At 74.1% G+C, this 51,584-nt stretch carries 46 protein-coding genes and 6 pseudogenes; 25 read left to right on the top strand and 27 right to left on the bottom strand.

The annotated features are described in order from the left end of the window. Positions 1 to 298 precede the first annotated feature (298 nt). Positions 299 to 1,618, top strand: coding sequence for a M23 family metallopeptidase (locus tag ABZ497_RS29470; RefSeq protein WP_359809553.1), 1,320 nt, complete (start codon positions 299 to 301; stop codon positions 1,616 to 1,618). A 428-nt stretch (positions 1,619 to 2,046) separates the two neighbouring features. Here ABZ497_RS29470 and ABZ497_RS29465 read toward each other — a convergent pair whose 3' ends face one another. Then, positions 2,047 to 2,346, bottom strand: coding sequence for a DUF4193 domain-containing protein (locus ABZ497_RS29465; protein WP_329491654.1), 300 nt, complete (start codon positions 2,344 to 2,346; stop codon positions 2,047 to 2,049). Between the two features lie 596 nt (positions 2,347 to 2,942). Here ABZ497_RS29465 and ABZ497_RS29460 point away from each other — a divergent pair. From ABZ497_RS29460 to ABZ497_RS29440, 5 genes are all read left to right on the top strand, one after another. Then, on the top strand, positions 2,943 to 3,695 hold the full coding sequence (locus tag ABZ497_RS29460; protein ID WP_359809551.1) for a (5-formylfuran-3-yl)methyl phosphate synthase: 753 nt from the start codon (positions 2,943 to 2,945) through the stop codon (positions 3,693 to 3,695). Between the two features lie 8 nt (positions 3,696 to 3,703). After that, on the top strand, positions 3,704 to 5,110 hold the full coding sequence (locus tag ABZ497_RS29455) for an aldehyde dehydrogenase family protein (RefSeq protein WP_359809549.1): 1,407 nt from the start codon (positions 3,704 to 3,706) through the stop codon (positions 5,108 to 5,110). Next, positions 5,107 to 6,201: an NAD(P)-dependent alcohol dehydrogenase gene (locus ABZ497_RS29450; RefSeq protein ID WP_329491657.1), complete on the top strand. Its 1,095-nt coding sequence runs from the start codon at positions 5,107 to 5,109 to the stop codon at positions 6,199 to 6,201. The genes ABZ497_RS29455 and ABZ497_RS29450 overlap by 4 nt, the downstream gene beginning before the upstream one ends. Positions 6,202 to 6,502: 301 nt before the next feature. Continuing rightward, positions 6,503 to 8,065 (top strand): hypothetical protein, encoded by a 1,563-nt coding sequence (locus ABZ497_RS29445; protein WP_359809548.1) that lies wholly within the window; start codon positions 6,503 to 6,505, stop codon positions 8,063 to 8,065. A 264-nt stretch (positions 8,066 to 8,329) separates the two neighbouring features. After that, positions 8,330 to 9,085 (top strand): DUF4232 domain-containing protein, encoded by a 756-nt coding sequence (locus tag ABZ497_RS29440; RefSeq protein ID WP_359809546.1) that lies wholly within the window; start codon positions 8,330 to 8,332, stop codon positions 9,083 to 9,085. Between the two features lie 158 nt (positions 9,086 to 9,243). Here ABZ497_RS29440 and ABZ497_RS29435 read toward each other — a convergent pair whose 3' ends face one another. Further along, positions 9,244 to 10,098, bottom strand: a complete 855-nt coding sequence (locus ABZ497_RS29435; protein ID WP_359809545.1) for a PRC and DUF2382 domain-containing protein — start codon at positions 10,096 to 10,098, stop codon at positions 9,244 to 9,246. A gap of 675 nt (positions 10,099 to 10,773) precedes the next feature. On the opposite strand from ABZ497_RS29435, the gene ABZ497_RS29430 reads away from it, so the two are divergent. Beyond that, entirely contained in the window at positions 10,774 to 11,553 is a 780-nt protein-coding gene (locus tag ABZ497_RS29430) for an SDR family oxidoreductase (protein ID WP_359809543.1), read from the top strand. Between the two features lie 188 nt (positions 11,554 to 11,741). On the opposite strand, the gene gap is transcribed toward ABZ497_RS29430, so the two are convergent. After that, positions 11,742 to 12,740 carry a type I glyceraldehyde-3-phosphate dehydrogenase gene (gene gap, locus ABZ497_RS29425; protein WP_329491662.1) on the bottom strand — a complete coding sequence of 333 codons (999 nt, stop codon included), beginning with the start codon at positions 12,738 to 12,740 and terminating at the stop codon, positions 11,742 to 11,744. 149 nt (positions 12,741 to 12,889) lie between these two features. Here gap and ABZ497_RS29420 point away from each other — a divergent pair. Then, positions 12,890 to 13,153, top strand: a pseudogene (locus ABZ497_RS29420) (DNA-binding transcriptional regulator); the annotation flags it as partial. Positions 13,154 to 13,190: 37 nt separating this feature from the next. Here ABZ497_RS29420 and ABZ497_RS29415 read toward each other — a convergent pair. Next, on the bottom strand, positions 13,191 to 14,150 hold the full coding sequence (locus tag ABZ497_RS29415) for a helix-turn-helix domain-containing protein (RefSeq protein WP_329491663.1): 960 nt from the start codon (positions 14,148 to 14,150) through the stop codon (positions 13,191 to 13,193). 102 nt (positions 14,151 to 14,252) lie between these two features. Then, positions 14,253 to 14,411, bottom strand: a pseudogene (locus tag ABZ497_RS29410) (DUF4232 domain-containing protein); the annotation flags it as partial. 71 nt (positions 14,412 to 14,482) lie between these two features. Between ABZ497_RS29410 and thpR the strand changes: the two are divergent. Next, positions 14,483 to 15,097, top strand: coding sequence for an RNA 2',3'-cyclic phosphodiesterase (gene thpR / locus ABZ497_RS29405; protein WP_359809541.1), 615 nt, complete (start codon positions 14,483 to 14,485; stop codon positions 15,095 to 15,097). A 240-nt stretch (positions 15,098 to 15,337) separates the two neighbouring features. Next, complete coding sequence (locus tag ABZ497_RS29400; protein ID WP_359809539.1) at positions 15,338 to 16,288, top strand: SDR family NAD(P)-dependent oxidoreductase; 951 nt, start codon at positions 15,338 to 15,340, stop codon at positions 16,286 to 16,288. A gap of 54 nt (positions 16,289 to 16,342) precedes the next feature. On the opposite strand, the pseudogene ABZ497_RS29395 reads toward ABZ497_RS29400, so the two are convergent. Next, positions 16,343 to 16,480 (bottom strand): annotated as a pseudogene (locus ABZ497_RS29395) (YbhB/YbcL family Raf kinase inhibitor-like protein); the annotation flags it as partial. Between ABZ497_RS29395 and ABZ497_RS29390 the strand changes: the two are divergent. Continuing rightward, positions 16,467 to 16,754, top strand: a complete 288-nt coding sequence (locus ABZ497_RS29390) for a hypothetical protein (RefSeq protein ID WP_359809538.1) — start codon at positions 16,467 to 16,469, stop codon at positions 16,752 to 16,754. The pseudogene ABZ497_RS29395 and the gene ABZ497_RS29390 overlap by 14 nt on opposite strands. A gap of 72 nt (positions 16,755 to 16,826) precedes the next feature. On the opposite strand, the gene ABZ497_RS29385 is transcribed toward ABZ497_RS29390, so the two are convergent. From ABZ497_RS29385 to ABZ497_RS29375, 3 genes are all read right to left on the bottom strand, one after another. Next, a complete protein-coding gene (locus tag ABZ497_RS29385) occupies positions 16,827 to 17,267 on the bottom strand; it encodes a hypothetical protein (protein WP_359809536.1) in 441 nt (146 codons plus the stop codon). Positions 17,268 to 17,457: 190 nt separating this feature from the next. Further along, on the bottom strand, positions 17,458 to 18,195 hold the full coding sequence (locus ABZ497_RS29380; protein WP_359809534.1) for a VOC family protein: 738 nt from the start codon (positions 18,193 to 18,195) through the stop codon (positions 17,458 to 17,460). A gap of 70 nt (positions 18,196 to 18,265) precedes the next feature. After that, complete coding sequence (locus ABZ497_RS29375) at positions 18,266 to 19,363, bottom strand: alpha/beta hydrolase (protein WP_359809532.1); 1,098 nt, start codon at positions 19,361 to 19,363, stop codon at positions 18,266 to 18,268. Between the two features lie 140 nt (positions 19,364 to 19,503). Between ABZ497_RS29375 and ABZ497_RS29370 the strand changes: the two genes are divergently transcribed. From ABZ497_RS29370 to ABZ497_RS29355, 4 genes are all read left to right on the top strand, one after another. Continuing rightward, the gene (locus ABZ497_RS29370; protein ID WP_359809530.1) at positions 19,504 to 20,229 is read left to right on the top strand and encodes a TetR/AcrR family transcriptional regulator; all 726 of its coding nucleotides are present in this window, start codon (positions 19,504 to 19,506) and stop codon (positions 20,227 to 20,229) included. Positions 20,230 to 20,508: 279 nt separating this feature from the next. Beyond that, positions 20,509 to 21,114, top strand: coding sequence for a DUF6461 domain-containing protein (locus ABZ497_RS29365; protein ID WP_359809528.1), 606 nt, complete (start codon positions 20,509 to 20,511; stop codon positions 21,112 to 21,114). Between the two features lie 108 nt (positions 21,115 to 21,222). Continuing rightward, positions 21,223 to 22,116 (top strand): RNA polymerase sigma-70 factor, encoded by an 894-nt coding sequence (locus ABZ497_RS29360; protein ID WP_359809527.1) that lies wholly within the window; start codon positions 21,223 to 21,225, stop codon positions 22,114 to 22,116. A 48-nt stretch (positions 22,117 to 22,164) separates the two neighbouring features. Continuing rightward, positions 22,165 to 22,968: an NAD(P)H-binding protein gene (locus tag ABZ497_RS29355; RefSeq protein WP_359809525.1), complete on the top strand. Its 804-nt coding sequence runs from the start codon at positions 22,165 to 22,167 to the stop codon at positions 22,966 to 22,968. A 490-nt stretch (positions 22,969 to 23,458) separates the two neighbouring features. On the opposite strand, the gene ABZ497_RS29350 is transcribed toward ABZ497_RS29355, so the two are convergent. Then, complete coding sequence (locus ABZ497_RS29350; RefSeq protein ID WP_359809557.1) at positions 23,459 to 24,298, bottom strand: NAD(P)H-binding protein; 840 nt, start codon at positions 24,296 to 24,298, stop codon at positions 23,459 to 23,461. A 92-nt stretch (positions 24,299 to 24,390) separates the two neighbouring features. On the opposite strand from ABZ497_RS29350, the gene ABZ497_RS29345 reads away from it, so the two are divergent. Both ABZ497_RS29345 and ABZ497_RS29340 read left to right on the top strand, forming a co-directional pair. Continuing rightward, a complete protein-coding gene (locus ABZ497_RS29345; RefSeq protein WP_359809523.1) occupies positions 24,391 to 24,762 on the top strand; it encodes a helix-turn-helix domain-containing protein in 372 nt (123 codons plus the stop codon). A gap of 140 nt (positions 24,763 to 24,902) precedes the next feature. After that, positions 24,903 to 25,175, top strand: coding sequence for a hypothetical protein (locus ABZ497_RS29340; RefSeq protein WP_359809521.1), 273 nt, complete (start codon positions 24,903 to 24,905; stop codon positions 25,173 to 25,175). A gap of 161 nt (positions 25,176 to 25,336) precedes the next feature. Here the strand turns inward: ABZ497_RS29340 and ABZ497_RS29335 are convergent, their stop codons facing one another. Both ABZ497_RS29335 and ABZ497_RS29330 read right to left on the bottom strand, forming a co-directional pair. Then, the gene (locus tag ABZ497_RS29335) at positions 25,337 to 26,299 is read right to left on the bottom strand and encodes a sensor histidine kinase (RefSeq protein ID WP_359809519.1); all 963 of its coding nucleotides are present in this window, start codon (positions 26,297 to 26,299) and stop codon (positions 25,337 to 25,339) included. Beyond that, on the bottom strand, positions 26,296 to 27,078 hold the full coding sequence (locus tag ABZ497_RS29330; protein ID WP_359809518.1) for an MEDS domain-containing protein: 783 nt from the start codon (positions 27,076 to 27,078) through the stop codon (positions 26,296 to 26,298). Before ABZ497_RS29330 ends, ABZ497_RS29335 begins: the two co-directional genes overlap by 4 nt. A gap of 684 nt (positions 27,079 to 27,762) precedes the next feature. Here ABZ497_RS29330 and ABZ497_RS29325 point away from each other — a divergent pair. Next, positions 27,763 to 28,500 (top strand): alpha/beta hydrolase, encoded by a 738-nt coding sequence (locus ABZ497_RS29325; protein ID WP_359809516.1) that lies wholly within the window; start codon positions 27,763 to 27,765, stop codon positions 28,498 to 28,500. A 152-nt stretch (positions 28,501 to 28,652) separates the two neighbouring features. On the opposite strand, the gene ABZ497_RS29320 is transcribed toward ABZ497_RS29325, so the two are convergent. The 7 genes from ABZ497_RS29320 to ABZ497_RS29290 form a co-directional block, all read right to left on the bottom strand. Continuing rightward, complete coding sequence (locus tag ABZ497_RS29320) at positions 28,653 to 29,357, bottom strand: alpha/beta hydrolase (protein WP_359809555.1); 705 nt, start codon at positions 29,355 to 29,357, stop codon at positions 28,653 to 28,655. Positions 29,358 to 30,138: 781 nt separating this feature from the next. Next, positions 30,139 to 30,447, bottom strand: a complete 309-nt coding sequence (locus tag ABZ497_RS29315; protein WP_359809514.1) for a hypothetical protein — start codon at positions 30,445 to 30,447, stop codon at positions 30,139 to 30,141. Positions 30,448 to 31,246: 799 nt separating this feature from the next. Then, a complete protein-coding gene (locus ABZ497_RS29310; protein ID WP_359809512.1) occupies positions 31,247 to 31,855 on the bottom strand; it encodes a hypothetical protein in 609 nt (202 codons plus the stop codon). Positions 31,856 to 32,071: 216 nt separating this feature from the next. Continuing rightward, the gene (locus tag ABZ497_RS29305) at positions 32,072 to 32,323 is read right to left on the bottom strand and encodes a hypothetical protein (RefSeq protein WP_359809510.1); all 252 of its coding nucleotides are present in this window, start codon (positions 32,321 to 32,323) and stop codon (positions 32,072 to 32,074) included. Between the two features lie 375 nt (positions 32,324 to 32,698). Continuing rightward, complete coding sequence (locus ABZ497_RS29300; RefSeq protein ID WP_359809508.1) at positions 32,699 to 33,445, bottom strand: FAD:protein FMN transferase; 747 nt, start codon at positions 33,443 to 33,445, stop codon at positions 32,699 to 32,701. Then, entirely contained in the window at positions 33,445 to 33,948 is a 504-nt protein-coding gene (locus tag ABZ497_RS29295; protein WP_359809506.1) for an FMN-binding protein, read from the bottom strand. Before ABZ497_RS29295 ends, ABZ497_RS29300 begins: the two co-directional genes overlap by 1 nt. An 11-nt stretch (positions 33,949 to 33,959) precedes the next feature. After that, positions 33,960 to 35,354 carry a ferredoxin reductase family protein gene (locus tag ABZ497_RS29290; protein ID WP_359809504.1) on the bottom strand — a complete coding sequence of 465 codons (1,395 nt, stop codon included), beginning with the start codon at positions 35,352 to 35,354 and terminating at the stop codon, positions 33,960 to 33,962. A 275-nt stretch (positions 35,355 to 35,629) separates the two neighbouring features. On the opposite strand from ABZ497_RS29290, the gene ABZ497_RS29285 reads away from it, so the two are divergent. Together ABZ497_RS29285 and ABZ497_RS29280 are read left to right on the top strand one after the other, a co-directional pair. After that, positions 35,630 to 36,340 carry a response regulator transcription factor gene (locus tag ABZ497_RS29285; RefSeq protein ID WP_359809502.1) on the top strand — a complete coding sequence of 237 codons (711 nt, stop codon included), beginning with the start codon at positions 35,630 to 35,632 and terminating at the stop codon, positions 36,338 to 36,340. 40 nt (positions 36,341 to 36,380) lie between these two features. Next, the gene (locus ABZ497_RS29280; RefSeq protein ID WP_359809501.1) at positions 36,381 to 37,865 is read left to right on the top strand and encodes a HAMP domain-containing sensor histidine kinase; all 1,485 of its coding nucleotides are present in this window, start codon (positions 36,381 to 36,383) and stop codon (positions 37,863 to 37,865) included. Positions 37,866 to 37,960: 95 nt separating this feature from the next. Here the strand turns inward: ABZ497_RS29280 and ABZ497_RS29275 are convergent, their stop codons facing one another. The 4 genes and pseudogenes from ABZ497_RS29275 to ABZ497_RS29260 form a co-directional block, all read right to left on the bottom strand. Next, positions 37,961 to 39,226: an APC family permease gene (locus tag ABZ497_RS29275; RefSeq protein WP_359809499.1), complete on the bottom strand. Its 1,266-nt coding sequence runs from the start codon at positions 39,224 to 39,226 to the stop codon at positions 37,961 to 37,963. A gap of 300 nt (positions 39,227 to 39,526) precedes the next feature. Further along, a pseudogene (locus ABZ497_RS29270) lies at positions 39,527 to 39,679 on the bottom strand (hypothetical protein); the annotation flags it as partial. A gap of 19 nt (positions 39,680 to 39,698) precedes the next feature. Further along, the gene (locus tag ABZ497_RS29265) at positions 39,699 to 40,232 is read right to left on the bottom strand and encodes a flavodoxin domain-containing protein (RefSeq protein WP_359809497.1); all 534 of its coding nucleotides are present in this window, start codon (positions 40,230 to 40,232) and stop codon (positions 39,699 to 39,701) included. Positions 40,233 to 40,327: 95 nt separating this feature from the next. After that, entirely contained in the window at positions 40,328 to 41,218 is an 891-nt protein-coding gene (locus tag ABZ497_RS29260; protein ID WP_359809496.1) for a universal stress protein, read from the bottom strand. A 524-nt stretch (positions 41,219 to 41,742) separates the two neighbouring features. On the opposite strand from ABZ497_RS29260, the gene ABZ497_RS29255 reads away from it, so the two are divergent. Next, the gene (locus ABZ497_RS29255; protein WP_359809494.1) at positions 41,743 to 42,360 is read left to right on the top strand and encodes a hypothetical protein; all 618 of its coding nucleotides are present in this window, start codon (positions 41,743 to 41,745) and stop codon (positions 42,358 to 42,360) included. 21 nt (positions 42,361 to 42,381) lie between these two features. Here the strand turns inward: ABZ497_RS29255 and ABZ497_RS29250 are convergent, their stop codons facing one another. The 3 genes and pseudogenes from ABZ497_RS29250 to ABZ497_RS29240 form a co-directional block, all read right to left on the bottom strand. Further along, complete coding sequence (locus tag ABZ497_RS29250; RefSeq protein WP_359809492.1) at positions 42,382 to 43,827, bottom strand: glycosyl hydrolase family 65 protein; 1,446 nt, start codon at positions 43,825 to 43,827, stop codon at positions 42,382 to 42,384. A gap of 209 nt (positions 43,828 to 44,036) precedes the next feature. Beyond that, a pseudogene (locus ABZ497_RS29245) lies at positions 44,037 to 44,753 on the bottom strand (glycoside hydrolase family 65 protein); the annotation flags it as partial. 103 nt (positions 44,754 to 44,856) lie between these two features. After that, positions 44,857 to 45,591, bottom strand: coding sequence for a pyridoxamine 5'-phosphate oxidase family protein (locus tag ABZ497_RS29240; protein ID WP_359809490.1), 735 nt, complete (start codon positions 45,589 to 45,591; stop codon positions 44,857 to 44,859). A 347-nt stretch (positions 45,592 to 45,938) separates the two neighbouring features. On the opposite strand from ABZ497_RS29240, the pseudogene ABZ497_RS29235 reads away from it, so the two are divergent. From ABZ497_RS29235 to ABZ497_RS29225, 3 genes and pseudogenes are all read left to right on the top strand, one after another. Next, positions 45,939 to 46,232 (top strand): annotated as a pseudogene (locus tag ABZ497_RS29235) (CoA-binding protein); the annotation flags it as partial. Between the two features lie 363 nt (positions 46,233 to 46,595). Further along, positions 46,596 to 47,279, top strand: a complete 684-nt coding sequence (locus ABZ497_RS29230) for a response regulator transcription factor (RefSeq protein WP_359809488.1) — start codon at positions 46,596 to 46,598, stop codon at positions 47,277 to 47,279. Positions 47,280 to 47,448: 169 nt separating this feature from the next. Beyond that, the gene (locus ABZ497_RS29225) at positions 47,449 to 48,456 is read left to right on the top strand and encodes a nitroreductase family protein (RefSeq protein WP_359809486.1); all 1,008 of its coding nucleotides are present in this window, start codon (positions 47,449 to 47,451) and stop codon (positions 48,454 to 48,456) included. Here ABZ497_RS29225 and ABZ497_RS29220 read toward each other — a convergent pair. Further along, on the bottom strand, positions 48,453 to 50,162 hold the full coding sequence (locus ABZ497_RS29220) for a GAF domain-containing protein (protein ID WP_359809484.1): 1,710 nt from the start codon (positions 50,160 to 50,162) through the stop codon (positions 48,453 to 48,455). The genes ABZ497_RS29225 and ABZ497_RS29220 overlap by 4 nt on opposite strands. A 256-nt stretch (positions 50,163 to 50,418) precedes the next feature. On the opposite strand from ABZ497_RS29220, the gene ABZ497_RS29215 reads away from it, so the two are divergent. Next, the gene (locus ABZ497_RS29215; RefSeq protein WP_359809483.1) at positions 50,419 to 51,462 is read left to right on the top strand and encodes a zinc-dependent alcohol dehydrogenase family protein; all 1,044 of its coding nucleotides are present in this window, start codon (positions 50,419 to 50,421) and stop codon (positions 51,460 to 51,462) included. Positions 51,463 to 51,584: the final 122 nt, after the last annotated feature.

Here is a 51,584-nt window from a genome sequence, read left to right as displayed (position 1 = left end):
CGATCGCCGTGGGTCCCCCCGGGCCGGCGCGCGCGGATTCCTCCGCGCGCGCCTGCCGTCCTCAGACCATGGCGGTCGCACCGTCGCACCGTGGCCGCTCCCACGAGCGGCAGGCGGCGACCCGGAGCCGGCCCCTCGGCTCCGGTGTCGACCGGACGGGTGGTCTTCGCCAGGGGTCGGCACCGGCGTCGGGCGGAGCCGGACCGGCATCGCCTTACATGGGCATGCGCCCCAGCCGATGGGGCGCGCCGCCGTCCGTCTCGGACGGACCGGCTCCGACGACGAACCGGGAACCCCCATGACCGACCCGGACCCAGCAGCCGGCGGCCGCACCGGCGGCCGGCCCCTCCTGCGCCGCCTCGCCGCCGCCGTCCTGGGAGCCGTCGTGCTGGCCGCGGCGGGCACGCCCGGCTACGCGGCCGGACGGCCCGCCCTCGCACCGGGCACGCAGTTCACCCCCTTGACCGCGGCGGTGATGACCGAGCCCGCGCCGTTCGACGCCTCGGACGGGAAGGTCCACCTCTCCTACGAACTGCTCACCACCAACGCGCTGTCCACCAGCCTCGCGGTGCGGCTGGACCGTGTGGACGTCCAGGACGCCGCCACCAAGCGCGTCGTCGGCTCGCTGAGCGGGTCGGTGCTGGGCGCGGCGGCCAATCCCGTCGGTGACCCGCTGCCGGGCGCGGTCGGCGACCGCCCGCGCGACCCGGCGGCCGACGGCGGCCGCGGTGCCGCGCCGCCGCCCGAGCCACCGGCGGAGACGGTGATCCCGGGCTCGCAGCAGTGGGTGCTCTGGATCGACCTGGCGCTCGCCCCGGGCGAGCCGGTCCCCGAGGTGGTGGAGCACCACCTGGTGGGGGCCGTCCTGTCCGCGTCGGGCTCCTCGCCCTTCGAGGAGACGGTGCAGCCCACCCGGACCGCCCGTACGGCGCCGCCGGACCTGCTGCCGCCGGTCCGCCCGGGCAGCTGGTACGCCAGCGAGTCGTGCTGTGACAACACCCACCACCGGCGCGGACTCGCCCCGATCAACGGCGCGTTCTACGTTCCGCAGCGCTTCGCGATCGACTGGTACCGGGTCGGCGGCGACGGGCAGACCTGGGAGGGCGATCCGGGGCAGCTCACCAGCTATCTGACCTATCGTCAGCCGGTCCTCGCCGCTGCCGGCGGCCGGGTGGTGGAGGTCCAGGACGGCGTCCCGGACAACCCGCCGCCGTACCCGCCCGCGGTACCGCCGATCGAGGACACCGTTGGCAACCACATCACCCTGGAGGTCGCCCCCGGCCGGTACCTGCTCTACGCACACCTCCAGCCGGGATCGCTCCGGGTCCGGGCGGGCGACTGCGTCGAACCCGGGCAGGTCCTCGGGCTGATCGGCAACAGCGGCAACTCCACCACCCCGCACCTGCACTTCCAGGTGATGACCACGGCGGAGTTCTTCCCGACCGACAGCCCGCCCTTCACCTTCCGGGAGTTCCGGGTGCTCGGCCATGTCGCGCCCCGGATCTGGGACGACAACCTGGGGCTGCAGCCGACCGGCGTGCTGCCGATCGACCCTTCGCCCTACGACGGCCCGCACCGCTCCGCGTACCCGCTCGACCGCCAGGTGATCGACTTCTGACCGCCGGCCCGTGGCCCGCCACCCCGTACCCCGGGTGGCGGGCCACGGCGGCGTCCGGAGCGCCGCGGCGAAGGCGTGGGGCGACGTCCGCGGGCCGGTGCCCGGTAGGCCTCGCGGGGGTACGGACGGGACCGTCCGCCGGGCGAACGAGACCGGCTCCGTGCGGACGTCCAGGGCAGGTCATGCCGCTGCGGCGGGCGGCCCGCTCCCGGGCACCCCGGCCACGGGCACCCGGGGCCGGGGGCGGCCCGGAGCGGACCTCGCCAGCGACGTGGCCGCCGTCCCCACCGGCGGCGACGGCCGACCGACCGAGGAACAGTCCCGCGACACCGGACCGGGGCGGCGGTACCGCGGCCCCCGTCCCCGGTCGCCGTCGTCGGCCGGTCGCGGTCGTCGTTCAGCCGCGGTCGCGGGCCGGCGGCCGTCGGTCAGTCGCAGTCGACGCAGAGGGGGCGGCCGTTCTTCATGCGCGAGAGACGGCTGCGGTGGTGCACCAGGAAGCAGTTCACGCACGTGAACTCGTCGGACAGCATCGGCTGCACGGTGACGGTGAGTTCCTCGCCCGAGAGGTCCGCTCCGGGCAGCTGGACACCGTCCGTCGATTCGAGCTGGTCGACGGCGTCGATGGCGCCGGAGGAGGTGTCGGTGCGGCGGGTCTTCAGCTCCTCGATGCTGTCGTGCGACCCGTCGTCGTCGGTCTTGCGGGGGGCGTCGTAGTCGGTTGCCACAGATGGTCCCTTGTCGTCGTGGTTGAAGTTTACGCCGTGTGCGACGTGCCTGGTGGCGGCCGCGGTGGTCCGCTGGGCAGGGCTGGCGGCCCGGCCCTCGGGTGGTCGGAGGCCTGGTGGGGGCGGCGGTGCGTGCGGCCGGTCGGGGCGGTCGGGGGCGGGGCGGGGATGGCAGGCGTCCACTCGCGTCCGACGCGGGTGTTGATCATGCCATGAAGTCCGCCGGGATCCGCCGTCCGCACCCCCGACCGCGATCGCGTGCCACCAGGACGGTGACGAAGCTGCGGGTCGTCCCGGTACTGTACGGCGGCCGCGCCCCCGACCACGACCGCCGGGCCCGCGCCGCCCCGGCCGGCGCACCCCGGCGGCCCGGCCGGACGGCCCGGCCGGTTCACGCGGTACGGCCGGCTCGCGTCGGCGCGGAGGGCGCGGACGGCGCACGGTGCGCCGGGCGCGCCGTCCCAACGACCCGTTCGCGCTCCGTGCGCTCTACCGACGTCCGCGGGCCGCCGCGATGATGAGCGGACCGCACGTGATCCGGGCGACTCCGCCCACCTGCCCCCGGGCAGGCGGACCTGCGGCGGAAGGGGCCCACCGTGTTGCTTCTCATCTCCCCGGACAGCGTCGAGGAGGCCCTCGACTGCGCGAAGGCCGCGGAGCACCTCGACATCGTCGACGTCAAGAAGCCCGACGAGGGCTCGCTCGGCGCGAACTTCCCGTGGGTGATCCGGGAGATCCGCGACGCCGTCCCGGCGGACAAGCCGGTCTCCGCCACCGTCGGCGACGTCCCGTACAAGCCGGGGACGGTCGCGCAGGCGGCGCTCGGAGCGGCGGTCTCCGGAGCCACGTACATCAAGGTCGGCCTCTACGGGTGCACGACCCCGGACCAGGCCGTCGAGGTCATGCGCGGGGTGGTCCGGGCGGTGAAGGACTACCGGCCGGACGCCTTCGTCGTCGCCTCGGGCTACGCGGACGCCCACCGGATCGGTTGCGTCAACCCGCTCGCCCTGCCCGACATCGCCCTCCGCTCCGGCTCCGACGCGGCCATGCTCGACACCGCGATCAAGGACGGGAGCCGGCTGTTCGACCACGTCCCGCCGGACGCGTGCGCGGAGTTCGTCCGCCTCGCCCACGAGGCCGGGCTGCTCGCGGCCCTCGCGGGCAGCGTCCGACTCGGCGACCTCGGCGAGCTGACCAGGATCGGGACCGACATCGTCGGGGTGCGCGGGGCGGTCTGCGAGGGCGGCGACCGCACGGTGGGCAGGATCCGGCCGCACCTGGTGGCCGCCTTCCGGGCCGAGATGGACCGGCACGCCCGCGAGCACGCGGCCGCCGTCGCGCAGAGCTGACTGCCGGCATGCTGCCGACACCCGTGCCCCGGCGCTCGCCGGGCCCACGCGGCGAGCGCTTCGCCGTCCTCGACCCGGCGACGGGCGAGGCCTTCGACGAGGCTCCCGACCAGCGGCCCGAGGAACTCGACACCGTCGTCGGCCGGGCCCACCAGGCCTGGCGCGGCTGGCGGGCCGACCCGGCCGCCCGCACCCGCGCGCTGCTCGCGGCGGCCGACGCGGTGGAGGCGGCCGGCGCCGAGCTGGCCCCGCTGCTCACCCGTGAACAGGGCAAACCCCTCGCCGAGTCGTCCGCCGAGGTCGCCCGTACGGCGGCCCGACTGCGCTACTTCGCCGGGCTCGCCCCCGTGCCCCGGCCGATCGACGACGGCCGGCCGGTCCGCAGCGAGGTCCGCTGGCGGTCGCTCGGGCCGGTGGCGGCGATCGTGCCGTGGAACTTCCCCCTCCAGCTCGCGGCGGCGAAGTTCGCGCCCGCGCTCGCGGCGGGCAACACGGTGGTCCTCAAGCCCTCCCCGTTCACTCCCCTCGCCACCCGGCTGCTGGGGTCCGTCCTCGCCGGCGCGCTCCCCGAGGGCGTCCTGACGATCGTCACCGGGCTCGAACCGCTCGGTGCCCGGCTCGTCTCCCACCCGGGGATCCGGCACGTGAGCTTCACCGGGTCGATCCCGACCGGCCGGGCCGTCGCGGCGGGCGCGGCGCCCTCGCTGGCCCGGGTCACCCTGGAGCTGGGCGGCAACGACGCCGCGATCCTGCTGGAGGACGTGGACGTCGAGCGGATCGCGGACCGGCTGTTCTGGGCGGCGTTCCGCAACTGCGGGCAGGTGTGCATGGCGGTCAAGCGCGTCTACGCCCCGGCCCGGCTCCGCGACCAGGTGGTCGAGGCCCTCGCGCAGCGCGCCAGGGCCGCCGTCGTCGGCCCCGGGCTCGACCCGGGCACCCAGCTGGGGCCGCTCAACAACGCCCCCCAACTGGCCCGCGTCGAGCACTACACGGCCCGGGCCCTGGCGGACGGCGCCCGGGCCGCCGCCGGCGGCCACCGGCTGGACCGGCCGGGCCACTTCTTCGCCCCGACGGTCCTCGCCGATGTCCCGCCGGACAGCCCGGTGGTGACGCAGGAGCAGTTCGGACCGGTCCTGCCGGTGCTGGCCTACCGGAGCGTGGACGAGGCCGTCGCGGCGGCCAACGACACCGGCTTCGGTCTGGGCGGTTCGGTCTGGGGGACGGACCTCGACCGCGCCGAGGCGGTGGCCGACCGGCTGGAGTGCGGGACGGCCTGGATCAACCACCACGCCGAGCTCTCGCTCGCCCAGCCCTTCGCGGGCATCAAGGAGAGCGGGGTCGGCGTCGCGGGCGGGCCGTGGGGGCTCTACGGGAACCTCAGGCCGTTCGTCGTGCACCGCCCGGAGGAAGGGTGAGGTTCCGCGCGGCGGTCCTGCGCTCCCACCAGGGGCCGTTCACGGTCGAGGAGGTGGCCCTGGGGACGGGGCCGGCCGACGGCGAGGTCCTGGTGAGGATCGCGGGCTGCGGGATGTGCCGGACGGACCTCGCCGTCCGGCGTTCGGCGGGCCGCTCACCGCTGCCGGCCGTCCTCGGCCACGAGGGGGCGGGAGTCGTGGTCGAGACGGCCGGCCCGGACACCGGCCTGCACGTCGGGGACCACGTCGTGCTGAGCTTCGACTCCTGCGGCCACTGCCGGAGCTGCCGGGGCGCGGCCCCCGCCTACTGCGACTCCTTCGCCGCGCTCAACCTCTTCGGCGGGCGCACGGAGCACGCCGCGCGGTTCACCGACGCGGCCGGGGGAGGACTGGCTCCCCGGTGGTTCGGCCAGTCCTCGTTCGCCGAGTACGCGGTGGTCCTGGCCCGCAACGCCGTCCGGGTCGACCCCGCACTGCCGGTCGAACTGCTCGGGCCGCTCGGCTGCGGCTTCCTCACCGGCGCCGGAGCGGTCCTGAACACCTTCGCGGCCGGTCCGGGCGACACCGTCGCGGTCTTCGGCGCCGGAGCGGTGGGCCTGGCCGCGGTGATGGCGGCCACCGCCGCCGGCGCCGTCACCGTGGCCGTCGACCGGTACACCGAACGGCTCGCCCTCGCCGAACGGTTCGGCGCCGTCCCGCTGCCCGCCACCTCAGCCGACCTGCCCGGCCGCATCCGGCGCCTGACCGACGGCGGCGCCCGGTACGCGCTGGACACCACCGGCTCCGTCCGGCTGATCAACGACGCGCTCCTGGCGCTGCGCCCGACCGGACACCTCGGACTGGTGGCCCGGCTGAGCGGCGCGCTGGCGATCGAACCGGGGGCACTGGACCGGGGCCGGCGGATCTCCCACCTCTGCGAAGGGGACGCGGTGCCGGGGCTGCTGGTGCCGAGGCTGACCGCACTGTGGCAGGCCGGGCGGTTCCCCTTCGACCAGCTGATCCGGACGTATCCGCTCGCCGCGGTCAACGAGGCCGAGCGCGACTGTGACGAGGGGCGCGTGGTCAAGCCCGTGCTGATCCCGGCCGGGTGAGCCGCCGAGCGGGTGCCTCCGCACCGGCTCGCCGCTCCGCACCGGCTCGCCGCTCCGCACCGGCTCGCCGCTCCGCACCGGCTCGCCGCTCCGCGCGGGATGCGCGCCGCCGCGGGGGAGAGGTGCCGCCGCGCGGAGTACGTACCGCTTCGCGCCCCCGCGCGGGATACGTTCGTTGGCGTATCTTCCGCCGGGATCCCCCGGGACCGTTGACCGCCGTGCCTCCCGACGATTGGCTCGTCGGGAGCCCGCTGCCGGGAGGGAGCCCGGCCGGGCGATCACCAGGGGAAGGGACAGACCCATGGCACGCACCACCCGCACCACCCGCAACCGGTGGCTGGCCGGCGGCGGCAGCGTCCTCGCGGCGGCGGCCGTACTCGCCGTGACCGCCGTGACCGCCGTGCCCGCTCAGGCCCGTCCGGCGGCGCGCGGCACCGCCCAGGTCAGCGTCGGGGTGAACGGCGCCGGGCCGGACGACCAGTCCTGGAACCGGCAGATCAGTGCCGACGGCCGCTACGCGCTCTTCACCTCGTGGGCGACCAACCTGGTCTCCCAGCCCGCGAAGAGCGGACGCGACGCCTACGTCCGCGACCTGGCGACCGGCCGCACCGAGCGGGTCAACCTGTCCGACGACGACAACGCGCTGGACGGCTTCACCGACTACGCCGCGATCAACGCCGACGGCCGCTACGTCGCCTTCGAGAGCGACGCGGTGAACGTGGTCCCCGGCCTGCCGGTCCCGGGACGCACCGAGGTGTACGTCCGGGACCGCCGCACCGGCCGCACCGAACTGGTCAGCGGCGGACCGGTCAGCACCGACACCGACCGGTTCCACGCCTCGTACGCGCCCTCCGTCAGCGCGAACGGCCGCTACGTGGCGTTCGTCTCCAGCCGGACCGACCTCGTCCCGGCCCCCCAGGGCGACGGCGCCTCGCTGGCCAGGCCCTACACCTGGGACTACAACATCTACGTCACCGACCGCTGGACGGGGAAGACCCGCCTGGTGACCCGCGGCGTGGACGGCAAGCCGGGCGACAGCATGTCCCTCAACCCGACGATCAGCGCGGACGGCCGCACCGTCGGCTTCACCTCGCTGGCCGGCAACCTGCTGCCCGCCGACCAGAGCCCCGCCGACCGAACCCCCGCGCCCGCGGCCGGCGCCGCCGGTCCCGCCGCCGACGTGGAACTCGCCCCGGGCAGCGGCGCGGACCTCCCCCGCGGCGCCCGGCCCAGTCTGGCCCGGCCGACGACCGGCGTCTACTACACGTACGACGTGGCGTCCGGCCGGATCTCCGCCGCCAGCCTCGCCCCCGACGGCACGCTCGGCTACGCGAGCTTCGACGCGACGATCAGCCCCGACGGGCGGCGCGCGATCTACGCCCTGCCCGAGCCCGGCGGGTCGACCAACGGCCACCGGTACCACACCGTGCTGTACGTCCGGGACCTCGGGAAGGGCACCGTCACGAAGATCAGCGGGGGCCTTCCCGGCACCGCCTCGGTCGGCTCCTCCGACCACGGCCGGATCACCGCCGACAACCGCTGGGTGTACTACTCCTCCGCCGCCGACAACCTGGTGGCGGGCCCGCAGCACGCGGGCTGGGACGTCTACCGCCACGACCTGCGCACCGGCCGCACCGAGCGGGTCTCCACCGCGCCGGACGGCTCGCTCGGCAACGGATCGTCGGTCGACCCGGCCGTGGACGCCCACGGCGACACGGTGGTGTTCGGCTCGACCAGCGGCAATCTGCTGACCGGCCCCGGCGGCCCGGAACACACCGACTACCAGGTCTACGCCCGCACCACCGGGCACCACGGCGACGGCGACGACCAGGGCCAGGGACAGGGGCAGGGCCGGGAGGACTGACCGGCGCCACCGCTCGGACCTCGGAGCGCGGACGGCGGTGGGCCGTGCGGTGGGGGCGGGCCAGCCCGCCCCCACCGGAAGGGCGGGTTGGGTTGCCGAGAGGTGGCGCCCTGTCGACTGCGTTGTACCCGACCGAATGTCACGGTTCCGTCGCCGTCCTGTCCTCATGATTGTGACGCTGTGCATGCCACCATTCGCGGTCGGCCGGTCGTCCTGTGGTGTGTCCGAACACAGTTCAGTACGCGCCACCATCGGGGAGCCACCATGTTCGTCCGCCGCCGCCGTCCGCTGCTCGTCTCCGTCGTGCTCGTCGCCGGGGCGGGTCTCGCGTTGACCGCCTGCGGGCCCGACAACACCGACGCGGCCGGCGGCTCGACGGCGCCCGCGACCACTGCGGTGGCCGTGACGCCCTCCGCGACGGGCGCGCCGGCCACCGGTGCCCCCTCGGCGCCCGGTGCCACCGGTGCGCCCAAGACGAGCGCGCCGGCCACCGGAGCGGCGTCGCACACGCCGTCCGGGGTGAGCCCGTCGAGCGGCACCCGGCCCGACGGCGGGAGTGCCGGCGCCGCCGCCCGCCCGTGCGCCATCGACAGCCTGGCGATCCACGCGACGGCCCGGGCCGGGGCCCCGACCCAGTGGGTGATCGAGGTACGCAACAGCGGTACGGCCGCCTGCAGCCTGAGCTCCACGCCGGGGGTCGACCTGGGCAACTCCACCGCCGCCGACCGGAGCAAGAACATCAAGCCGGTGCTCGCGAGCGGCACGGCGCGGTTCGCCGTCCCGGCGGGCCAGAGCGCCTACGCGGTGATCGACCTCGACCCGAGCGGTGCCACCACGGGTACCGTCCCCGGCATCAACGAGCTCAACGTGCTGGTCGACGACGACGACACCAACATGCCGCTCGCCAACACCCGGAACTTCCCGCTCGGCAACGGTGCACGGGTCCTGAACCCGCAGATGGGCATCTATCGGTCCAGCGTGGCGGAGGCGGTCACCTCGATGGCCGCCGCCCCCAACTAGCCGACCCGCCCGGCTCGGCCCGGCTGCCCGGCTCGGCCCGGCTCGGGGGAGGGCGGGCGGGCACGGCCGGGGTCGCCAGGACCCCGGCCGTGCCCGCCCGCGCGTTCTGCTCCCGTGCCCGTCCGGACACCGGTACCGCGCTCGGCGGCACCGGTGGCTCAGCGGCGCCGGTCCTTGCCCGTCGCGGGCGGGTCCTCGGGCAGCTCCGCCTCGATCCGCTCCTTGCGGACCGTGCCGGTCACGGTCTCCTGCTCGACGAGCTCCTCGGTGGTCAGCCGCACCCGTTCCACCGGCACGGCCTCGGTCCGGACCACCGGCCGTTCCTCGTGCAGCACGACCTCGTGCTCGGCCTCGCCGATGGGCTCACCGGCGAGTGCGGCGTCCCGGTTGGCCTCGGTGATCGGCTCGCGTTCGACGCGGACCTCCTCGTGGCGCACCGGTACGGTCCGCTGCTGCTCCTCCTCCACGACGTACTTGCGCAGGCGGGCGCGGCCGGCCTCGTGGCGTTCGGTCCCGACCGTCATCCGTTCCTCGGAGCGGGTCATCGCGTCGTCCTGGTCGGCCGCGGTACCCGCCCGGGTGCCCGTACCCGCGGTGGCGGCGGCAGCGCCTGCCGCGCCGGTGGCCGCGGTCCGGTCCCCGGAGTGGGCCCAGCCGCCGTCGCCGGGCTGGTTGGCCTCGTGCCAGGCGTTGTCCCAGGCGATGCCGTAGTGGTCGTACAGACGGTGCTCCTCCTGGGCGGAGAGGTGGTTGCCGCCGTCGACGTCGACGTTGGGCGCGTCCTTGACGGTGGCCTTCGGGTAGGGCACTTCGAGGTGGTCGTCGACGATCCGGGCATCGCGGATCGGGACGAACGACTCGCTCGTCCCGAACCATCCGGTCTTGACGCTCACCCACTCCGGCTTGCCCGTCATGTCGTCGAGGAACAGGTGGTCGGCCTTGCCGATGCGGTGGCCGTCGGCATCGTGGACCGGGTGGTCGAGGACGGTACGGATCTGCTGTTCGGTGATCATCAGTTACGCCTCCTCCATGGGTCTGAGGAGCGCCTTGCCATCGGGGCCGAGCCGAAACGGCCTCCCGCATGACGTTCGCTCAGCGTCACCGGCGTCGTGAACCCGCTTGCGCCACGGCCCGGATGGGGTTGTGGCCGGGGTGGCGACGGAGTGTTGCCGATGCCGGCGAGCGGGGCCCGGGAACGGGGGGTACCCGTGGTGGCGGCGACACGGTGGGTGGCGGGTGGTCGACGGCGGGAGGGCTTGCGGTTCACCCGTTCGGCCCACCGCCGGGGTCGGTGCCGGTCACCCTCCGGAGCCGGTGGGGAGGACCTGGTCGGGTGGATTCGGGACCGGCCGCCCGAAGGTCTCCGGCCTGCGGCTTCGGCCCGTGACTCCGGCCCGTGATATCGGCCCGTGACTCCGGCCCGTGACTCCGGGCGACCCGTGGGGCACCATCACCGGTGCGTCCGGAGCCACCGCTGCGGACAGCCCGCCCCCGCCGCCGGGTGGCCCGGCCTCCGCGTTTCCCGGACTTCGCCCTCGAACCTCCCGTACAGTGCGGTCCAGAGGGTGGGCCCATCGGTCGACACGAGCCGATCCCGGACATCTTCGCCCCTTCGACGGGGGCGGAACTCCGGACCTTGCTTCGAGACCGGCCCCGGTTCCGGCCGGGACGCCGACGGGGGAGACGACGTGGGGGAACTGGACGGCAAGGCCGCCCTGGTGACGGGCGGCTCGCGCGGGATCGGGCGCGCCGTCGCCCGACGGCTCGCCGCCGAGGGGGCGTTGGTCGCGGTCCACTACGGTGCGAACCGAGCGGCCGCCGCCGAGACGGTGGCGCTCATCGCCGAGGCCGGCGGTGTGGCGTTCGCGGTGCGGGCCGGGTTCGGCGAAAGCGGCGCGGTGGACCGGCTGTTCGAGGCAGTGACCGCCGGGCTGGCCGAGCACGGCGCCGACGGTCTGGACATCCTGGTCAACAACGCGGGTGTCCACTCGGCCAGTTCGATCGGGCAGCTCACCGAGGAGGAGCTGGAACGGCTGCTCGCGGTCAACGTGCGCACGCCGATCTTCGTGATCCAGCGGGCGCTGCCCCTGCTGCGGGACGGCGGCCGGATCGTCAACGTGGGCTCGGCGGCCACCCGGATCGCGAGCCCCCTCCAGATCGGCTACACCGTGACCAAGGCGGCGCTGGCCGCTCTCGGCCCGTCGCTCGCCAACGAGTTCGGCCGGCGCGGGATCACCGTGAACACGGTCGAACCCGGGGTGGTACTGACCGACATGACCGCCGGGTGGACGGGCGCTCCCGAGGCGGTGGCCGGGCTGGAGTCGATCACCGCGCTCGGACGGATCGGCGAACCGGAGGACGTCGCCGATGTGGTGGGCTTCCTGGCGGGGCCGCGGGGCCGCTGGGTGACCGGCCAGACCCTCGACGTCTCCGGCGGCACCTACCTCGGCCCGATCCCTGCGGGGTGATCCGCAACCCCCGACGACCAGCGACGGGTTGACACCGTACCGGCCGGGCGGAACATCCACTGGGCACTCGACCCACTTCACCTACTGAGCGGGGCCCGGCCGGTTCGTCCGCTGCTCGTCGGGTGCGCGCGTGCGGAACGCTCGACCGGGAGATCCCGGTCGAGCGTTCCGCGGTAGCTGACTTGCCGTCAGTTGGCGGCGAGGAGCTGGAGCGTATCGATCACGCGGTTGGAGAAGCCCCACTCGTTGTCGTACCAGGCGACCACCTTGACGTGCCGGCCGTCGACGCGGGTCAGGGCCGAGTCGAAGATGGACGAGGCCGGATTGCCCGTGATGTCGGACGACACGAGCGGGTCGTCCGAGTACTCGAGGATGCCGGCGAGCGGCCCCTGCGCCGCGGCGCGGTACGCGGCGAGGACCTCGTCGCGCGTCACGTCGCGGGTGACGGTGGTGTTGAGTTCGACGATCGAGCCCACCGGCACCGGCACGCGGATCGAGTCGCCCGACAGCTTGCCGTCGAGGTTCGGCAGCACGAGGCCGATCGCCTTGGCGGCGCCGGTCGTGGTCGGCACGATGTTGACGGCGGCGGCACGGGCCCGGCGGGCGTCGCGGTGCGGGCCGTCCTGCAGGTTCTGCTCCTGCGTGTAGGCGTGCACCGTCGTCATGAAGCCGTGCTCGATGCCGGCGAGGTCGTCGAGCACCGCGGCCAGTGGCGCGAGGGCGTTGGTCGTGCAGGAGGCGTTCGAGACGATCGTGTGCGCGGCCGGGTCGTAGGCGTCGGTGTTGACCCCGTACGCCAGCGTCACATCGGCACCGTCCGACGGTGCGCTGACCAGGACCTTCTTCGCGCCGGCGGCGAGGTGGGCGCGGGCGGCCCCGGCCGAGGTGAAGCGACCGGTCGCCTCCAGCACGATGTCCACGCCGAGTTCGGCCCACGGCAGCTGCGCGGGTTCACGCTCGGCGAGCACCGTGATGCGACGGCCGTCGACGACGAGGGCGTTTCCGTCGACGGTCACCGGGCGGCCGAGCCGGCCGGCCGTCGTGTCGTAGGCGAGCAGCCGCGCGAGGATGGCGGGCTCCGTGAGGTCGTTGACCGCGATGATTTCCAGGTCGCTGTCACGTTCCAGCAGCGCACGCAGCACATTGCGTCCGATGCGGCCGAATCCGTTGATGGCGATGCGCGTCATGAGTGGTGTCCCTTCGGTTCACCACCAAATCTCGCGTACGGCGCCCGCTCACGACAGCGGCGTGATTGCCACGGTTCAAAAGGATCACGCCAGCTCACCCGTCCTCGAAGATGATCCGAGCGGGCCCCGGCCGTCGTCCAGGAAGGCGACGAGGCAAGGTCGTGCTCGGCCTCCCCGCCCCCACCGTCGCCGGCTTCGCCCGGGACGGGATCGTCGAAGCGCTCGGCCCCGACCGCTGCCGACTCGTCCTCGGATCCTGGTCCTGGACCGGCCTGGCCGCCGCCCTGGGCAGCTTCGACGCCGACATCGAGGTCGTCGGCCCGCCCGAACGCGGGAGCGCGTTCGCGCACCTCCCCACGCGTTGCGCCAAGGCCGTCGGAGCCTCCGGCCCGCCCCCGGCCGGGACGCCGTAGACCCGGAACACCCCGCGCGGAACGGCCCGGGCTGCTCCTAGGACTGCTGGGCCGTGAAGGTGCGCCGGTACTCGCTCGGCGTCGTGCCGAGGATGCGACGGAAGTGCAGCCGCAGATTGGCACCGGTGCCCAGACCGACGTCGGCGGCGATCTGCTCGATGTGCCGCTCGGAGCGTTCCAGCAGCTCACGGGCCCGGTCCAGGCGGGCCCGCATGACCCACTCCATCGGCGTGTACCCCGTGTCGTCGACGAAGCGCCGCGAGAAGGTGCGCGGCGACACCGCGGCGTGCCGGGCGAGCAGTTCGAGGGTGAGGGGCTCGCCGAGCCGGTGCAGCGCCCACTCGCGGGTGGCGGCGAACCGCTCGCCGAGTGGCTCGGGCACACTGCGCGGCACGTACTGCGCCTGGCCGCCGCTGCGGTAGGGGGCGGCGACCAGCCGACGGGCGGCGTGGTTCGACGCGGCCACCCCGAGGTCGCCGCGCAGGATGTGCAGGCACAGGTCGATGCCCGAGGCCGCGCCGGCGGACGTCAGGACGCTGCCCTCGTCGACGAACAGGACGTTCTCGTCGACCTGGACGAGCGGGTGCTTCGCCGCGAGCGCCCGCGCGTAGTGCCAGTGCGTCGTGGCGCGCTTGCCGTCGAGCAGGCCCGTGGCGGCGAGCGCGAAGGCGCCCGTCGAGATGGCGGCGAGCCGCGCGCCCCGGTGGTGGGCGGCGATCAGCGCGTCCACGACGGCCCGCGGCGGGTCGTCGCGGCCCGGGAACCGGTACCCGGGGACGAAGACGATGTCGGCCCACGCCAGCGCGTCGAGGCCGTGGGCGACGAGGTACGACAGGCCGTCGCCGCCGGTCACCGGACCGGGCGCGGCCCCGCACACCCGCACCTCGTACGGCATGCTCGCGCGGGTCGTGAAGACCTGGGCGGGAATGCCGACATCGAGCGGTTTCGCGCCCTCCAGGACGAGGACGGCGACGCGAAGCAGGCGGGAGTCGGGCACAGGAAGAGGTTACGTGGAGCCGTGACCCCGGTCGGCCCCGGACGCGGGCCGGCCGGCGGCGCACCGGCCGGACGGCCTTCGACGGTGCGCCCGGCGGGTGCGTCAGTTGCCCTGGCCGGCGCTTCCGATCGGGCCGACCTTCACCGGGGAGCCGCCGCCGTCCGTGACGGGCAGGGTGCCGGTGCCCGGCCAGGTGAGGGGGACCGGCTTCGTCTCGTCCGGCGGGGTCACGACCAGCCCGGTGACGCGAACGCCCGAGCCGCGCCCGTCCCGCCACGCACCGTCGCCCCCGGCGCGCGCGGGCGGACCGGCCTCGGCTAGCCTGCCCCCTCGTGGACGATCGACCCGAGCCCTCGACCCTGCGCGTCTTCGTGGCGCTGGCCCCACCCGACGATGCCAAGGACGAACTGGCCCGGGCCCTGCGACCCGCCTACGCCGGGTACCCGCGGCTGCGGTGGAACCGGATCGAGGACTGGCACATCACTCTGGCCTTCCTCGGCGAACTGCCCGCCACGGCGGTGCCGCTGCTGCGGTCGGCGCTTGCCGGCCAGGCCGCGTCGCGCCCGGCTCTGCGCCTGGGCCTGCGGGGCGGCGGCCACTTCGACCAGCGCCTGCTGTGGAGCGGGATCGACGGCGACCTGGACGGACTGCACCTGCTCGCCACCGACGTCCGGAGCGTCATCAGGTCCTGCGGGATCGCGTTCACGGAACGCCCCCTGCGCCCCCATCTGACGCTGGCACGGTCCCGCCGCGACGACCCCACCAGCGTGCCGCAGGCCGCGGCCGGACTCGCCGGGTTCGTGGGCCGGCCCTGGCGGACCGAACGCCTCCACCTCGTCGGCAGCAACATCGGCCGCGGCCCCGGGCCGATCCGCTACCGCGACATCGAGGCATGGCGATTCGCCGCCGCCCGCGCCGGCGGCGAGGACGCTCCCAGCGAGTCGTGACCGACGGCCTCGCGGCCTTGCGGCCTTGCGGCCGCGGTGGGGGCGGCCGGGGGATCAGCCGCCTCCGAGCGGTGCCGGCCGCCGGCCGAGGCGCCGTGCCCGGCGGTGCGTTCGGGGAGGTGACGGGGGGCTGTCGGTGATGACGGCGATCCATCAGTGATCGGTGAGTCGGCCGCTGTGTGATGGGTCAGGTCGGCGCCGCCGTCCGCACACCTCCCCCAGTCGAAGGAGCCACTCGTCATGACCCCCGCACCCCTGAGCCCGCCGTGGGACGTCCACCGGTTGCCGTCCGCCGACGGCAAGTCCTTCCTGGTCACCGGAGGCAACGCCGGAATCGGCTACTTCGTCGCGGAGCAGCTCGCCGCGACCGGGGCCGTCGTGGTGCTCGGCTGCCGGGACCGGGGGAGGGCGGGCGCCGCCATGGCGGCGATCGGGTCGCGTGTTCCCGGCGCCCGGCTGCGCCACCTTCCGCTGGACCTCGCCGACCTGGCGTCCGTGCGCGGTGTCGCGGACGGCCTCGGGCTCGACCGCCTCGACGCGGTGGTCCACAACGCGGGCGTCGCGCTCGACGACCCGCCGCGGCGGACGACGGAGGACGGTCACGAGCTGATGTTCGGGGTCAACCACCTCGGCCACGTCGCGCTGACCCGGGCACTGGCGCCCCTGTTGTCCGCGGCGCCGGCCGCCCGGATCGTCACGGTGGGGAGCTTCGCGGCGCGCTCCGAGCGGCTGGACCCGGACGACCTCCAGTCACTCCGGGACTACCGCCCCGGGCGCACCTACGGACGGTCGAAGCTGGCGCAGATGTCCTTCGCCTTCGAGCTGGACCGCCGCCTGCGCGCCCGCGGCAGCACCCTGCTCAGCGTGGTGGCCCACCCCGGCGGCGCCCTGGACTCCCTGACCCCGCCCCGCCCGGGGGTGCACGCGGCGTCCCGGGGCACCCGGCTGCGCGCGGTGCCCGCCGGGCTGCTGCTCCAGGGCAAGGACGCCGGGGCGTGGCCGATCGTCCGGGCGGTCCTGGACCCGCGGGTGCGGGGAGGGCAGCTGTGGGGGCCCAGGGCCTTCGGCCTGCGCGGCGCGCCGCGGCTGGAGCCCGCGCGGGCCCACATGACCGATCCGGCCGTCGCCGGGCGCCTGTGGGACGCCAGCTGCGACGGGGCCGGCGTCGAGGCCCACCTGGGCCTCCTCTAGACGCGGTTCCCGGTGTAGAGGGCCGGGCACGTCCAGCGCCACCACCCGGAGCACGTAGTGGTGCGCGCGGTCGCCGGCCGGCGGGCAGGGGCCCGGGTAGCCGGTGGCGCCGGTGTCGTTGGGCCCCGCGACCGCGCCGGCCGGTGTGGCGCCGGTGAGAGTCGTGACGGTGGCCGGGATGTCCCAGGTCATCGCGTGCCAGAAGCCGCTGCCGGCCCTCTGGTGGGAGGACAGGACGGTGCGCGAGCGGTCCCACGGCAGCAAGTGGATGCGACACCCGGTGGGCGGGGAGCTGGCCCTCTGCTACGACCAGCTCGCCGCCACGGATGGCTCCGACCAGCGGCTGATGGTGCTCACCCCGGCGGACGGGGCGACCGAGCGGGCGCTGCGCCTGTTGATCGCCGGCTACTCGCAGGGCGCCGTGGGCACGTCGGCCCAGGTGCTCAAGGCGGCCCGGACGGCCTGAGTCGCCGGACCGTCCGGGCGGGTCCCGCCCGGTGCCGGTTCGGCCTGTGGCGCTCGTGCCGGTGATCCCCGGTCAGCGGCGGCCGGTGGCCAGGGTGACGAGGAACTGGCCGCCGCCCGGCTCGATGTGGGCGGTCACCGGCAGGTCCGGTACCAGCCGGGAGAACCGGTCCACCAGCCAGTCCGCGGCTTCCTGGGCGTCCTGCCTGGTCGGGCAGCGGCCCACCATCTCGCGGCCGCCCTTGCGCTCCAGCCTCGCGGCCACGGTGATCAGCGGCGCGGGCTCGACCACGTACAGGCGGTCCGGCCAGGCGATGACCACCTTGACCGCGCCCTTGCGGGAGTTGCACCCGCGGTGCGCGAGCCGCTCGGCGACCTTGGCCTTCCGGTCGGCGGTCCGGCTGTCAACGCTGGGCCCGCGCGGGTCGTTCACCGACTTGTCGGGGTCGACCGGTTCGTCGCACACCCAGCATCGCCAGCTGTCGTGCTCGGCCACATCATCGAGGAGACTCACCCGAGTAAACTAGCCTGCCCCGCCGCCGCCCCGCGCAGCAGGGCCTCGGCGATCGGGTGGAGCGGCGCCCGCCCCTCGCGCGGGCGAGGTCGCGCCGGCCGGTCCCCGGCCCTACCGGCGTCCGCCACCCGGGTGCGACGGACGCCCGCGCTCTCCGGGCCGGTAGGAGCCGGTCGGGCCTCGGCCGGAGTCAGCCGGGGCTGAGGAGACAGAACTCGTTGCCTTCCGGGTCGACCAGGATCGTCCAGTGGATCTCGGACTGGTCGACACCGGGGTCGGTGGCGCCCAGGGCGCGCAGCCGGTCCGCCTCCGCCGCGTGGTCGTCACCGCGGTAGGGGCGGAGGTCGAGGTGGACGCGGTTCCACCCGCTCTTGGTGTCGGGGGTGCGGATGAACTCCAGGTAGGGGCCGACGTCTGCGGCGGAGCGCATGGTCGCGTAGTCGTCGGTGACCTCGTGCAGTGTCCAGTCCATCGCCTCGCCCCAGAACCGGGCCATCGCCCGTGGGTCGGCGCAGTCGACCACCACCGCGGCGATCGGCCCGGTGTCCCGGTAGACCGGGCGGGGCTCCAGGACGCAGAACTCGTTGCCCTCCGGGTCGGCCATGACGGTCCAGGGGACGTCGCCCTGACCGACGTCGGCGAGCGTCGCGCCGAGGTCCCGCAGCCGTGCGACCAGCTCCGTCTGATGGGCCGTCGAGGTGGTGGCCAGGTCGAGGTGCACCCGATTCTTGACCGTTTTGGGTTCCGGCCGGGCAATGAGATCGATGCAGACGGCCGTGGGATCGGGGTAGCTGAAGCCGACGGGTTCGAGGTTGGTCACGCCGGGCCCCTCGCTGTCGAGGCCCCAACCGAGCGCCTCCGCCCAGAACCGGCCGAGCGCGGAGTCGTCCCGGGCCTTCATGTTGATCTGCACAAGTCGGGTTGCCATGCCGAAGATCATAGAAGCTGTCGCGGGCCCGCACCCGAGTGCGCGCGGAAGACCCGTCTCCCCGGCAACCTCACCGGCCCGCGGCGTGGAGCCCGGCGGTGGCGACGACCGGCCGGACCTTGGTGAGCATCAGGTGCAGGAACTGGTCGGGGTGGCGGAAGGACGCGAAGTGGCCGGCGTCCCTGATCAGGGCGAACTCCTTGACCGGCGCCTGCACGTCGTCGAGGAAGCACCGGGCCCGGTCGGTCGGGTTGAGCACGTCCTGGTCGCCCTGGAAGACGAAGAACGGCAGCTCGAAGCAGGTGCCGTCGGCCCGGTCGTCGAAGCCGGCGGTGTCGGGGAGGATCTGCTCGGAGAGCTTCATCCCCTTGCCGAGGGTGCCGAGTTCGCTCAGCGAGTGCAGCGGGGAGAACCAGAGCGACTTCATGACCACGGACTTCATGGTGCTGAAGGTCAGCGGGTCGGTGGTGGCGGCGATCTTCGCGTAGGTGCCGTACTGCTCAGCGGTCCACGTCCGGCGGTCGCGGTCGATCGCTCCGACGGCGGCGAGCTCCTTGCGCTTGCCCGCGGCGCGCAGCCGGGCCAGCAGGGCGAGGCGGTCGGCGTCGTCACCGTCGGCGTCGTGGATCTTCTGGTCCGTGCCGACGTAGGCGCAATAGCGGTCGGGGTACTGGCGGGCCAGGCGCAGTCCGAAGGCGCTGCCGAAGGAGTTGGCGACCAGGACGACCCGGTCGACGCCGAGCCGGGCGCGCACGAAGTCGGTGACCTCGACGGCGTCCTGGTACATCCGGGCGAAGCCGAGCTCGCCCTGGTGGTCGGCGCCGGAGCGGCCGAGGGTCTTGCCGGTGCCGCGCATGTCCCAGCGGACGATCGTGAAGTGCTTCTCCCAGGCCCGGGTACGGGGCCCGTAGATCGCGTTGGAGGCGCCGGGCCCGCCGTGGATCTCCAGGATCACCGGGTTGGCCAGGTCCTCGCCCCGGATGGAGATCCACTGCTCGATCCCGCCGATGCGGACGAACTCCTGCTCGTCGACGCCGTCGGGGGCGGTGATCCGCATCAGCCGGGCGTTCGCGGCCTGCCTGATCCGGCGGTGGCCGAGGAGGAGGGCGACGGGTGTGGCGGCGACGGCGGTGGCGACGGCGGTGGCGATGAGAACGGTGTCGAGCATGGCTGGCTCCCCTGAACTGTGTATCGAATAAGCAATTGAGTTTATGTTATACACAGTTCTGAGGCGCCGTCAACGAGAAGCGGTGGCCGCCGACGAGAGGGAGCGGCCGGTCGACCGGTCGCACGCAGTGAGGAGCCCGCATGGCCGCCGGCAGGGAGAAGAAGCGCGACCCGAAGGTGAGCCTGGCGCTGCTGTGGGGCGAGCAGGACCAGCCCCGGCGCGGGCCGAAGCCGTCACTGACCGCCGGGCGGATCGTGGCCGGTGCCATCGAGGTCGCCGACGCCGAAGGCCTGGACGCGGTCTCCATGCAGCGTGTCGCCGCCGAACTCGGCGTCACCACCATGGCGTTGTACCGGTACTTCCCCGGCAAGGCCGAACTGGTCGACCTGATGGTGGACTCCGCCCTCGGCGTACCGTCCGAGGCCGTCGCCGGGTCCGCCGGCTGGCGCCCCGGGCTCACCGAGTGGGCCCGCCAGTGCTGGGCGCTCTACCGCCGCCATCCCTGGGTCCTTACCGCCACCGCCATGCGCCGCCAGCTCATGGGCCCCAACCAACTGGCCTGGCTCGACGCCGCCCTGGCCGTGCTGGCCCCGACCGGACTGTCCGCCGCCCAGCAGCACGACACCGTCCTCCTGGTCATCGGCCACATCCGCAACCTCGCCCAGCAACTCGTCGACCGTGACGAGGAGGGGGAGCAGGAGTGGAACCGCCTCGCCGCCGACACCCTCGACCGCCACGCCAACCGCTACCCCGCCCTCGCCGCCGCCATCGCGGCCGGAGCCTTCGCCCCCCGGGCCGAGGACCCGCTGGACTTCGGCCTGAACCGCATCCTCGACGGAACCGCCCTCCTCGTCGACCGGGCCTGACCGCCGCGCCGGCCCACCCGACGGTGGTGGGGTGGGCGACGTCGGGCGTGGGTGCCGCTGTCCGCTGTCCGCTGTCCGCTGTCCGCTGTCCGCTGTCCGCTGTCCGTTGTCCGTTGTCCGTTGTCCGTGGGAGGGCCGACGAGAGTGGGAACGAAGGGGGCCGGGCGGTACCCGGACGACACGGCGTGCGGCCCGGGCCCCGACCCGGCAGGGGCCGGACTGTCGTACCCGCCGTCTAGCCTCGCGGGGAGAGCCGACCGCTGCACGGAGGGACTACGGATGAGTGGCCTGAGCTGGATGTACGGCACGGACCTGCCGCTGCTGAGCGTCACCTTCGCCCGTGGCCTCACTGCGCGCGGGCTCCTGGAGCGGATGGGCGCGGACCCCGACACGCTCGCCGAGCGCACCCAGGAGGAGTTCAGGGACGAGTTCGACGACCTCCTCTACGAGGACGACGCCTATGTGGTGACCGCCGGCCGGTACGGGGCGTGGGCGTGGGTCTGGGAGCACGGCAGTTGGCTGTGCGTCGAGGACGACGGACTGCTCGGTGAGCTCTCGACGGGGACGGCGGCGCTGTCCCTGCACGCCAACGAGAAGCCCCTGGTGGACTTCCGCTACGCCGAGGACGGGCAGGTGGTGACCGGTCTGCACACCCTCCTGGGCATCGAGCCCCGGCACCGCACCGGCCGGGACCCCCACCGCTTCGACGCCGAACTGCGGGCGCTGGGCGCCTGCCCGGACACCGGGGAGACCGGACCGCTGGGCATGCGCGGCCTCTTCTACCGTCTCGCCGAGGGGCTCGGCGCGGGTGTCGACCCCGCCGATCTCTCCGGTGGGGCTGTGCTCAGCGCCCGGCTCCGGCCGCGTCCCGACCGGGTCGGGTGATCCGCCGGGTCCGGCCGCCCGGCACAGGCTTCTCCGCCGCTCCCGGCGCGCGGGCGATCCGCCGCCGAGGTACGGGTTCCCGAGAGTGATCATTTAGCGTGTGCTCCCATGGAGAAGGCTCAGGAGTTCGAGGCGCACCGGCCTCGCTTGTTCTCGTTGGCGTACCGGATGCTCGGATCGGCGGCGGAGGCCGAGGACGCCGTGCAGGACGCCTACCTGAGGTGGCACGGGGCCGAGCGGGAGCGGATCGCCGCGCCGGGGCCGTGGCTGGCCAAGGTGACCACCAACCTGTGCCTGAACCGGCTGACGTCGGCGCGGGCCCGACGCGAGGAGTACGTCGGACCGTGGCTGCCGGAGCCGGTCCGGACCGACGGCGGGGCGCTCGGGCCGATGGAGACGGCGGAGCAGCGGGACGCGGTGTCGCTGGCCGTCCTGGTGATGATGGAGCGGTTGACCCCGCCCGAGCGGGCGGCGATGGTGCTCCGCGACGCCTTCGACTACAGCCACCGTGACGTCGCAGACGTGCTCGACTGCTCGGAGGCGAACGCGCGGCAGCTCTACCGCAGGGCCAAGCAGCATCTGGGCGACGAGCGGCCGAGGTTCATCTCCTCCCAGGGGGAGAGCGGCGAGTTGGTGCTGCGGTTCCTGGAGGCCGCGGCGCACGGCGAGCTGGCGCAGCTGGAGGAACTGCTCGCCGGACAGGTGGTCGCCTGGTCGGACGGCGGCGGCAAGGTGGGCGCGGCGCGGCGGCCGGTCGTCGGCCGGGAGAACGTGGCCCGGTTCCTGGCGGGTCTGTTCGCCCGGTGGGCGACCGGGGTGCGGATCGAGGTCGTCGAGGCGAACGGCACCGCGATGGTGCTGGGCTGGGAGGGTGGCGCACTGATGTCCTGCGGTGCGCTGGAGCTCGGTGGTGCCGGAATCACCGGCGTGCGGCTCATCAGGAACCCGGACAAACTGGCCTTCCTGGCGCACCAGTGCTCCGGGTTGTCACAGAACACGTGAGTCGTCGGTTCCTCATCGGTAACGGCAGAACGAGAAGGGCTGTGGCTGATGAAGAACGACGCGATCATGGTGACCGGCGCAACGGGCGTGCTCGGCCGGGAGGTACTGGACCGGGCGCGCCGCACCGGGCTGCCGGTGCGGGCCCTCACCCGCAGGCCAGTGCTCCCGGACGACCTGGGGGTGGCCTGGTTCACCGGTGACCTGGCCGCCGGCACCGGGCTGGACGAGGCGTTCGCCGGGGTCCGCACGGTCATCCACTGCGCGACCGACATCCGGCACTTCAAGAACGACATTCCGGCCTTCGAGCACCTGCTGGAGGCCGCGGCGCGCGCCGGAGTCGAGCACATCGTCAACATCTCGATCATCGGTGTCGACCGGATCCCGTACCCCTACTACCGGATCAAGTGGGAGGGCGAGCGGTTGCTCGCGGCCTCGGGGATCGGCTGGACCAATCTGCGCGCCAGTCAGTTCCCCGAGCTGCTGAACACGGCCTTCGGGTTCCTGTCCAGGCTGCCGGTGGTCGTCGTGCCGTCCGGCACCCGCTGCCAGCCCGTCGACCAGGGCGAGGTGGCGGACCGCCTGGTCGAGCTGGCCCTGGGCGATCCGGCCACCGGTGCGCCCCCGGCCGAGGGCTGGGGACGGGTGCCGGACCTGGCCGGCCCCACCGTGTACCCGGCCGACCGCCTGGCCAGGGACTGGCTGCGAGCGGCGGGCAAGCGCCGTCCCGTCCTGCCGGTCTTCATCCCGGGGAGGATCGGCGCCGCCTTCCGCTCCGGCGCCCTGACCGCGCCCGACCGACCGGCGGGCAGGCGGACCTGGGAGGCGTACCTGGCCGACAAGGTCGCCCGCTGACTCCGACGCGACCGTACGCGGCGACGCCGGTCGGGGCGGGCCGGCCGTGCGGCCGGCCCGCCCCGACGGTGCGCGCTGCGGTCGTCGTGGGCGGCGTGGGACGTGGGCGCCTGCCGACCACCCGCTACACGGACGATCCGGCCGGCGCCCCGGACCTCGCGGCACTGGTCACCGTGCTGGTCCGCGCCACCCGGCGTCGGGCGACCGTGCGGCGGGAGACGTCGTCGCTCCTCCGGGCGGGTGAACGTCCGGTAGTGGGCGGCCGAGGGCTGTGCGGCCCGGCGTGATCGCCGTCGTCGGACCCGGCCGTCCGGCTCGTCCCGGTCTCTCCGTCGTCGGAGCGGGGTCCGGGTGGCCGGTGTGCGGCTTCCTCGGGTGGGCCGTCGGCGGTGGCGCTGTGGCGGTGACCGGTGGAAGTGGCCGGCGGAGGCGGGCGCCTCGTGCGGTCGCTGCCGCGCGGGGCGCCCGGGTGGTGCGGGTGGGTCGTGCCTCAGCGGAACGCGGCGATGTTGCGGGTGACCCACTCGGTGAAGGGGTGCGGGGCGCGGCCGAGGACTCGTTCCACGTCCGGGCTGATCCGCAGTTCGGCCGGGTTCGGGGCGGAGATGATGTCCAGGGTGTCGTCGGCGAGTTCCACCGGCACGAACCGGGTCATCGTGGCCCTGGCCTCCTCGCGGGTGAGTTCGTGGAACCGCAGGGGGGAGCCGAGCACGGCGGCGAGCGCCTCCGCCTGCCGTCGGGGCGTGATCACCTCCGGTCCGGTCAGCTCGTACACCCGGCCGGTGTGCCGGTCGTCCAGCAGGCAGGCCGCCGCGACCCCGGCGATGTCCACCGGGTCGACGACCGGCACCCCCACATCGCCGAAGGGTGCGGCGACCGTCCCCTCCGTGCGGACGGACTGCGCCCAGGCCAGGGCGTTTGAGGCGAAGCCGCCCGGACGCAGGACGGCCCAGTCCAGGCCGGACTCCCGCAAGGCGTCCTCCACCGCGCGCATCGCCACCCGTGACGGATCGAGCGGCCTGGTCGCCACACCCTGCGAGGAGAGCAGGACGACCCGGCGGACCCCGGCGGCCGCGGCCACGCCGATGAGGTCGGCGGGCCTGGCCCCGGCGGCGTGCAGGTCGCCGGACAGCAGCAGGAAGAGCGCCTTCGCCCCGTCCAGCACGGGTACGAGGCCTGTCGGCTCGGCCAGGTCGGCCACCACGTGCCGGACTCCGGCCGGCACCGCCGCCGCACGCCGCGACACCGCCGTCACCTGCTCGCCCACCTCGGCCAGCGCCTGCGTCAGAGGACGGCCCACGTTCCCGGTAGCCCCGGTCACCACGATCATGTTCAGCTCCTGGTTCGTTGTGTACTGCGGCAACTGACGCTAGGAGAGGGGCTTACTTCTCGTAAGGACGTACCCGGAGGTAAGCTCCGGACATGAGGGAAGGTGCGCAGCTGAGGCAAGCTGGGGCGGGCCGTCGGTATGAGGTGTTTCACACCGACTGCCCCGCGCGAGACGTGGTCGACCACGTGACCAGCCGGTGGGGCGTCTGGGTGCTGATCTCCCTGCGGAGCAATGACCTTCGGTTCTACGAGCTGCGCGACAGCATCCAGGGCATCAGCGAGAAGATGCTCGCCCAGACCCTGCGCGCCCTGGTCCAGGACGGCCTGATCCGGCGGGAGGTGGAGCCGACGACGCCGCCTCAGGTCACCTACGGGCTCACCGAGTTCGGCCGGGACGTCAGCGAGCCGCTGACGGACCTGTTCGACCGGATCACCGAACGGCTGCCGCCGCGCGGCGCGCAATAGCGCCCGGTACCGTCACCTGCCCGACCCCGTCGCCGCGTTGCGGTGACCGTTGCCGTGGACGGGTGACCGTCTCGTCACGCCTGACGGTTCGTGGGGCCACCGTCCGGCCCGGTGTCGGTGCCGGCTGGGATGCTGGCGGCATGGACGACGAGGCACTGCTGCGCGGCCGCGTGTACGGGGCCGACCACGACGACCCGGACCCCGGGCCGCGCCCCGGGCACGAGTACCGGGAACTGGTCGGCGGCCCGCTCGACGGCCTGCTCCTGGACGTCACCGGCTGGGACGCCGAGCGGCTCGACTACGGCGCGGCGCTGGCCACCGAGCTCGGCGCGTTCGGTGCCGGCGGCCGCGCCCACTACCGACAGCGACCCTCGGACCGGCGCCGCTGGGACTGGCAGGGCGACAGCCCCTGACGGCACCGGTCCGGTGCGTCCGCCTGGCTGTCCGCCGTCCTTTGAATTCCGGCGAGAAGCATTCCGGACAGCGGCGGAAGGGCCCGGTCAGCGCTTGCCGGGCGGTGGCGTCGGCGAAGCGGCGCCCCTCACGCCGCCCGCAGGACTCCGGCGGTCCACTACTACTGCCGGGGCGCGTCCATGTGCAGGCGGACGGTGGTTCCCCCGGCGCGGCTGGAGCGGATCTCGACGAGGTCGCAGAGCTGGTGGGCGAGCCACAGGCCGCGGCCGCCGATCTGATCAGCGGTGGGGCGGCTGCGGCCGGCCATCACGTCGGAGATGTAGCCGGAGTCACGGAACTCGCAGAGGAACGTCGCGTCCTGGGCCCAGGTGCGCAGGGTGCCGTGGCCGCCCCCGTGGCGGATGCTGTTCGTCGCGATCTCCGTGACGGCGACGGCCAGTTTCGGCAACCGGTCCCGCAGGACACCCGCGTCGGTCGCGCACTGCGTCACCTTCGCGCGGATCGCGGCCATATCACCCTCTGTGTAACTCAGTTCCTGGAAGGGGTCGCACGGGCCGGCCAGCTCCTCGAAGGGGTACTCCTCGGCGCTCAGATACTCCTCGTTGGCCGCATCCCGGTCGGCCCGGCGGATCACCGGATGGCAGCGTGACAGCGATCGCAGGGCGTCCTCGTCGTCGTCGGCGGCGTCGTAGGGGCACAGCATCGACCAGGTGGCGCTGCGCGCGAAGGCCCGGTTCAGCAGCCACTCGTGGTACCGCAGTTCCGAGAGGTGCGCTGTGCTGCGCGCATGGCGCCAGGCGGTTTCACCGATGGCCCGTACCGGCCTGCCGCCTTCACCCCGCTCGGTCATCCAGGCCGACCAGGCCGCGATGTGCCGACCGGGATTGGGCCCGGCCGTCGTCGTGTCGACGAAGGTGACGGCGGGCTCGTCGACGAGTTCGCCGCGCAGCAGCGAGGTCTTGTCCGAGGGGACCGCGACGACCACCGCCTCGTCGGCCTCCAAGGCCTCGTGGATGAATCCCAGGGTCCCGGACAGGAACTGCGCGTCCCCGCGATAGGGGTACAGCTCGTGGCGGAACGGGCTCTCGCCCCGGTCGGACGTCGGGGGCACGGTCGCGGTCATGTCGCCATCACCACCGGCAGGTCGGCGGCCGCGTAACCCGCCAGCTCCCAGCAGAGGAGCACGGTCTCGTTGGCGCCTTCCACGACGATCCGGCGGCCCGGCAGGTGACGGGCCGCTTCGACCAGAGCCTGCATGCCGGCAGCGTCGATGAGCTCAAGATCGTTGAACCCCAGCTTCACCATCGACGAATTCCTGACCGCGGCGCGAACCGCGGCATTGAACGCGGCCGCGCCCTCAAAGTCGACCACTCCGTCCACGCTCCACCTGTCGGCGCCCGTGCTGAACATCCGAAAGGACGGACGCGCAGCACGTGTGCCCACCTCGTGAGGATGCATGCACGCCACACCGTCCAGGGTAGTCCGGTCCCACCGCGACGGCCGGAACGCGCACACCACCATGGCGCCGCTCTCCGAAGCGAACTCGTCGAGTTTGAGCTCCCCGGCCAGTAGTTCCTCCGCCCCGGAGGCTGCCGTCGGGGGCATCCGCTCGGTGAGGACCCGTACGGACCGGAAACCCTCGCGGGTCGCGGTGTGGACTTCCCTGCGCACCGCAGCCAGCATCATGTCCATGTCCAGAACGTCCGGCAGGTCGAGAACCACCGAGGTGGAGGGACTGCCGTCACGTTCGATCCCGGCGGTGCCGAGGGAACCGATGACCACGACCTTGTCCCCGTACAGGGCTCCGTCCGCCAGATAGGCCCGCGCGTCGGCGAACGTGGCAGCGGGGCCCATCCGCCAGCAGACGTGGTCACCGAGACCGACCTCGTCCAGGGTCGCCAAAGCCCGCGCCGCTCTCACCCCGCCCCCTTCCCAGGTCACCCCCGCCAGCAGTGATAGGAGAATAACGGTTCCGGCGGATGCCCGGCTGTTTCGGGCGGCCGGAGTGCGGTCTACGCCTGCCCACCAGGGGGAACGCCAACCCTCCCACGTCGGGGCCCGGCCTGCGGGGAGGACCGCCCTTCCGTGATGGAGGGCACGGGTGACTCACCGCGGTCGAGGCCGGTCAACGCGAAACCGGGCGGTGGCGCGGACGCGACGGCGGCCTGTTCGTCGTCCGGACCCTCACAGGTCATGGGGAGGGTCGCGTCGTGAGAGCCGAGCCGGCTTTCGAGCCTGGTGCGTTCGTCGGCGTTCGTCGGCGTTCGTCGGCGTTCAGGGGCGGCGAAGGGCGGTTCTCCCGCGACCCCGGCCGGCAGAAGCCGGGGTCGGCCCTGTCCTGGTCGAGAGTTCCGGCGCGTGAACGAGGCCGCTGCTCGGCCTGGAGAAGCTGTTCGCGGAGGCCGTGGGGAAACCCGTTTGGTGGACGAGGGGTGCGCTGCTACATTCCCGGTGACCGTGCGAGAGATCGAGGAGGTGGTACCCGTGAACGCAGTATCGACATGGGTGCTCCCCTCCGGGGTCACGGTCGGGCGATAGGCAGGTCGTCCGGGAGCGCCGTTCAGTGCACTCCCGAAAGGCACGACCATGCGCTTCACCTCCGAGCGGCGCCTCGACGAAGGCGTCCTCGAACGCGAATTCACCCTCGGTGAGATTCCGGGCATCCTGTGGACGCCCGCCGCCGTATCCGCACCGCTGCCGCTGATCCTGCTGGGCCACCCGCCCCTCGGACTGCGGAAGATGTACCCCCGGCTGGTGGACCGGGCCCGGCACTCCGCGGCGGAGGGCTTCGCCACGGCCACGATCGAGCTCCCCGGAAGCGGTGACCGGCCCCGTCTGGCCGCCGTCGATCAGGCCCGCGCAGACCTGCGCCGGGCGATGGAGGCGGGTGAGCCGGTCAGCGACGAGATCGTCGACGCCCTCGTCCTCCCGCTGGTCGAAAAGGCGGTCCCGGAGTGGCAGGCCGCCCTGGACGCCCTCCTTGCGCTGCCCGGGATCGGCGGCCCGGTCGGGTACTCGGGGGGTGTGATCTCGATCGGCATCCGGCTCGCCGTGGTCGAGCCGCGCATCGTGGCCGCCGGGCTCTTCGCCGGGAGTCTCGTGCCTCGCGCCATGTTCGAGGAGGCCCGGCAGGTCACCATCCCGCTGCACGTCCTGCTGCAGTGGGACGACGAAGGGAACGACCGGCAGGCGGCTCTGGACCTCTTCGACGCCTTCGGCTCCCAGGAGAAGTCCCTGCACGCCAACATGGGCGGACACACCGGCGTCCCGCAGTTCGCGGGAGACGTCGCGGCCCAGTTCTTCGCCCGTCACCTGAGGAAGTGAGGTTGGCACCGGGCCGGTGACAGAGGCCGCTGAGGTCGGCCGGTATGCCGCTCGGACGGAGGCCGGCCCTCCACGGCGGTCCGAACCGTGGACCCCCGCTGAACTCCGGCGGGGGTCCACGTCGGCGCCACGCCTCCTCGATTTCCTCGTCGTCACTGCGGACTGCCCCAGGCGCCGGTGACGGCGATGACGTCTCGGGCCAACGCCACGGGTCGCTCCCGGGCGATGAGGTGTCCGGCGCCGTGGACGGAACGGACGGTGGTGTGCGGGGCCAGGCGCAGCAACTGGTCGATGTCCTCAGCGGTGACCGAGGAACCGGTGTCGCCGTGGACGAGCAGGAGGGGAAGGTCGAGTGCGCCGGTGATCTGCCGTAGCCGGGGGACCTGGGCGAGGATGTCCTCCACGAGCTCGGTGTGGGTGCCGGCCAGGCCGCCGGCGGCGAGGAAGCGGCGGACGCGGGCGGGTTCGAGGCAGGGGACGACGTCGACCAGTACCAGCCCCGCCACCCTTGCCCGCACCGCCGGATCGCCGAGGGCGGCGACGGCGGCGAGCCCGCCCAGTGAGGCACCGACGACCACGCACCCCGGTGGCTCGGCGAACAGCATCGCGGCGACGTCCGCCGCGCACGCGGACAGCGTCCGAGCGCGGCCGTCGCTGTCGCCGTGGCCCCGCTGGTCGAAGGCCACGCAGCGGAACCCGGCTTCGACGAGCACCTCGCTGACCGGTGCCCACACCTGACGGCGTTCGCCACCGGCATGCAGCAGGAGACAGGTCGGTCCGGCACCGATCTCCTCCCCCCGCAGGATCGCATCGGGGCGAGTGATCCGCCGCGCCCGCGGAACGGTCGGGTCGATCATGTGACTCACGTCTTCCCCTCTCCCACGCGCGCCCGCGGAGGTCGGCTCGTTGGTGGACCGGTCGGTCCCCGAGCCGAACGCGATGCCTCCCACCGTCCGAAGGGGCGCTCCGGGAACCGAAGTTACACCGACCCGGATGCCGCCGGGAGGTACGACCGTCCTGTCACATCGCGCTCCGCAGGCCGGCGGCAGCGGGTTCCTGGGTACGGAGTTGGGCCGCCGGGCGGCGTCGGCCGGACAGCTGGTCGCCGCGACGTTCGCCACCATGCCCGGCGACGCTGCGGGGATCTGGCGGCATGCTCTCGACCTGCGGGATGCGGGCCGCATCGAGCCGGCCATGAACGGCGAGCGCTTCGTCGGTGGGAGCAGGCACCACCAACCGGTGGGGGCATGCCGTGTCTCCTGACCGTCATGACGTCGTCGAGGGCGCCTCGGCCGAGGAGCGGGCGTACCGGCGGTAGGTGGCAAGGCTGCACGATCCCCTTCCTCCGCGGGTGGGACGGGCCGGTCCGCCTGAGTTCGGTGCGAGGATGCGGCGGCGCTCTCTGGGCAGATCGATGCCGGTCACGCGACCGCCGGCGTGGTGGGAGACAGTGCTCCGGGGCGGGCTCGCCCTTGGCGGGCGCACGCTCGGCTCCCCCGGGTGATCCTCGATCGGATCACCGTCCGGCGCCGCCACCACCGCGCGGGCAGGGTGGTCGTGACCACTCCCGCGCCCGCTGTGCTCCGGTCCGTCGATGTGGTCGGGGACCCCCGAGCGGTGCTCGGGCCCGTCGGCCCGTCAACCGGTGGGTGTGCCGGTCCGGTCGCCTTCAACGACGGAACGCAGGTCCGCGAGAGCCTGCGCGGCGGCCGGGAGCGGGGACGCCCTGAGCGCGTCCGGGATCAGCTCGGCCAACCGTTCCGGCCGGTGGGGCGCGGCCCACAGGCGCCGGGCGGCGGCGACCTCCGAGCGCCGGACGGCCGGTCTCCGGGTGCGCGTCCAGGAGCCCCACCAGTCGGGGGCGAGCGGCAGGGCGGCGCGGGCGGTCGGCTGGTCCGGGTGCAGACCCAGCGGGCGTAGCGCACCGGCTCGGACCGACACGGTCACGAAGCCCCGCCATCGGCCCGACTCGCGGTCGGGCCCGCAGGTCAGGTCGCAGCGGATGTCCTGCTCGTCGACCGGCGACCAATCGATGCCGTGGTCGCGCAGTCAAACGGCGAGGGCCAGTCCGGGGTGCGGCATGCCGGTCGCGTTCTCGACGGTGAAGATCCTCACCCAGTCCTCGTCAGCCATCCGTTCAGGCTGTCACACGGGCTGCCGCGCCGTCGCCTCGATTTCGCGCCGTCGCCTCGATTTCGCGGCGCCGGCCGGGTCGCGGCCCGGGGCTGGAGGGCGGCCCGGTCGTCATTCGGCTCCGGGCTGACGGCTGCCCGGGGGCTGTCGCGGCAGGAGGTCTACGACGTGGGCCTCCGAGACGAGGGAGGAACCGTGGGCGCCGGCCGGGACACCCACTCCCGGGGTGCCAACCGCCACCGACCGCGCGCCGTCAGCACCCACGCGTTCACGGCAGACCCGACGGCGAGCCCGAGCAAGGGGCGTTCGCGTCTTCAACGGAGCCTTCACGACCCAGAGCAGGCCGTCGTACCGGCTCACTTCGGAAGCCATTCGGCGGACCGCACCTCATGCGCGCCCGCCAGATAGTTCGTGCTCTGCGGAAGAACGCGGTGCACCGCGCTGAGATCGCCCGGGGAACGTCTGGCGCGAGTCCGATCGCCGGACAACCGACGGATGCGTCCCGTCAACCGGCGGGGGAGGTGCCACCGTTGTGCTGGATGCGCGGGCACGACCACGGCGCCTTGGGGACCGGCCGGTCGGTGTTGCGACCGACCGGCCGGTCCGGAGGGGGTCAGCCCATCGTGCAGGCGAGCTGGGCCTTCACAGCGTCGCGGAGGTTCTCCTGGGCGCTGCAGTCGGCGCTGAATACGTCCTGCCACTGGGGGCTGATGAAGTGGACGTTCACGATCTCGGTGACGATGTCGACGTTCTGGGCCTTGATGGTGTTCTTGGCGATCAGCACCTGCGGTGTCGGAGCGGTCTGGGCGCCGATGACGCCGCCTTCACCGTAGAACAGGTTGGTGATCTTGGTGTAGACGGTGACCCTCTTCCCCTTGATGTCGTTGCCGACGATGGCGACCGTCCAGTCCTTGTAGTTGCGCTGCCAGCCGAAGCTGGTCGCCCGGTTCAGGGCGGACACGGTGCCGTACTGGGCCTTGATGATCCAGTGGTGCCTGAGCAGCGGGCGACCGCTCGGGTGGTCCCGGGGGTGCGCCGGTTCCCCCGCCTGCACGGCGTCGCGCAGGTCCTGGTTCCCGGCGAACGGACGGTCCGCCCCCGAACCCGCTGGGAGCGTCGCCGCGCCGGCCGGTGCGGCGACGCCGCCGGCGACGGCGAGCGCCGCTGCCCCGGTGACCACGACCGTCCTCCACCGTGCGACGGACCGCTGACTGGTTGCCATCCTGGTACTCCTCGTTCACGTGCGTCGACGGGCCTCGCGGCACGCCCGCGCGCCCGCCACCGGGAAGTACCCGGTGCCCTCGACCCTGGCGGACCCGAGCGCGGTGCACATCAGTCGTTTGACTGACGGAGCAGAAGACCCGTCAGTGACCGACGACGAAGGTCACTGCGGAGGCCGCTCGGAGGGCAGCGGGTGGCGGAGCGCCGGACGCCCCGCTCAGTGCCAGCCGGAGTTCCAGTCCTGGTTCGCCGGTCCGGCGTCACCGCCCAAGGAGGAGAGGAGGCCGACCAAGAAGAGGACCACCACGATCAGCCCGAGCAGTACCAACCAGAAGGTGTCCTCAAATCCGGTCTGGTACGGGCCTTTTGGTCGATCCGGTCGATCCGGTCGATCCGGCTGGTCACCGTCGCCCTCGTCGCTCCGGCGCTCGTCGCTCCGGCCCTCGGCATCGCTGCCCTCGTCGGCCACCGTGTGCCCCCTCCGTCCGGACTCATGGCACCGCGTCGCACGGTCGGCGTCAAGTCTTTCGGCGGTGGCGCAGCCGCGTGGGCCCGCTCAGCTCCCGGCCTTGCGGGGGCCACATCAGCCGGTGGTGGCCACCATCGCCCAGCCGCGCGCCATCGGACGGCGACGTCCTCGGTACGCGAGCCGAGGGTGGGCCCGTAGAGCGCCCACGCCATCGGGACGGCGGTGATCGCCGCAACGGTGAGTTGTGCCCGGTACGTGGGGACAGAGCTCCCGGGGGGCGGCGGAGTTCACGGCGCCCGGCCGCGCGCACCGGAGGCACCCGCGTGACGAACACCCGACGCCGAAGGGCCGGGTCGGTGCGGCCGTGGTCCCGGGTCAGGGCGCGGCGAGGAGGGCGGTCAGGCCGGAGGTGCCCAGGCGGGTGCCGTCGGACAGGATCACGAGGGCCTCGATGCCGCTGCGTCGCTCGGCCCAGTGCAGGGCGGCGGCTGGCCCCATGGCGAAGGCGGCCGTCGCCAACGCGTCGGTGAGCGCGATGTCCTGGCCGATCAGGGTGACCGAGAGCGCGCCGTGCGGCGGGAGCCCGGTGTGCGGATCCAGGATGTGCTGGCCGCGTTCTGCCGTACCGGATCCGGCGACCGCGAGGCGGTCGCGCGCCTCGACGACGGCGGCCAGCCGGCCGGGGGCCGCCGGGTCGGCGATGCCGACGCGCCACGAGCGGCCGGGCGCCGGGGCTCCGGCCGTCTGGACGTCTCCGCCACCGGTCAGACTGTGGTGCGGGAACCCGGCAGCCGTCAGCAGGTGGGAGGCGCGTTCGATCGCCCAGCCCTTGACCCAGCCCGACGGGTCGAGGGAGCCGCCGGCCCGTACGGAGAAGTAGCCGGCGGTCTCCCGTGCCACGGCGGCGCAGTGGTCGAGGGCCTCGGTCACCAGCGGATCGCACTGGGCGAGGGTCAGCTCGCCGCGGGCGAGACGGCTGATCTGACTCAGCGGCTGGTAGGTGGAGAAGAGCCGGTCGAGCCGGTGGAGTTCGGCGAGGGCCGGGGCGAGGTCGGCGGGCGCGGCGTCGCGGACGGCGAAGGAGAAGACCGTCCCCATGGCGTGCTCGGTGTGTCCGAGCATCAGACGCCCGCCTGGTCGAGGGCGCTCTGCAACGACCGCCGGTAGCCCTCGCTGGTGTAGGTGGCGCCGGCGACGGCGTCGACGCGCGCGCTCTGCGCGGAGACGGCCTCCTGATTGAGCCGGGGCAGCGCGAACTGGTTGATCTCCAGGTCGCGCCTGCTCTCCGACGGGTACCGCACCACCTCGGCCTTGGTGATCCGGCCGCCGCTGAGGGTGATCCGCACCTGGACCGGTCCGTAGCGGGTGTCGACGGCGTTGCCGGTGACGACCCGGGTGCCGGAAGCGTTACCCGCTCCTGCGGCGGCCGAGGGCGACGAACCCCCGGACGATGGCTCCCCGGCCGACGACCCCCCGGGCGTCGCCGGGGCGGCGGACGCGGTGCCGCCCGGATCGGAACCGATGACGGGGGCGGCCCCGGGGGAGGCGGAGCCGTGCGGCTTGAGGGAGAGCAGCAGGACGACGCCGGCTGCGGTGACGGTGCTGGCCAGAACGGCGCGGCGCATGGCGGGCTCCTTCAGAGGTCGAACGACTCGTGGTGGATGCGGTGGGCGGGGACGCCGGCGGCACGCAGCTCGTGCGTGACCGCCCCGGTCATGGCCGCCGGCCCGCACAGGAACACGTCGTGCCGCGCCAGGCCCGGCACCAGCCGGCCGAGCGCGGCGGCGGAGAGCGGGTCGCCCGTCACGTCACGACGGCCGACGAGGTAGGACAGGCGGGCCGAGCGCGTCCCGGCGATCCGCTCCAGTTCCTGCCGGAACAGCAGGTCCTCGCCGTCCCGGGCCCGGTAGAGCAGGGTCAGCTCACCGGGCCCGGCCGGCAGGGTCTCGAACAGGGTCCGCAGCGGGGTGATGCCGACGCCGCCGGCGATCAGCAGGACACGCCGCTGGGTCCGCCGGCGGGCAGTGAAGGCCCCGTACGGGCCCTCGGCGCGCACCCGGGTGCCCGGGTGGAGGCCGGCGAGGGCGGCGCTGTGGCCGCCGAGCCCCTTGACGGTGAAGCGCAGGAACCGGTCGGTGGGCGGTGCGGAGAGCGAGTACGGGTTGGCGGCCCACCGCAACCCGGGGGCGAGGAACTGGAGCCGGAAGAACTGGCCCGGTTCGGCGCGCAGTTCGGCCAGCCGCTCACCGGCCAGGAAGACGGACACCACCCCGGGGCCCTCGGGACGGACCTCCGCGACGTGCAGCCGGTGGCGGCGGTCGCGGAGGAACGGGACGGCGAGCCGGTACCAGCCCAGCACGGCGAAGGTGCCGAGGTAGAGCACGTACCAGCCGGCGTGGGCGGGCCCTCGGCCGAGGTCGGCGCCGTTGGTGAGCTGGTGGGCGAAGCCGAGGGCGACCGCGAGATAGGTCGCCAGGTGCAGGTAGTACCAGGTCTCGTAGCCCAGCCTGCGTCGGGCCGCCCGGGCCGAGACGGCGCCGGTGCCGAGGAGGAGCAGGGTGGCCGCGGTGGCCTTGAGCATGTCCGGGTCGTGGAGCACCATCCGCACGGTTTCGCCGACGACGGCCCGGTGCGCGGTGAGCGCGGACCCCCAGACGACGGTGAGGACGTGGACGGTGACCAGACCGACCAGGTAGCGCCCGCCGATCGCGTGCCAGCACGCCAGCCGGTCCGCGCCGACGTCCCGTTCCAGGGCGGGTATCCGGGCCATCAGCAGGAGCAGCACCGGCGCGGCGTACCCGGCGAGCAGGCCGGTGATCCGGCCCGCCCCGGTGAGCCACTGGTCGGCACCGGTCACCGCGTAGGTGTCCTGCCACCACAGGGCGAGCACGGCGGCCGCTCCGGTGGCCACGGCCGGCGGGACGAGCCGGGCGAGCAGCCACGGCGGGAGCACCGGCCGCTGTGAGGTGCGCTGGTGCCGACGGTGGCCGGCGGGCGCGGCGCGACGCGGTCGCCGGACTGCGGTACCCATGGTCCTGTTCCTCTCTGTGCGGCTCCGACGTCCTGCGCGCGGCCCGGCAGGGTGCGCGGACGACCGTGATCCGGAGACCGGCCCACCGTGTCAGCCGTACCTCTCAGTTCCCTCTGAGTTCCGCCGCCACCGACCCTCCCGCAGGGAGTTCTGCCAGCTCAGGGCCATGATCGACGGTTCGCGGTCTCAGCGGATTCTCACCCTGGCACGGCACAATGGCGCGGAGAGCTACCGCATGCCCCCGGCGACCGGGAGCGCCGACCGGATTGGATGCCATGCCCGTGCCCACCCCGCGTGTCCTGGTCGTCGACGACGAACCCGACCTGGTCGAGGTTCTGTGCGCCGCCCTGCGCCACGAGGGCTGGGAGTCGCGCGGGGCGGCCTCGGGGGAGGAGGCGGTGCTGGAGTGCCGGCGCTGGGAGCCCGACGCCGTCGTGCTGGACATGATGCTCCCCGGCCTGGACGGCATGGCGGTGCTGGCACGCATCCACGCCGAGCAGCCCCAGGTACGGGTGCTGTTCCTGACCGCCCGCGACGCCGTCGAGGACCGGATCGCCGGGATCGAAGCCGGCGGCGACGACTACGTCACCAAGCCCTTCAGCCTGCGGGAGGTCGTGGTCAGGCTGCGGCGGCTGCTGCGGCGGGCCCAGGCGGCGGACACCTCCGCGGCCGGAGTGCCGGCGGGCGCCCTCGTGCTGGGTGACCTCGTCCTGGTGGAGCAGTCCAGGGAGGTGCTCCGGGGCGGCACTCCGGTCGAGCTGTCCCCGACCGAGTTCCAGGTGCTCCGCTACCTGATGCAGCATCCGCGCCAGGTGCTGAGCAAGGCCCAGATCCTGGATGCCGTCTGGTCCTACGACTTCGGCGGGCAGGCCCATGTCGTGGAGCTCTACATCAGTTATCTGCGCAAGAAGGTCGACGCGGGCCGGCCGGCGATGATCCACACCGTCCGGGGCGCCGGCTACCTGATCAAAGCACCGGTCACGTGAAGGCCGCTCGGTGAAGGGCTGCCCCCTGAAGGATCGCTCGGTGAAGGGCAGCTCTGTGAAGGGCCGGCTGGTGGACAGCCGCCTCGTGCCGCGCACCATCCGCAGCAGGCTGGTCGCAGGCCTGGTGGCCCTGCTGGCCGTCACCTTCGCCGGCGTCGGCCTCGCCGTCACCACCGCGCTCGACCACTACCTGGTGAACCAGCTCGACCAGCGCCTCGCCGACGCGGGCGGACGGTACGCCGCGAGCCTGGAACACGGCGGCGCGGGCCCGGGACCACGCGGCGACACCCGCGCCCAGAGCCCCGGCACCTTCGGCGCCCGCCTGGTGAACGGCCAGGTCACCAACGCGGGCGTGGTCGACGGCGACGCCGACGACGACGGGGTCGCCGAGGGCACCCTCCCGGCCGACACCGACGACACCGTCGCCCTCACCCAGCGGGACCGGCAGAACCTCGCCCGCCTCCCGGTGGGCGGAACACCCGGCTCGGTGCGCCTCTCCGGCCTGGGCCCCTACCGCCTCCGCGCCGTCGCCGGGCGCGACGGCGATGTCCTGATCACCGGCCTCCCCCTGCACCAGGTGCACGAGACCGAGAACCGCGTCGTCGCACTGGAGCTGGTCTCCTTCGCGATCGCCCTCGGCATCACCGGCGTGGCCGGCGCCCTCTGGGTGAGGCTCTCGCTGCGCCCGATGAACCGCATCGCCGACACGGCGGAGCGGATCGGCGCCCTCCCGCTCGCGGCGGGCGAGGTCGTCCTCGACGACCGGGTAGCGGGGGCGGACCCGAGGACCGAGACCGGCCGGGTCGCCCTCGCCTTCAACCGGATGCTGGGCCACGTCGAGCACTCCCTCGCTCAGCGCCACGCGTCCGAGAACCGGCTGCGGGCCTTCGCCGCCGACGCGGGCCACGAACTGCGGACGCCGCTCGCCACCATCCGGGGCCATGCCGAACTCGCCCTCGGCCACCCGGGAGGCACTCCGGCCGAGGTGACGCACTCCCTGCGCCGCATCGATGCCGAGTCCGTCCGGATGGGAGCCATCGTCGAGGACCTGCTGCTGCTCGCCCGGCTCGACGCGGGGCGGCCGCTCGCCCGCGAGGAGGTCGACCTCACCCGGATCGCACTCGACTGCACCCAGGACGCGCGGGTCGCGGCGCCCGGCCACCACTGGCGGCTCGAACTGCCCCCCGAACCGGTCGTCGTGACGGGGGACGAGCACCGTCTGCGCCAGGTCGTCACGAACCTGCTCTCGAACGCCCACCGCCACACGCCCGACGGCACGACCGTCGTCCTGCGGGTCGCAGCCCGCCGCATTACCGTCTCCGACGACGGCCCGGGGGTCCCTCCCGAGCTCGCCCCGCACGTCTTCGAGCGGTTCGTCCGGGGCGACAGCTCGCGCTCGCGCACGAGCGGCGGCACCGGGCTCGGCCTCGCGATCGTCGAGGCGGTCGCCACCGCCCACGGCGGCGCGGTGGCCCTGGCCCCGCGCCCTGGCGGCGGCACCGTCGTCACGGTGACCCTCGGCTGACCGGCGCCCTGGCGGCGGCACCGTCGTCACCATGACTCCCGGCCGGCCCGCGCGTCACGGCGCCGTCGGTGCACCGGCCGGCACCCGAGGCGTGTTCAGCCCCGGCGAAGCAGCCCGCGCGCGCCGTAGACGGTGGCGCCCAGCGCGATCACGGCGGCGCCCCACAGCACCGAGGCGGCCGGCAGGGCGGCGGCCAGGACGAGGCAGCCCGTCGCGCCGACCACCGGCACGACCCGGGGTGGGCGTCCCTCCGCGGGCGTGAGGGTCCAGGCGCAGGCGTTGGCGACGGCGTAGTAGGCGAGTACGCCGAAGGAGGAGAAGCCGATCGCGCCGCGCACGTCCGCGGTGGCCGCCAGGACGGCGACCACCGCGCCGACGGCCAGCTCCGCGCGGTGCGGCACGCCGAAACGCGGGTGGACGGCGGACAGCCGGTGCGGCAGGTGGTGGTCGCGGGCCATCGCCAGGGTGGTGCGTGAGACCCCGAGGATCAGTGCGAGCAGCGAGCCGAGCGCCGCCACGGCCGCACCCGCGCGCACCACCGGGGCCAGGCCCGGGGCGCCGGCGGCCCGGACGGCGTCGACCAGCGGCGCCGCCGAGTGGGCCAGAGCGGCCGGGCCGAGTACGGCGAGGACGGCGAGCGCGACGAGGGCGTACACCACCAGGGTGATGCCGAGGGCGAGCGAGACCGCCCGGGGGATGGTGCGTCGGGGATCGCGCACCTCCTCCCCGAGCGTGGCGATCCTCGCGTACCCGGCGAACGCGAAGAACAGCAGGCCGCCCGCCTGCAGGACGCCGTGGAAGCCGGCGTCCGCGCCGACCGCCCAGTGGCCGGCGTCGGCCGTCGAGCCGGTCAGGCAGGCGGTGACCACCGCGGCCAGGACGGCCAGGACGGCGGCGACGATCGCACGTGTCAGCCAGGCGGCTTTCTGGACCCCGACGTAGTTGACGGCGGTCAGCGCCACCACTGCCGCGACCGCGACGGCGTGCGCCTGGGCGGGCCACACGTAGGAGCCCACGGTGAGTGCCATCGCCGCGCACGAGGCCGTCTTGCCGACCACGAAGGCCCATCCGGCCAGGTAGCCCCAGAAGTCGCCGAGGCGCTCGCGGCCGTAGACGTAGGTGCCCCCGGACCGCGGGTATCGCGCGGCCAGCCGGGCCGACGAGGTGGCGTTGCAGTACGCCACCACGGCCGCCAGGGCCAGGCCGACCAGCAGCCCGGAGCCGGCCGCCGAAGCGGCGGGCGCGAGCGCCGCGAAGACTCCCGCGCCGATCATCGACCCGAGCCCGATCACCACGGCGTCGAACAGGCCCAGATGCCGTCCCAACGTCTCCGGAGCGGCTGGTGACGCCGACGTGTTCATGGACTGCCCTTCGCGGATTCCGATGTCGGCGCACGATACGCGAACGAGGTGGCGGGTACCTGAACGGGCCCGCCGGCCGGTTGCGGCGGACCTCGGTAGTCTCGGCCGGATCCTTCGGGAGCCGGGGGCCGCGCCGGTCCGGGTGTCCGGCGCGGCGGCGGTCTCCCGCCAGCGGGCAGCGTGACACCGGCCGCGTCTCGCCCGGTCCCCAGGCGGCGCCCGGCACCATCACCCCGGGGAAACCGGTGTCGGCATCGGGGGCGAACGCCATCCCGGCTCCCGCGAGGTCGGGGCGGACCGTCAGCTGGGCGCCGGCCGACAGTGCCGGGAAGGGGCGGTCGACGCCCATCCGCTCGCGCGGAAGTCGATCGCCTGGTCCGTGAACAGCGACGCGAGGCAGCGCCGGCAGGCGTCGATCACCGCGTCCGCGCCCCGCACATCGAGAGACGTCTCCCGCTGGCCCGCAGCCGACTCAGACCAGCCCGGCGCCCCAGGCCCGTGCCCGCTCGATCTCGCCCTGCCGTAGGGGGCCGTCGGTCTCCTCGACGACGAAGCCCTCGGGGTCGGTGACGACGTCGTAGCGGTGGCGGGTGAGCCGTTGGGCGATGCCGTCCGCGGCTCCGCCGCTCATTCGCGTGCCGGCGCGGGTGTCGAAGGCCGCGGCGTGAGTGCCGGGTTCGGTCTTGGGGAGCGAGTGGAACCAGGAGCGCAGACCCGGACCCCTGGCGGTCTCGTGCGCCTCGTGGGCGGCGTCCTCGTTGCCCTCCTTCTTCGCCTCGCCCACGGCGGCCATCCGGCGGCTGACGCCGGAGGACATCCCGTGCATGTGGGTGGGGCCGCCGACGACCAGCAGGTCCGCCGTGCGGGCCACCTCGGCGTCGGCCCGCGACACCGGGAGGCAGTCGACGGATGCCTCCGGGTCGGCCCGGTGAACGCCCTCGGCGATGGCTTCGGCGATCTCGCGGGTGTTGCCGTACATGCTCTCGTACACGACGACTGTGTGCATCGTTCTCACCTCTAGGCACCAGCCTGCGTCGTCACCCGGGCTGTCAGAGGGGGCCGTTCGGCCCCGATGGGCGAGCCGGACGGCCTTCCGCGGGTTCAGTCGTAGGAGACGACCGCGACCGGGCAGTGGACGTGGTGGATCGCGGCGTGCGCCACCGGCCCGAGGTGCGCACCGAGCGTCGCGCGCCTGACCCGGCGGCCGACCACGAGGAGCCCGGCACCGGCGGCGGCCTCGACGAGTCCGACCGCCGCGTGGCCGCGGACCAGGTCCGTCGCGACGGTCACCGTGGGGAAGCGGGAGCCCCAGGGGCCCATCGCGTCCGAGAGCTGCTGCCGCTCGGAGGCCGACAGTTCCGCGTCCATGGCACCGATGGCGGCGAACGCCATGTACTCGCTGCCGGCGGGCGGGTCCCAGGTGTGGACGACCCGAAGGGGCACGGAACGCAGCCGGGCCGCTTCGAAGGCGAAGGCGATCACGTCGTCGCAGGGGCGGCGGAGGTCCAGGCCCAGGAGGACCTCGCCGTCCGCCGCCGCGTCGTCGGCGGCGTCCTCCGCCTGAGCCGGCTTCCTACCGGCTTCCTCCGCCCGGACCAGGACCACCGGGCAGGTCGCCCTGCGCAGGACCTCCTGGCTCACGGAACCGACGAGGAAGCCCCGCAGGGTGCTCAGGCCCCGTGAGCCGAGCACCAGCATGGTGGCGCCCCGGCCGGCCGCCTCCAGGGCCTCCGCCGGGTCCTCGGGGACGTGGGCCGAGGTGACCTCGGCACCGGAGGCGAGGACGGCCCGTAGCTCCGCCTCCTTGGCGGCCAGCCGCTGTCGGCTCCAGGCGATCGCCTGGTCGGTGCCGAGGACGTCGGTCTTCGGCCACGGCCACGCTTCGACGAGTTCCAGGGGCAGTCCGCGGAGCAGCGCCTCGCGGGCTGCCCAGCCGGTCGCGGTCACGCTCTCGGGTGAGCCGTCGAAGCCCACCACGATCGGTCCGTTCATGATGTCCTCCGATGTCGGGACGGGGGTCTTGGGGGTCGGTCAGCAGGTCCGGCGGCAGGACACCGGGGCTGGCCCCGTTTCCACAGCCGACGGCCCACGGTGACGGCCCTCCGACGTCCGGCCCACCCTCGTGCCGACGGCGGGCTCATCGTGCCGGTAGTGAGGGACCCGGGTGTCCGTCGCCGAGATCGACCCCGCGCCGGCCGCGCCGGCCGCGCCGGCCGCGGCGGCCGCCGCCGCACCGCGCTGCTCCCGGACGGGTGCCTCGGACGGCGATCCGGTCTCCCCGTGCGGCTCCCACGGCGTGCTCCCAGCTCGATCCGGCCGGCTTGTCCTTCCATGGCACCACGGTCGGCGGGTCACGGCAGGGGCCGGACGGCCCCCGATCGGGGCTGTCCGACCCGCTGTCCCGGGGACGGCAGGGCCGCGCGGCCGATCCGGCGGACCCTGTGCCGTCCCCGTCGCCACCGGAAGACTGACTGCAGGGCCGGCGGGGGACCGGCCCGACAGCGAGGAGGCGCGTCATGTCCGGTGCAGTCACCACTCATGGACACCCAGCCGCGTACTCGCGCCTGCGGCAGCACGTCCGCCGCGCCGTGGGACACGACCGCAACCCGCTCTGCCGCATGGTCGACCGGGCGTACAGCCGCCTTGTCACGGCGCTGGCACTGGCGCTCGTCGCCGCGCTGGCCGGCGCCGCCGGCGTGGGCCTGCTGCTGTTCCGGGCCGGGGCGCACGACGCCCACGAGATCGCCCGGCACCGGCACACCGTCACCGCGGTCACCTCGGGGCCCGCCCAGCCGGACGACCTCCGGGCGGCCGGCACCCGCTCCCACGCGCAGGCCAGGTGGAGCTATCCGGCCGGTCCCGGAGCCGGGCTGATCGCGGTTCCGGCCGGGGCCGGTGCGGGCACGGCGGTCGTGATCCAGGTCGACGACGGTGGCCTCCCGGCGGATGCCGCCCCGTCCAGCGGTACGGTCCTCTCGAACGCCGCGGTCATCGGCGTCGGTGTGTGGATCGCGCTCTCCCTGCCGGTCGTCGGCGGGTACGTGATGCGGCGGTGCCGGCTGGAGCGCGGGGCCGATCTCGAGTGGGAGTCCGCCTGGGAGCAGGTGGAGCCGCTCTGGTCCGGCCGGCGGTGACCGCGGCGGTGCTCGTCGGCGTCAGAGCGGCAGGACGCGCGTCTCGCCGGGTGCGACGCTGGTCGTCGTCCCACGGAGGCGGATCCGGACGGGGTCCTGCGGGCCGTCGCGCAGGCTCACCGTCACCGCCCCGTGGTCGACGGCGAGGAGCACGCCCCAGTGGCCGCGGTAGCGGAGCTCCAGAGTCAGGCAGCCGAGGGCGGACGGCAGGTGCGGATCGAGCCAGAGGGCGTCCTCACGGATCTCCAGCCCGGTGTAGCAGCGTTGGAGCAGGTCCACGGCGCCCGCCATGGCACCGAGGTGGATGCCCTCCGCCGTGGTCCCGCCCTGGCCGTCCCGGAGGTCGGCGACCAGGGCGTCGCGGAAGTACCGCCAGGAGGCCCGGCGATCGGAGCGGGTGAGCACCCAGGCGTGCACCACCGAACTGAGCGTCGAGCCGTGGACGGTGCGCCTCAGGTAGTACGCGGTGGTGCGGCGCTGCAGCTCGTGCCGGGCCGGGTAGCCGAGCTGGCGCAGCAGGTCCCGGACCTCGCGGGCGGAGAACAGGTACCAGAGCATCAGCGCGTCCGCCTGCTTGGAAACCCGGTACCGGTTGACCGTGTCGCCCTCGGCCTCCAGGATCCGGTCGAGTCGACGCAGGTCGGTGTAGCGGCCGCGGTAGGCCGCCCAGTCGAGTTCGGTGAGCCGCTCGTAGCCGTCGAACTGGCTGAGTACTCCGTCGTGGAAGGGGACGTACAGGCGCCGGCTCACCTCGCGCCAGCGGTCGAGTTCGCCGGCGTCGAGCCTCAGGCGTTCCACCAGTTCGTCGTGACGGTAGCCGGGCAGGAGGCGCAGCGTGTCGAGGGCGCGGGTGAGTGCCCAGGAGGCGAGGACGTTGGTGTACGCGTTGTCGTCCAGACCCGGCCCCTCTGCCCAGGGGTAGGCGTCGTGGTACTCGTCCGGGCCGAGCACGCCGCGGATCGACCAGCGGTCCCGGGCCGGGTGGTAGCCGGCGGCGGAGGACCAGAACCGGGCGATCTCCAGCAGCATCTCGGCGCCGGGGCCGGCGAGGAAGTCCATGTCACCGGTGGCCTGGTAGTACTGCCAGATGTTGTAGGCGACCGCCGACCCGACGTGCCGCTGGAGGTGGCTGTGGTCCGGCAGCCAGCGCCCCGAGAGCGGGTTCAGGTGCAGGAGCTGCGACTCCTCCCGGCCGTCGCTCGCGCTCTGCCACGGGTACATCGCGCCGCGGAGCCCCGACTCGTGGGCAGCCTGCCGGGCGGCGTCCAGACGGCGGTGGCGGTAGCGCAGCACGGCGCGGGCCAGCTCCGGGAACCGCAGGTTGAGCAGCTGGAGGACGAACAGCTCGTCCCAGAAGACGTGGCCACGGTAGGCCTCGCCGTGCAGCCCGCGCGCGGGTACGCCGACATCGAGGTCGACGGAGTGCTCGGAGTAGGTCTGCAGTACGTGGAACAGGTTGAGGTGCAACGGACCGGCGCCCCGAAATCAGCCTCGATCCGGCACCTGTGCCACAGCTCGGTCCAGCGGAGGGCGTGTTCGGCCAGCAGTCGGTCGAATCCGGGAGCCCGGGCGGCCAGCAGCCGGGAGGCGTGCAGGGGCGTCTCGATCGCCGGGTCGTGGGAGGTGTGGACCGCCACGGTCTTCTCGACCGTCACGGGCCGGCCCCGTTCGCCGTCCACCGTGAGGATCTGTGCCACCCGGCCCTCCCCGGGGCCGTCGGCCGACCGCAGGCGTTCGTCGCAGCCGCGGATCGAGGTTCGGGCGGCAAGGGCGATGCGCAGCGGCGAACCGGCGGCCGTGGCCTCCAGCCAGAGCACGCCGTTCTCGTCCGTGCCGTGGCCGGCCGGTTCGAGGTGGCGGTCGGTGAGGCCCCGGTAGCGGGCCACGCCGGTGTTGGCGACGACACCGTCCAGGGCCGAGCGGATCTCCAGCGGCCCGGACCAGTTCTCGGGGGTGAAAGTGCTCTCCAGGGCGACGAGGTGGGGCTGTGCCTGGCTGGCCAGACGGCGTTGCACGAGCCGGGTCCGTCGCCCTGCGGAGTCGACGACGAGGGCGTGCCGGGTGAGCACGCCCCGTCTCAGGTCCAGTTCCACGCTCTGTTCGGCCGGTGGGCCGGTGAACCAGTGGCCGCCGGTGGGGCGGAAGGTCAGCGGGAGCCAGTTGGGGCAGTTGACCAGGTCCTCGTTGGTGACCACCCGGCCCGCGACCGTCGAGGCGGCGCGGTCGTAGCAGCCGGCCAGGTAGGTGCCCGGATAGTGCACGCCGTCGGCCACCGCCTCGGGGGCCGCGCCGCGCGTCACCAGGTAACCGTTGCCCACCGCGCAGAGCACCTCGCGCAGGCCCTCCTCGGCAGGCTCGAAGCCCTCGTAACGGAGGGTCCACGGGTCCGGCATCGCCGGGTACGCCGGCCCGGTACCGGTGGATGTGTCCGCTGCCACGAGGTGACCTCCGCGCTGCCGGCCTGCTCCCAGTGTGCGCACGGGGCCGCCGCGCCGCTCACCGGGCGGCGTCCCCCGGAGCCCGATCACCCGACTCGTCCTCGGTCCGGATGATCCGGCCGGTCACCGCGGTGGGGTGCAGACGGATCCACACGTCACGCTGTCCGCCGGCCCACGGGTCCGGGTCGCCGCACCGGCCGAGCCGTTCGATCGCCTCGGATTCGTCGAAGGCGGCGGCCCAGCCGGTGACCAGAACGCTCCAACCGCTGCGCAGTGCCTCGTCGACCCGGTCGACCTCGAAGGCGATCCGGGTACCCGGGGCGGCGGCGAGGGTGCTGCGGGCGGCGGTTCGCAAGAGCAGGGTGCCGTCGAGCACCCGGTAGTTGACCGGGAGCACGACCGGGCCGTCCGCGGTGCTCAGTGCCACCCGCCCGACGCCGCCGGGCACCAGCCTGTCCCAGCACGCGGTGACCGGCAGCTCCGCCAGCACGGGACGGGCCGCGGCGGCCCCCCAGCCGGGCGGGAGGTCGACCTCGCCGCCGAGCAGCCGGGTGACGGTGGTGCCGAGCGCGTCGGCCAGCCTGATGAGCGGCCCCGCCTCGGCGGTGGACGGAGAGGACTCCAGGTAGTCGAGGAATCCCTCGGCCATCCCCGCCCGGGCGGCCGCCTCGGCCCGGCTGAGCCCGAGCTCCCGGCGGCGCTGTGCGATACGACGGCCCAGGTCACCGGGGTGCGCCGGCCCACGCGAGGCCGTCGGGCGGGGCCCGGCGGCCTCGCCGTCTGAAAGCTTCATGAACACGGGGTGCTCCTCTGCTCCGCGAGCCCTCACGGGCACGGTCCCGGTGCCGCCGGACGGTCGGCTCGGTTCCCAGGATGAGCCGGTGGCGTTCCTGCCGGAAAGGGCCGCCCGGGCCCCGCCGGCACCGCCGCGCGGCCCCCTGCGCTGCCGTCCGGAGGGCCGGTCGGCCCTTTTCGGGACGGGCGCCACGGACCAGGCTGGAAGCGCGCACAGGTCGACGGGCCGAGGAGGGCCGCCATGTCCATCGCCCACCCTTCACAGGCCACCGCCGAGGCACTGCTCACGGACGGTACGACCGTCGTGATCCGCCCGCTCGGCCCACAGGACCGCCAGGCGGTCCTGTGGGCGCCCTGCCCGCCGTCCCGGATCTCGCCGTGCTGGCGGTTCCGGCGGCGTCCGTGCCAGAGGCGGCGCAGGAGTGCGGCCGGGCCGGCGTCCGCGCGCTGGTGGTCCTGGCCTCGGGGCTTACGGCCGGTGAAGCCCGCCGTCTGATGGGCAGCTGCCGGCGGTACAGCATGCGGCTGACCGGACCGAACAGCCTCGGCCTCGCGCAGACCGATCTCGCCGTCCGACTGGACGCCGAGTTCGGCGCCGCCCTCCCGCTGCCCGGGACGGCCGGGGTGGCGGTGCCGTCTGCGTCGATGCCAGGGGCAGGCTGGAGCCCTGCCCCTCCTTCGACCCCTACCTGCGGCGGCTCCGTCGCCCGGCGGCCGCCGAGGAGGCGTGACCACCCGTGGCACGTCCGCAGGGCTCGCGGGTCTCGCGCGCGGCGCCGGAGCGGATCACCGGGGGAGAGGAGGTCGTCGGCGTCGGCACTCGCGAGGTCGCCGACGACGTGCGCACCCCCAAGCGGTCCGCGGCGCGGGTCGCTCACGCCGTCCGCCGCCGGCGCCGTGCCCGTCGCGGTCGTTCCGCACGGCTGAACCCTCTGATGCGCCGGGGCGTCCGGGCGCGCAGAATCATTGGGGAGACCACGTACACCCCTCAGGGAGCACGCGATGGACGCGACCGAGTCCACCCGGCCCGTGCAGGTGTTCCTGCTGGACGACCACGAGGTGGTCCGGCGCGGGGTACGCGACCTGCTGGAGGCGGAGCCGGACATCGAGGTCGTCGGCGAGGCCGGCACCTGCGCGCAGGCGCTGGCGCGGGTCCCGGCGCTTCGGCCCGATGTCGCCGTCCTCGACGTACGACTGCCGGACGGGGACGGCGTCACCGTCTGCCGGGAGCTGCGCGACGGGATGCCGGACCTGGCGTGCCTCATGCTGACCTCCTTCGACGACGACGACGCCCTACTGGACGCGATCATGGCGGGTGCGGCCGGATACGTGCTGAAGCAGGTCAAGGGGGCCGACCTGGTCGGGGCGGTGCGGACGGTGGCTTCCGGACAGTCCATGCTCGACCCGGCGACCACCCGCCAGCTGATGGAGAGCCTGCGCCACCACGAGGAGAGCGACACCGACGCCGCGCTGGCCCAATTGACCCCGCGCGAACGGGAGATCCTCGTACTGGTGGGGGAGGGGAAGACCAACCGGCAGATCGGCCGGGAACTCTTCCTCGCCGAGAAGACCGTCAAGAACCACGTCTCCCGGATGCTCGCCAAACTCGGCGTGGAACGCCGCCTGCAGGCCGCCGTCATCGCCGCGCACGCGGATACCGACCAGCAGCAACCGCGCCCGCACTGACCGGCCGCACCGAGACCGGACGGCCCGGGTGCTTGAGCCGGTCGGCCCAAGCGCCGGGGCGCTTCCCGGCCGCACGCTGGAACGGAAGCACCGACCCGGTCCCGTCCGGCCGAACTCCGCACCGTCGGTCGTCCGCCTCCGGCCGACCGCACACCCCGGGGAGCCCGTCATGCCCACCCTCGCTCTCGACGCCGCCGCACTGGAGAAGCTCGTCTCCGCCGCGGTCGCCGCACCGTCGATCCACAACAGCCAGCCCTGGCACTTCCGGCTCCAGCCGGAGACCTCGCTCCTGGAGGTCCGCGCCGTGCGGGAACGCGCCGTTCCGGCCGCCGACCCGCAGGGGCGCGCGATGCACGTCTCCGTCGGCGCGGCGGTGCTCAATCTCCGGGTCGCCGCCCGGTACCTCGGGTGGGCCCCGGAGGTGCGCCTGCTGCCCGACCCGGGTGAACCGGACCTGTTCGCGACCGTCCGGCTGGACGAGTCGTCCCCGGTGGACCTCCCCGGTACGGACGAGCTGTACGAGGCGATCTGGCACCGCCACTCCATCCGCACGCCCTTCACCGGCGATCCGGTCCCGCCGGGCGTTCTCGACGAACTCGTCGCAGTCGCAGGGGCGGAGAGCGCGGTGCTCCACCTCCCCGGCCACGACGAGACGGCCAGGCTGCTGGAGCTCACGGCCGAGGCCGAGCGCCGCAACACCACCGACGAGGCCGCGCGGACCGAGAGCCGCCAGTGGATCCGCAGCGGGGAGCTGCCGGCCGTCGGCATCCCGGTCCGTGCCCTCGGACCGCAGGACCGCGCCGGCCGGCTGCCGATGCGTGACTTCGCCGCCCTCCGGGCCGGCGAGCACCAGGCACCCGCCACGTTCGAGCGGGAGCCTCTGATCGCGGTACTCGCCACCCGGGGCGACCACCCCGAGGACTGGCTGCGCGCCGGGCTGGCCCTGGAGCACGTCCTTCTCACCGCCACCGTGCACGGCGTCCGGGCCTCGCTGCTGCACCAGGCGATGGAGTGGCCGAACCTGCGGTGGGAGGCCCGGGAGCCGCATGAGCGGCCCGGCCACGTCCAGATGCTGATCCGGCTCGGTTACGGACCGGAGGGCGCCCCCACACCGAGGCTGCCGGCCGAGGACGTCCTGGATCCGGAGACCGAGGACGTCCTGGACCCGGAGACCTAGGCCAGCGGGACCCGCCACACCAGGTCGGTGCCGCCGCCGGGCCGGCCGCGGGCGGTGAAGCTGCCGCCCAGGGCGGCAGCCCGTTCGGCGAGGTTGGCCAGTCCGCTGCGCCGACCGCCCTCGGGCAGGCCGATGCCGTCGTCGGTCACGGTGAGTGCCAGCTCGGTCCCGGCGGTGATCGTGACGTCGACGGTGCTCGCGTCGGCGTGCCGGGCGGCGTTGGACAGGGCTTCCTCCAGCACGGCGATCACACCGTCCGCTGCCTCGGTCGGTACGGTGACGTCGAGCAGACCGGTCATCCGCAGGCCCGGGGTGAAGCCAAGGATCCGCGCCGCCCGTTCGACCGTCGCGACCACACGGGAGCGCAGCCCGGCGGCCGCCGGGCCGCTCTCGCGGGCGCGGAGGCCGAAGATGGTGGCCCGGATGGTCTTCGCGGTGTCGTCCAGGTCGTCGATCGCGCGCAGGACGCGGTCGGTCGCCTCCGGATGCTCGATGAAGCGGGTGGCGCCCTGGAGGGTCATGCCGGTGGCGAAGAGGCGCTGGATCGCCAGATCGTGCAGGTCGCGGGCGATCCGGTCCCGCTCCTGGAGCAGGGCGATCTGCTCGGACTCCCGGCGCCGTTCGGCCAGCTCCATCGCGACGGCCGCCTGGGCAGCGAAGCCGAGCAGCGGGCCGGACTCGTCCGGCCCGAACGGGGCAGCCCCGGTCGCCCGCGCCAGCACGAGCACGCCGCGCACCCCGTGCTCGGGGGTGCCGATGGGCACCGCCACGGCGGGACCCAGCCCCTCCCAGCGCGGCGGCCCGGCAGTGATCCTCGGGTCCTTGCTCACGTCCGGGCTGACCACGAGGCCACCGGTCCGGGCAGCCGCACCGACGAACGACCCCTCCCTGGGCAGGACCAGCCCGCGGTGCCGCTTCTCACCCAGGCCCACCGCGAACCGGACCTCCAGCTCGCCGGTGTCCGCGAGGGGAAGGGCGACGACAGCGAGGTCCGCGCCGGAGATCTGGGCGGCCCGGCCGACCAGCAGGTCGAGCACCCGCTCCTCCGGGCTGCCGGACAGCAGACTGCTGGTGACCTCCGCGCTGGCCGCCAGCCACCGCTCGCGCAGCCTGGCCTGCGCGTACAGGCGGGCGTTGTCGATCGCGACCCCGGCCGCCACGGCGAGGGTGGCCAGTACCGACTCGTCCTCCGCGTCGAACTCACCGCCGCCCCGTTTCTCGGTCAGGTAGAGGTTGCCGAAGACCTTGTCGCGGATGCGGATCGGCACGCCGAGGAAGCTGTGCATCGGCGGGTGCCCGGCCGGGAAGCCGTACGAGGCGGGGTGATCGGAGATCCTGGCCAGGCGCAGCGGCTCGGGGTGGCGGATCAGTTCGCCCAGGACCCCGTGGCCGGAGGGCAGGTGTCCGATTCGTTCGACCTGCTCGTCCGTGAGGCCCACCGGGATGAACCGGGAGAGTTTTCGGCCCTCGCCGACGACCCCGAGCGCGCCGTACTCGGCGTCCACCAGGACGATCGCCGCCTCCACGATGTGCCGCAGCGCCTGGTCCAGCTCCAGATCGCGGCCCACCGACAGGACGGCCTCCAGCAGGCTGTGTATCCGGTCGCGGGTGCCGCGTGCCGCGTCCAGCCGGGTCTGGAGCTCGTCCAGCAGGTCGTCCAGACGCAGCTGCGGCAGGGGAGCGGGACGCTCCGGTGTACTGCCCAACGGATTCCTCCGACTCCTGCGAAACTCGCCGGATGCCACTGACCAGCGTAGGCGCGCACCTCCCGAGGCGCCGGGCGGGCCTACCGGAGACCGGGGCCCAACGGCCCCACGTGTCGACCCACCCGCCCCATGGCGGCCACCGGTCACAGGCGCAACGCTGGAAGGGAAGGCGAGGCGGTGAGCCGCCGCCCGGCGCACACGCCCGACGGCGACCCGTCACCCCCGCACGCACCCGCCCGACAGGGGTGATCAGGACATGAAGGCGCTGACCTACCACGGACCGGGACGCCGCACCTGGGGCGAGGTCCCCGACCCGGCCGTCCGTGATCCGGAGGACGCGGTCGTCCGGGTCGACGCGGTGACCATCTGCGGCACCGACCTGCATATCCTCAAGGGCGACGTGCCCGAGGTCACCGAGGGCCGCGTCCTCGGCCACGAAGCCGTCGGCACCGTCGTCGAGACCGGACCAGGCGTCCACACCGTCAAGCCCGGCGACCGTGTGCTCGTCTCCTGCATCTCCGCCTGCGGCCGCTGCGCATACTGCCGGGAGGCGAGCTACGGTCAGTGCACGGGAGGCGGGGGCTGGATCCTCGGGCACCTGGTCGACGGTGCCCAGGCCGAGTACGTCCGTACCCCCTTCGCGGACAACTCCCTCCACCGCCTCCCCGACGGGGTCGGTGACGAGCAGGCCCTGCTGTTCGCCGACATCCTGCCCACCTCCTACGAGGTCGGCGTCCAGAACGGCCGGGTCGGCCCCGGCGACACCGTCGCGGTGGTCGGTGCGGGCCCGATCGGGCTGGCCGCGATCATCACCGCCCGGCTCTACAGCCCCGCCCGCGTCATCGCGATCGACCTCGCCACCAGCCGCCTGGAAGCCGCCGAGCGGGCCGGCGCGGACACCACCCTGACCGTCGCCGACGCCACCCCCGAGGCGGTCCGCGCACTGGGCCGCGACGGACTCGGCGTGGACGTGGCGATCGAGGCGGTCGGCGTCCCCGAATCCTTCGAACTGTGCACCCGGGTGGTGCGCCCGGGTGGGCGGGTCGCCAACGTCGGCGTGCACGGCAATCCCGCGGTCCTGCACCTGGAGGAGCTCTGGATCCGCGACGTCACCATCACCACCGGTCTGGTCGACACCCACAGCACCCCGCTGTTGCTCGACATGGTGGCCGCCGGCCGGCTCGACGTCTCCGGGCTGGTCACCCACCGCTTCGGCCTCGACGAGATGCAGGACGCCTACGACGTCTTCGCGGACGCGGGCGACAACGGCGCCCTCAAGGTCGCGCTCTTCCGGACCTGAGCCCCTGGCACCGAGGAGTCGATGTGAACCAGAACTCCGGACCTGACGCCGCCCAGCGGGTGGATCCGGCCCTCGTCGCCCGGCGGATCGATGACCGCCGTCGCCAGCTCGGGCTGACCGAG

This window comes from Kitasatospora sp. NPDC005751, assembly GCF_040630835.1.
Taxonomy (GTDB): domain Bacteria; phylum Actinomycetota; class Actinomycetes; order Streptomycetales; family Streptomycetaceae; genus Kitasatospora.
The sequence above is the reverse complement of the archived record's forward strand: the minus strand, read 5'-3'. Positions and strand labels throughout refer to the sequence as shown.

Excerpts from the sequence above, each read along its gene's own strand:
- ABZ497_RS29470 (WP_359809553.1), top strand. The coding sequence starts at position 299 with ATGACCGACCCGGACCCAGCAGCCGGCGGCCGCACCGGCGGCCGGCCC.
- ABZ497_RS29455 (WP_359809549.1), top strand. The coding sequence starts at position 3,704 with ATGCTGCCGACACCCGTGCCCCGGCGCTCGCCGGGCCCACGCGGCGAG.
- ABZ497_RS29445 (WP_359809548.1), top strand. The coding sequence starts at position 6,503 with ATGGCACGCACCACCCGCACCACCCGCAACCGGTGGCTGGCCGGCGGC.
- ABZ497_RS29440 (WP_359809546.1), top strand. The coding sequence starts at position 8,330 with ATGTTCGTCCGCCGCCGCCGTCCGCTGCTCGTCTCCGTCGTGCTCGTC.
- ABZ497_RS29435 (WP_359809545.1), bottom strand. The coding sequence starts at position 10,098 with ATGATCACCGAACAGCAGATCCGTACCGTCCTCGACCACCCGGTCCAC.
- gap (WP_329491662.1), bottom strand. The coding sequence starts at position 12,740 with ATGACGCGCATCGCCATCAACGGATTCGGCCGCATCGGACGCAATGTG.
- ABZ497_RS29400 (WP_359809539.1), top strand. The coding sequence starts at position 15,338 with ATGACCCCCGCACCCCTGAGCCCGCCGTGGGACGTCCACCGGTTGCCG.
- ABZ497_RS29390 (WP_359809538.1), top strand. The coding sequence starts at position 16,467 with ATGTCCCAGGTCATCGCGTGCCAGAAGCCGCTGCCGGCCCTCTGGTGG.
- ABZ497_RS29380 (WP_359809534.1), bottom strand. The coding sequence starts at position 18,195 with ATGGCAACCCGACTTGTGCAGATCAACATGAAGGCCCGGGACGACTCC.
- ABZ497_RS29375 (WP_359809532.1), bottom strand. The coding sequence starts at position 19,363 with ATGCTCGACACCGTTCTCATCGCCACCGCCGTCGCCACCGCCGTCGCC.
- ABZ497_RS29370 (WP_359809530.1), top strand. The coding sequence starts at position 19,504 with ATGGCCGCCGGCAGGGAGAAGAAGCGCGACCCGAAGGTGAGCCTGGCG.
- ABZ497_RS29365 (WP_359809528.1), top strand. The coding sequence starts at position 20,509 with ATGAGTGGCCTGAGCTGGATGTACGGCACGGACCTGCCGCTGCTGAGC.
- ABZ497_RS29360 (WP_359809527.1), top strand. The coding sequence starts at position 21,223 with ATGGAGAAGGCTCAGGAGTTCGAGGCGCACCGGCCTCGCTTGTTCTCG.
- ABZ497_RS29355 (WP_359809525.1), top strand. The coding sequence starts at position 22,165 with ATGAAGAACGACGCGATCATGGTGACCGGCGCAACGGGCGTGCTCGGC.
- ABZ497_RS29350 (WP_359809557.1), bottom strand. The coding sequence starts at position 24,298 with ATGATCGTGGTGACCGGGGCTACCGGGAACGTGGGCCGTCCTCTGACG.
- ABZ497_RS29345 (WP_359809523.1), top strand. The coding sequence starts at position 24,391 with ATGAGGGAAGGTGCGCAGCTGAGGCAAGCTGGGGCGGGCCGTCGGTAT.
- ABZ497_RS29340 (WP_359809521.1), top strand. The coding sequence starts at position 24,903 with ATGGACGACGAGGCACTGCTGCGCGGCCGCGTGTACGGGGCCGACCAC.
- ABZ497_RS29335 (WP_359809519.1), bottom strand. The coding sequence starts at position 26,299 with ATGACCGCGACCGTGCCCCCGACGTCCGACCGGGGCGAGAGCCCGTTC.
- ABZ497_RS29325 (WP_359809516.1), top strand. The coding sequence starts at position 27,763 with ATGCGCTTCACCTCCGAGCGGCGCCTCGACGAAGGCGTCCTCGAACGC.
- ABZ497_RS29320 (WP_359809555.1), bottom strand. The coding sequence starts at position 29,357 with ATGATCGACCCGACCGTTCCGCGGGCGCGGCGGATCACTCGCCCCGAT.
- ABZ497_RS29310 (WP_359809512.1), bottom strand. The coding sequence starts at position 31,855 with ATGGCAACCAGTCAGCGGTCCGTCGCACGGTGGAGGACGGTCGTGGTC.
- ABZ497_RS29300 (WP_359809508.1), bottom strand. The coding sequence starts at position 33,445 with ATGCTCGGACACACCGAGCACGCCATGGGGACGGTCTTCTCCTTCGCC.
- ABZ497_RS29295 (WP_359809506.1), bottom strand. The coding sequence starts at position 33,948 with ATGCGCCGCGCCGTTCTGGCCAGCACCGTCACCGCAGCCGGCGTCGTC.
- ABZ497_RS29290 (WP_359809504.1), bottom strand. The coding sequence starts at position 35,354 with ATGGGTACCGCAGTCCGGCGACCGCGTCGCGCCGCGCCCGCCGGCCAC.
- ABZ497_RS29285 (WP_359809502.1), top strand. The coding sequence starts at position 35,630 with ATGCCCGTGCCCACCCCGCGTGTCCTGGTCGTCGACGACGAACCCGAC.
- ABZ497_RS29275 (WP_359809499.1), bottom strand. The coding sequence starts at position 39,226 with ATGAACACGTCGGCGTCACCAGCCGCTCCGGAGACGTTGGGACGGCAT.
- ABZ497_RS29265 (WP_359809497.1), bottom strand. The coding sequence starts at position 40,232 with ATGCACACAGTCGTCGTGTACGAGAGCATGTACGGCAACACCCGCGAG.
- ABZ497_RS29260 (WP_359809496.1), bottom strand. The coding sequence starts at position 41,218 with ATGAACGGACCGATCGTGGTGGGCTTCGACGGCTCACCCGAGAGCGTG.
- ABZ497_RS29255 (WP_359809494.1), top strand. The coding sequence starts at position 41,743 with ATGTCCGGTGCAGTCACCACTCATGGACACCCAGCCGCGTACTCGCGC.
- ABZ497_RS29240 (WP_359809490.1), bottom strand. The coding sequence starts at position 45,591 with ATGAAGCTTTCAGACGGCGAGGCCGCCGGGCCCCGCCCGACGGCCTCG.
- ABZ497_RS29230 (WP_359809488.1), top strand. The coding sequence starts at position 46,596 with ATGGACGCGACCGAGTCCACCCGGCCCGTGCAGGTGTTCCTGCTGGAC.
- ABZ497_RS29225 (WP_359809486.1), top strand. The coding sequence starts at position 47,449 with ATGCCCACCCTCGCTCTCGACGCCGCCGCACTGGAGAAGCTCGTCTCC.
- ABZ497_RS29215 (WP_359809483.1), top strand. The coding sequence starts at position 50,419 with ATGAAGGCGCTGACCTACCACGGACCGGGACGCCGCACCTGGGGCGAG.